Below are 57,671 nucleotides of genomic sequence, written 5' to 3' on the forward strand. Positions count from 1 at the left end.
AGTAAACGAATGGAACAAAATTTATATAGTTGCGTGCGGTACAGCATACCATGCAGGACTAATTGGAAAGCACGTATTGGAAGAGCTAACACGTATTCCAGTAGCTGTAGAGGTAGCTTCTGAATTCCGTTACCGTCGTCCTATTATTGATGAGCAGACGCTTGTTATTACAGTAAGCCAATCTGGTGAAACCGCAGATACGCTGGCAGCACTCCGTCAAAGCCAGAAGATGGGCGCAGAAGTAGTTGGTATTACGAACGTAGTAGGCAGCTCCATCGCACGAGAAGCAGATAATGTAATTCTAACCATGGCAGGACCAGAAATTGCTGTTGCTTCAACAAAGGCGTACACAACGCAAGTACTTTCCCTTTATCTTATGGGAGTTTATGCTGCTCAGAAGAAGGGGCAGATTACAGAAGAATATCGTAAAGAACTGCTAGAATCCCTTCTGAAGACACCTGGACAAATTGAGGAAAGCTTAGAGCATATTAAAGGAATTCGTTGGTATGCAGAGTCTATTAAAGATGCACAAAGTGTATTTTTCCTAGGTCGTGGGCTGGATCATGCAGTTGCATTAGAAGGGTCTTTAAAGCTGAAAGAAATTTCTTATATTCACTCTGAAGCATATGCAGCAGGAGAATTGAAGCACGGTACACTAGCGCTAATTGAAGAAGGTACACCTGTTATTGCGCTTGCGACTCAAAATGAAGTGTACGACAAGATGATTGCAAACATTGAAGAAGTAAGAGCTCGCGGAGCGAAAGTAATGGGAGTAACGACAGAGGGCAATATGGACATTTATCATTATGTGGATGAAACGTGCTACATTCCTGCAACTAATAACTTGTTCGCACCACTACTTTCTGTAGTACCGTTACAGCTGATCTCTTATTACACATCTCTTGCTCTAGGAAATGACGTAGACAAGCCACGTAATCTAGCAAAAAGCGTAACAGTAGAGTAAGGAAATTACCTATTAGAAAGTGAGTGCATATCATGACGAAGACGTTAGAGAGACGTCGTGCGGAAGTATTAGATGAAGGTTTATTGCTAGGAATTATGCAAGGCATTAATCAGAAAGTAGAAAACCAGGAAATCGTCAAAGATGCACAACTGATAGAAGAAGTCATCGATACGTTAAAGCCACTTTACGGATCTGACATGACACAGCGTACGAAGCGTGTGTACTAAGCTTTTAGATATTTAGACCAGGGGGGATACTATGACACAAACATTTGCAGTTGTACTAGCAGCTGGAAAAGGAACAAGAATGAAATCAGAGCTGCCAAAGGTGTTGCATCCTGTATGCGGAAAGCCAATGGTACAGCATATCACCGATAAGTTAGCCAGATTATCAGTAGATCAAACAGTCACTGTAGTGGGCCATAAAAGCGAAATGATCAAAAATCAACTAGGTGACGCTGTAAAGTATGCTATGCAGCAGGAGCAGCTCGGAACTGCTCATGCTGTTAAAATGGCAGAGCGTCAGCTAGCTGATAAAGAGGGAACAACCCTCATTATTACTGGAGATACTCCACTTGTAACAGAGCAGACGATCCAAAATCTAATGGATCATCATAGGGAAACGAATGCTGCTGCAACGATTCTTACGATGAATACAGAAGACCCATCCGGCTATGGACGTATTATTCGTAACGAAAACGGCGATGTAGAGCGTATCGTAGAACAAAAAGACGCGTCAGAGGAAGAACTTGCTGTTAAGGAAGTGAACTCTGGTATCTTCTGCTTCGATAACCAGAAGCTCTTTACTTCACTCGACAAAGTCAGTACGAATAATAATCAGAGTGAATATTATCTCCCAGACGTTATTGAAATTTTGAAGAACGAGGGTGAAGTTATTTCCGCTAGCAGTACAGATGATGTAGAGGAAGCTATGGGCGTAAACGACCGTGTTCATCTTGCGACAGCGGAGCGCATATTACGCGAACGTATTCACCTTCACCATATGAAAAACGGAGTAACGATTATTGACCCTTCCTCTGCGTATATTGAAGCAGATGTAACGATTGGACAGGATACGACCATTGAACCTCGAGTACATTTACGAGGAACAACAAAGGTAGGAAAGAAATGTATGGTAGGTCCTGATGTAGACCTGATTGACTTCGAGCTAGAAGATGAAACAAGAATATCTAATTTTTCTATGACAAATGATTTATACAAAATGCCAATCGGACAAGCTTAAGCAGCTTTCTGTGGAAGGGAGTATCAAGGATGGGTGGTACCATGAGGTCAACACAGATATTGATCAAACGTTTGATCAATCACCGTAGAGGACTTGCCATTGCAGCTGCGCTCCTGATCAGTCTAAGCATTGTTATACTAGTACCAATATTAGGTGGTGGAAAAGAACAAGTGAAAGCTACCTGGATTTGGGATGTTGAACAAATAAAAGAAAACCCAGATGACGTTATCACCTTCGCCAAGAAGGAGAACGTCAACCGAATCTATGTTCATGTAAGTATTAAGGATTTTTCCTCTGATATGTATCGCTCCTTCATTAAGAAAGCTAATGAGGAGGATATGGAAGTATTTGCTCTTGGAGGAGATCCAACATGGGCATTAAAGAAAAATCGGGATAGTGTAAGTCAATTTGTTTCTCAAGTAAAGAATTACAATCAAGTCGTAACAGATAGTGAACAATTTGCAGGCATCCACTTTGATATTGAACCATATCTATTGCCAGAATGGGGAAAGAATCAAAGCAAAGTCATTGAACAATGGATGTTTAATCTCGCTGATGTTGTAAATCAAGCTAAGCAAAATGGTGATTTGCTCGTAAGCGGAGATTTTCCATTCTGGATTCACAAGCTTGATACACCTGGAAAGTCCGAAAAGCTAAGTAACTGGATACTAGATACACTGGATTCCATCACTATTATGGCGTATAGAGATTACGTGGAAGGTAATAATGGCATCAAAAGCATTGTAACCCCCTTGGTGGAGGATGCTGCTCAGCAGGGGAAGACCGTAGTCGTTGGCGTTAACGTCATTGATACGTCAGAAGGTACGCATACAACATTTTACGGGAACAAACCAGGAAGCTTGGAAGAGGAATTGGAGAAGCTGAATCACCATTTCGGAGAGCACAACGGTTATGCCGGAATTGCTATTCACGATTATAAACACTGGAAGACGCACAATTAATTCTCCCCCTTGTCATCTCTATAAAGGTAAAGGCTCTCGCTCAACAGGAGCGAGAGCTTTTTTTACATTTATTCCCCTTATAACAAGTATCATCAAGTAGTTAGAAACAGCTACCGCTATATTCCTGTCATGCTTACTATTTTAAGTAAAGGGTACAAATGCGTTGCCAACGTAAGGAGAATATGCTACGTTATGTGTAACCGGTTACACAATGTGCAGGAGTGAGTGAAATGGTTACCATTAAGGATGTTGCCAAGGAAGCGGGGGTCTCTGTTGCCACTGTTTCTAGAGTATTAAATGAGAACGGCTATGTAGGCGCTGATACTAGAAAAAAGGTCATGAAAGCGATGGCCAATTTACATTACAGCCCTAATGAGGTTGCGCGCTCTCTCTATAAGCGGGAGTCGCGGCTGATAGGTTTACTGTTACCAGATATTACGAATCCGTTCTTCCCCCAATTGGCAAGAGGAGTAGAAGATGAAGTGAATAAAGAAGGATACAGGCTCCTCCTTGGAAATAGTGATGAAGATGTGCAAAAGGAGCTAGATTATATTCAAACATTTGTACAGAATAATGTGGTTGGGATGGTTTCTGCAACCAACACCGTTGATCATGAGCTATATAACGCCTTACAGCTTCCGCTTGTTTTGTTAGATAGGACAACAGAAGACTATCCATCCGTGTACTCAGATGGGAGGGAAGGGGGCCGATTAGCAGCTAAAACAATTTTGGAAAAAGGAGCCCGCCACATAACGTTAATGAAGGGACCTGCTCACGTAAAGCCGGCTCAGGATCGGTACAAGGGAGCAATGGAGATGCTTAGTGAGGCTGAGGTTGATTTTTCCGTGTTTTCAACCTATTCCTATTCATTTGAGGACGCCACAAGCTGGGCGAAGGAATTGTTTACCAAATACCCAGATACAGATGCAGTCATCGCTAGTAATGATATTGTCGGAATAGCTGTGCTGCACGAGGCTTTGAAGCGAGGAAAAAGAATTCCAGAGGATGTCCAGATTATCGGATACGATGATATACCACAATGCAGCCTATCCTATCCTGCACTTTCCACGATTAGGCAGCCTGCTTACGAGATGGGTCGTCAAGCAGCACAGCTGTTAATTAAGCTTATTAGAAAAGAAAACGATGTCGATAAAACGATACAGCTACCCGTTCAGCTAGTAGAGAGAAGTACAACAAGAAAGGAATGAAGCTCATGAAAAAAGCAAAAATTGCAGTAATCGGAAGTTCTTCCATGGATTTAGTAGTCACATCCTCCAAACGCCCTGGTCCTGGGGAAACGGTGCTTGGTAATTCATTTAAAACCGTTCCTGGAGGAAAAGGAGCAAATCAGGCGGTTGCAGCTGCAAGACTTGGGGCCGAGGTATATATGATTGGCTGTGTTGGCGATGATGCACACGGTGAGGAGGTTATGCATAACTTCAAGCGTAATGGGGTTCATACAGACTATGTGGAACCGGTTACAGGTGTGGAGACAGGAACAGCTCATATTATCTTAGCAGATGGAGATAACAGCATTGTTGTGGTAAAAGGAGCGAATGACTGTACCACTCCAGCCTATGTAGAGAAAACGAAATCGTTTCTTGAAACGTGTGACCTTATCATGATCCAGCAAGAGGTTCCTGAGGAAACGGTGGCTTATACGGCAAGTCTTTGTAAGGAAATAGGTGTTCCACTATTGTTAAACCCTGCTCCTGCAAGAAGAATATCAAAGGAAATTATAGAACAGGCGGCCTATATTACACCTAATGAACATGAAGCAGCCATTCTGTTTGATGGTGCCCATTTAACGGATGCACTACAGGAGTACCCTAATAAGGTAATGATTACAGAAGGAGCTCTCGGTGTTCGGTACTTTGATGGAGAGGAAGAAGTACTCGTACCTTCCTACAAGGTGACCGCTCTTGATACGACGGGGGCGGGAGACACTTTCAATGCAGCCTTTGGTACTGCTATAGCGGAAGGGAAACAGATGAATGAATGTCTGCGATTCGCAAATCGAGCAGCATCCCTATCGGTTACAGGCTTTGGCGCTCAGGGCGGTATGCCATACAGAAATGAGGTAGAAAGGTGGTTCACTAGATGAAGCGAAATGGCATGATAAATAGTCATATTGCCAAAGTGTTAGCGGATCTCGGTCATACGGATACGATTGTAGTAGCAGATGCTGGGCTTCCGGTTCCAGAAGGGGTTCCTAAAATTGATTTATCTCTTAATTGGGGAATTCCTTCTGTGGTAGAGGTACTTCGAATTTTGCAGCAGGAAATGATAGTGGAACAGGTGACTGTTGCAGAGGAATTACAAGAGGGGAAGGGGCAACTACACAAGGATATAGTATCAATCTTTAAGCAGCTGGACTACGTATCACATGAAACATTCAAATCTCAAACACATCATGCGAAGGCAGTAATTAGGACGGGAGAGGCTACCCCGTTTGCTAATTGTATCCTTCATGCAGGTGTAAGCTTCTAACAAAGGAGGTGGATTCATGCAGGTCAGCATGAACAATATTCATAAGGCGTTCGGGAAGAACAAAGTGCTAGAAGGTGTCGATTTTGCCATTCAGCGCGGGGAAATACACGCGCTTATGGGGGAGAATGGAGCTGGTAAATCAACCCTGATGAACATTCTCACTGGTGTCCATAAGAAGGATGAAGGCTCCATTCTCATTGATAACGAGGAGAGGGAGTTTAGTAACCCAAAGGAAGCGGAGAAATATGGCCTAGCCTTTATTCATCAGGAATTGAACATTTGGCCCGAGATGACAGTACTGGATAATCTTTTTATCAATAAGGAACCGGTTACATCTTTTGGTCTGATTCGCACCAATAAAATGAAAGCGCTTGCTAATGAGCAGTTCGATAAACTATCTATATCCATTCCACTGCACAAGGAAGCCGGACAATGCTCAGTGGGAGAGCAGCAAATGATTGAAATTGCCAAAGCTTTAATGACGGACGCTAAGCTTATTATTATGGATGAACCAACGGCAGCTTTAACAGAGCGCGAGATTGAAAAATTGTTCAATGTAATCCGTTCGTTACAGAAATCAGGTGTCTCCATTGTATATATATCACACAGAATGGAAGAGATTTTTTCCATTTGTGACACTATCACTGTCATGAGGGACGGGCGTACCGTGGATACAACACCAATTTCAGGTACTAGCTTTGATGAAGTTGTACAGAAAATGGTGGGAAGAGAGCTGACAGACCGTTTCCCTGCTAGACAAACAAAGCTAGGTGAAACGATTCTGGAAGTGAATAACCTTACACGAAAAGGAGTTTTCGAGAATATTAGCTTTCACGTCCAAGCGGGTGAAATTCTCGGCGTTTCCGGGTTAATGGGAGCAGGTCGCACGGAAATTATGCGAACCTTATTTGGCCTCGATGGTAAGTATGAGGGAGAAATTAGAGTAAATGGACAACCCGTTACCATAAGAAATCCCAATCATGCCGTAGACCTTGGACTTGGATTTATAACAGAGGATCGCAAGGAGGAGGGGCTTGTACTGGATTTCTCCCTGAAGGACAATATCGCCCTGCCTAGTTTGTATAGCTTCACGAAACAAGGGATGATTAGCGACAAGGCGGAAATGGATTTTGTACAAATGCTCATAGAGCGATTACAGGTCAAAACAGAATCCGCTCAAACCATTGCCAGGAACTTATCTGGCGGTAACCAGCAGAAAGTCGTTATAGCTAAATGGATCGGAATCGGTCCGAAAGTGCTCATTTTGGATGAACCGACCAGAGGGGTAGACGTAGGAGCTAAGCGTGAAATATATCAATTAATGAATGAACTGACTGACAGAGGTGTGGGGATTATTATGGTCACTTCAGAACTTCCGGAGGTGCTTGGGATGAGTGATCGAATGGTTGTTATCCATGAAGGGACATTGGCTGGAGAAGTAACAGCGGAAGAAGCATCGCAGGAAAAAATAATGACACTGGCGACAGGAGGGCACATACATGAATAAGGTGCTGGAAGTAAATCGATTCGGAAATATCATGCAGAGGCTCGGACCGTTAGTGGGATTACTCGTCTTAGCTATTACAGTTACTATTATTAACCCAAGCTTCGTAGAGCCATTGAACCTGCTTAATCTATTCAGGCAGGTAGCTATAAACGCACTCATCGCATATGGTATGACATTTGTTATTCTGACTGGAGGCATTGATTTATCGGTGGGCTCAACCCTTGCCCTATCCAGTGCTCTCATGGCGGGTATGATGGTCTCTGGTGTAGATCCAATCCTAGCTATCATCATTGGCTGTCTCCTTGGAGCGTTGATGGGGATGGTAAACGGTCTGTTAGTCACGAAAGGAAAAATGGCTCCCTTCATCGCAACCCTTGCAACGATGACCATGTTCCGTGGATTAACGCTCGTGTACACGGATGGAAATCCAATCACAGGTCTAGGAGACAGTTATGCCTTTCAGCTGTTCGGAAGAGGGTATTTTCTTGGGATTCCAGTTCCCGCGATAACGATGCTGCTAACCTTTGCCGTGCTATGGGTTATCCTGCATAAAACGCCATTTGGACGAAAAACATACGCCATTGGCGGTAACGAAAAGGCTGCACTTATTTCTGGTATTAATGTAACTCGCATTAAAGTGCTGGTATATTCTCTAGCGGGCCTATTATCCGCCCTTGCTGGGGCAATTTTGACCTCCAGACTAAATTCTGCCCAGCCAACAGCAGGAACGTCGTATGAACTGGATGCTATTGCAGCAGTCGTTCTTGGCGGGACGAGTCTATCAGGAGGAAGAGGGCTAATTGTAGGAACACTCATTGGTGCATTAATTATCGGAACGTTAAACAACGGATTAAATTTACTTGGAGTCTCATCATTCTTCCAAATGGTAGTCAAAGGAATCGTCATCATCATAGCTGTCTTAATCGATAGAAAGAAAACGGCGTAGGAGGGATACAATGAAGAAGTTACTAGTGATACTTATAGGTTTATCTTTGTTTGTGCTGGGAGGATGCTCCCTGAATCCTCCAGAATGGGCCAAGCCAGATCAGGAAACAGACATGGAAAATATAAAAATAGGGTTATCTGTTTCTACTCTCAATAACCCATTCTTTGTATCTATGAAAGATGGAGTGGAAGAAGCTGCACAAAAGCAAGGGATGGATGTAGTAGTGGTGGACGCACAAAACGATGCAGCTAAGCAAATCAATGACGTGGAGGACTTAATCCAACAAGGAGTTGATCTTCTTCTTATCAACCCAACAGACTCCTCTGGAATCTCCACAGCAGTACAATCTGCCAATAGCATTGGGATCCCCGTTATTACTTTGGATCGCTCAGCAGAAAAAGGGGATGTAGCCACACTTGTTAGCTCAGATAACGAGAAAGGTGGAGAGATGGCCGGATCCTATATCGTTGAACAGCTGGGGGAAGGAGCGAAGGTAGCAGAGCTAGAAGGAGTGCCAGGCGCTTCAGCTACAAGAGAGAGAGGTGCGGGTTTTCACAATATTGCTGATGAGAAGTTAGATGTTGTAGCCAAACAAACAGCAAATTTCGATCGGACAGAAGGTCTTAATACCATGGAAAACCTACTGCAGGGGAATCCAGATATAGAAGCTGTATTTGCCCATAATGATGAAATGGCCCTTGGAGCATTTCAGGCAATCCAGAGCTCAGGCAAGGAAATATTGGTGGTGGGCTTTGATGGAAATGAAGATGCAATAAACAGTATTAAAGACGGCAATTTATCTGCCACCGTTGCTCAACAGCCAGAACAAATTGGGAAACTCGCCGTTCAAGCAGGAGCTAACGTATTACAAGGAGAAGAAGTAGAAAGTACTATACCTGTCCCGCTTAAACTAGTAACGAAAGAAGAAATAGAGTAGAAATAAAGAGGACCTTTCCTTACATGGAAGGTCTTCTTTTTTCTGCTTGTCCTCACGATGTGGGATGGTTCGATGAAGCTACACGATGTAGCGGTCTTAAACGAACCTCCTTCTTCCTCTGCTTCCTATACCCATTTTGATTACATTCCGTATTCTTCTCCACCATTTGGTGATAGATAAGAAAATAATGGAATAAGTGGCATTAAAAAAGCTTGTGGAGAAACGACGGTTCCTCCACAAGCTGAAACCCTCTCGGTCATGTAGACGAGAGGGTTTTTTATGCTTTCCTAGAATAGCAGGTGAGCGATAATTGTAATAACAGGCAGGGTAATAAGGGTACGTTCTAAAAAGATAATGAGCAGGTCTCTAAAATTGATCGGTATTTTAGAGCCTAATAGTAATCCACCCACCTCAGACATGTAAATGAGCTGTGTAACGGATAGGGCTGCAATGATGAACAGGGTCATCTGGCTCTCAATAGCTGAGCTTGCAATAATAGCAGGCAAGAACATGTCAGCAAACCCTACAAGTATTGTTTCAGAAGCGGCTGCAGCCTCTGGAATCTGCATCAGTTCTAGTAGTGGAATAAATGGCATTCCAATCCAGCTAAAGACTGGAGTGTATTCGGCAATGATTAAAGCAATAGTCCCAAACGCCATAACGATAGGGGCCACTCCCATCCACATGTCGAGAACATTCTGTGCTCCCTGCTTCAGAAATGTACCGAAGCTATTCTGGGTCTGTGCCTGCTTTAATGCTTTATAGTACCCCCACGTCGCCACATTGTATCCTTCAGGGGATGCTGTTTCTTCTTCCGCTATTTCACCGGAAACATACGTGCTCTCTTTTCTGGAAAGGGGCGGAATACGCGGCATAATAAGGGCTGCAATTACTCCAGAAAGTAACACAGTACCATAAAAAGGAGCAAAGTAATCTGATAACCCAACCTTATCAATAACGACGAGCGTAAAGGTGATAGATACGACGGAGAAGGTAGTACCTATTATGGCGGCTTCTTTTTTTGTATAATGGCCTTCCTGATACTGCTTACTTGTTAGTAACACGCCAATAGTTCCATCCCCGAGCCAGGAGGCAAGGGAATCGACGGAAGAACGACCTGGAAGCTTGAACAATGGCCTCATGACAACCGTTAGCATCGTGCCAAAAAACTCTAGTAATCCGAAGCTTAATAACAACGGGAGAAATAATCCAGCAAATAAGAACACTGTAAATAAAGTGTGTAATAAATCCCCAAGGAGCAGGTCACCAGTTGCTCCTGAATGGATAAATTCAGGTCCAATCTTAAAAAGTGTTAAATACACGAGGACCGCGCCAACCATTCGGACAATGGTCCAGAACCATGAAACATCTAACAGGCTTTTAAAGAATGGGAAGCGATCTAACTTCTGCCCACCGATTAATTTTACGAGTAACGTCGCAAGAGCAGTAATAATAATGATAATGGTCATAATAGCAGAAAGCTGTCCAGCTAATTGTAATTTTAGCCATTCTGCAAAAAACGCTACAGGAACGGTTGCTTTTTCCTCTCCCCCCACGTTAACTGAAATAGGTATCATGAATAAAAATATGCCTAACAGCGAAGGGATAATAAATTTAATATGGTTAATACCCTTGAAAGGGAATTTACTGTCATTTTGCATGAGCTTGTTCCTCCTGTTCAACAACGTCATAAGTATGCAACGCATTTCATTTTAATACAAACTAAAGAAAAAATCTAATAAAAATTTAAAGAAATGAATAGTTATACGACTCTGTCATTCTTGGAGAGTATTATACTGCGAAATACGTACTCTAATGCTTCCTTACGTTCGTACCATTTGCTAGATTGGTAGGAACACAATCGAATGTCTTCATAAAGGGATTGTATAGTCTGTTTTGTGGAATGATCAATAGCATCTATATCCACGATGTAGGAGTGATTAATATCATTTGGCTCAAATTTCACGAGACCTTTACCATATTCTCTTCCCGTTTCCTTCATTACCTGACTAGCAATATCAGTAAGAAAGTAGGCCATTAAAACATCCGTATCCTGTTTGTATGAAGGATGTATATATATACTGTGATAGGGAGTTAAATGCACAATGCCGGCTTCATTTCGAACAAAGTGCAGGCGCTCTCTGTTAAAGACGCGAAACCAGATGGGAGCAGGCTTTCGCACTTCAGCTTTGTACCAGGGCGAACGGTGTTTTGTTAAATAACGCTTATGGAATTGTGCATATTCACCAAGCTGAATATAGTGAACTAGTGATGGATCCATCTTCGTGTCCTTTTGAACATTCAACAGGTAGACGGGCATGTTCTTTTCTATTAAATAGTTCAGCTCCTGTTGCGAGAAAAATGGAGTTTCCACCTGATTTGCTTTTGTAATACAGGGCGTTAGATAGGAGTCAGATAGTTGATATGTAGTAATTTCTGATGCAGTTAAGCAGAAGAAATCATTAGCTCCTGTGGCGATGCCCCTCGAGGCTGCTGCCACTTGTTGAAATGGAACAACATGCTGGAGGGAGTCCATAACGGAATTCTGATAATAGCTCCGCCATTTCTTTGCAGTATCGAGCTCCCTTAAATGATAGCGCTTACCAAATGGTGTGCTGCTTTGTTTGCATTCGCTGATATACTGCTGAACCGCAGGTATATCGTCCGCTGTATCCATGGTTAGGAATTCTACTTCCTCATTATTTCCTCCCTTCTCACATAAAAGGATGGCGGAGGTAGTAAGTGCATCATCAAACCAGCTGTGCTGATAATCGGTAACAATAACATACTGTAACAGCCCCTCTGCTACTAGAAAGTCCTTAACCCATCGCCCGTAATCTGCATTTAAAAAATCAGAGGGCACAATATAAGCAGCTCGACCTCCTTGAACTAATTGATAGGCTGACTTTAGCACGAATAGGTTATACATGTTCGTGTTGCCGGGCAATTGCATATTCAGCATGCTGTTAAACTGTTGCAGAATATCTTGCTTTCGTTGATGTGTAGACAATTTGAAATAGGGAGGATTTGCAATGACAGCTTCAAAGGAATCGTTCCAGTCGCTAAATAAAAAATCCTCTTGTAGATAGGAAGCCCGATAGGATGATAGTCTTTCTCTGGCACCAGCTAATATGGATTGATCTGTATCGTACAAATTCCACAAGGGCTTATGAGTGCTATTAAGCTGCTCGTACTGCTCAGTGAATATTCCCAGTCCAGCTGCTGGGTCGAGAATGCTATTTGGGTGAGTGGGTAGAATCCATGAAGACATAAGCCTAGCAATTGCTGGTGGTGTGAAATACTGTCCTAATGCTTTCCGGTAGGATGGGCTGGTTTTTTTACGATAATGTTCTTCAGGGGTGGTTTCTTCCATCATACTACTGCTCCTTCATTGTTCGCTTAATGCTATTGTATCGAAAAACAGCGCCAATCTCATTAAAAAAACGAATTCAGGGCAGAATAGACTATTGAAATTAGCAAGTGCCGAGTAAACATCCTACAATGAAAACAAACTTTTCTATAAATGAGGGAGAAACAAATGAAAACCTTTGCCACTCCAAAAATAGTTGTAAGTAAATGCCTTGAATTTGATCACGTTCGGTATAATGGCGAGGTCATTCCAGATAAAGTGGTGCAGCGTCTCACTCCACACGTCCAATTCATCCCAGTCTGTCCGGAAATGGAAATCGGACTTGGTGTACCTAGGGATGTTATTCGTATCGTTCGAAAAGGGGAGGAAGAGAGGCTAATGCAGCCTTCTACAGAGAGGGATCTCACAGAGAGCATGAACGCATTCTCGAAGGGGTTTCTTGAATCCCTTCAAGGAGTGGACGGGTTTTTATTGAAGAACCGTTCTCCAACGTGTGGAACCCAGGATGTGAAAATGTACGACAAACTGGAGAAATCTCCTGTGACAGGGAAGACAAAGGGACTATTTGCCAAGCACGTAATAGAACACTATCCAGGACTTGCTATTGAAGAAGAAGGACGATTGAAGAACTACAAAATCCGTGAACACTTTTTTACCAAGCTCTTTACACTAGCAGAATATAGACAGCTGAGAGAGTCTCCATCTATGAAGAAACTTGTTCATTTTCATTCCAAGCACAAGTATTTATTTATGTCCTACAACCAAACTACCTTAAAGGATATGGGCAGAATAACGGCCAATCACGAGAAGCTACCAATAGAAGAGGTATTGAATTCTTATGAGGAGCGCTTGCATTGGATGTTTCGCAGGCTCCCTAGTAGAAAATCGAATGTTAATGTGTGTCAGCATATTATGGGGTACTTTAAGCATGAATTAACAAAAGGAGAGAAAAATTACTTCCAAGAAACGCTCCAAAAATTTTATGAAGAAAGAATTCCCCTTAGCGCTATCCTTTCCATTCTTAAATCTTGGGTCGTCCGTTTCCAGAATGAATACTTGCTGGAACAAACCTATTTTGAACCTTATCCTGAGGATTTAATAGAGATTAGCGACTCTGGAAAAGGTCGTTCGTTTGCCTGAATATAAGCAGCCTTCCATAAGTGGAGGTTGCTTTTTTAATATATTAATAAAATAACGCTTTCAGGGTTTTGTCAATAAAACGGCTGGGTATTCTCCAAAATGGAAGTTATCAACGTTGATAGATATTAAAAATTTTTGGAGGTACAGCTTCATGGGTAAAGGCAAAAGCATTCATGCGTTAATTATACTGATGTTCACACAATTCATTTCTGGTGGTGTGACGAATACAAAGGGCATCGTTTTAGATCAAGTTGAGAAGGATTTAGGCCTTGATATGAGTCAATTTGGACTAGTTGTCTTCATCTTCCAATTAGGATTTACTTTAGCGAGTGTTCTCATTGGTTACTATACCGATAAAAAAGGGCTGCGCATCATGACGATTGTCGGTTCTATCATTATGGGTATCGGTTTTTTAGGAACTGGTATTGCGCCAAACATTACATTCTTTTTAGGCTTCTATATGATTGTCGGATTCGGCCTTGGATCACTAGGAGTAGCCTCTAACGCTATCGTACCAGCTGCGTATCCAGAGCAGCAGAACCGAATGTTCAACCTGGCAATGGGTGTGTATGGATTAGGAATGGTCTTATTTCCTCAGCTTCTAAATTACATGTTCCAATTCGCATCATGGCGCTACTTTTATATCGGGATTGCCATCAGTCTTGTCCTCGTCATTCTCTACATTACCTCTGTGGCCTTCCCGGATGGTAAAGTAGAGAAGATAAACTTGAAAGCATTTATTCCCATGTTAAAAGATGCTCAGTTTGTATTCTTATTATTCTTTTTATTATTCGAAGTATCTGCAGAGGTATCCTTTACAAACTTTTTCCCGGTGTATTTAAAATCACTTGAGCTTGGAGGATTATCAACTGCAGCGAAAGAGGATATGGTTGCCCTTATCCTTTCTTTATTTTCCGTGTTCTTTATGATAGGAAGATTGGGCGTAGCGTATTTGACAAACTATGTAAACGAGCGGATTATCCTGATCGTGTTTTCAGCCGGTTCATTATTAACGGTAGGTATCAGCTTCCTTGTTGCTACTGGATTTCCTTATTTATTCGCTGGTGCAGGGCTATTTTTCTCCACTCTATTTCCAACTGCAACGGCCTTTGGAACGAAGCTGTCTAAGACAGGTGGTTCCGCACTCGGACTCATTTATATTGCATCTGGAATCGGCGGAGGTATTGCCGGTTACATTGTCGGTCTCGCCTCCGAGATATTCGGTAATACCGGTGGCTTTGCCGTTGTCCTTGTCTTCCTCGCACTAATGCTTGTCACTGCATTCTTTATGAATGGGGAAAAATCACAGCAAGGCAATTCGACAAGCGCTTAACATCAACATCTCTATTGCTACAGGCACCTGGTGTGTTTACTCACCAGGTGCTTTTTTACGCTCAGTAGGAAAAAGGGTCTAATGGAATATTGTAAAGAAAAAATTAATATGACAGAAGACATAAAAAACATGTGGATTTTTGTCGATATAAGGAAGAGGTCTAGAAAGGAAGTACGTAATCACTGTGATTATGATGGGGGTTTTTTTGGACATTTGTACTATTGGAACCCAACCCCATACCAGAAAGAGGAGGAGATGTGAGTGGACGCTGTTGAAGAAACGAAGCGGAAGGACACAATTGCAAAAAACAAACTAATGCTTGGAGCGTTTGTTACTGCCATGACGGCAGGAGTTGGCTACTACATTCAAGAGGGTAATATGACGCAGGTCATCGTAAATGGTGGGCAAGCAGTGGCGATGGCACTTGTATTTGTGCTAGTCCATTATGTATGGAAAAAGGAACATTGGTTTGCTTACATAGCTGTTCCACTTCCCTATTTAGCTGGAATATTTTCCATGGTACAAGTAGGAGGATCCGTAAAGGCTTTACTAATTTTTTTCTTCTTAGCTGTATTTTCTGCTGTTCCACTAAAAGGGAGGCTATTTGCCGTAGGCTACACGCTAGGCTTTGCTCTTGTACTCGCCAGCATCTTTACTAGTAGCGGCGATCAAGCACAGATAATGGATCAGATGGCGAATCCTTATATCATGATTTACGTTCTTGTTGGAATTATGCTATCCGCACTAATGTATTTGTATAATAAGCAATATAAGGTCTTTGAACGTTACTTGTATCAAAGTGTTGAGGAAGCTCGAGCCAAGGAAGAAGAAAATACAGCAATGGAAAAGGATTTAAATGTAATTTCCACAAGCATTGCCGAAATCAACCAACAAATTCAAAGTAACCTTGGTGCTCAATCCGAAATGAAAATAGCCGTACAAGAAATGGCGTCTGGTAGCCAGACCCAAAGTGAACAAATCACCTCTATATCGTCAAATGCTCAGGGCACAATGGAAGCAATAAATGAGATGCATACATCGCTTCATGTCCTTTTGGAAGAAGTAAAGACTATTTCCACCTCCTCTAACGAAGGGCAGGAGAAACTTCGGACACTGGAAGAAGAAATGAAAGCCCTAAAGAGAGTGATTAATCATCTAAAAGAAACATACACCGAATTAACCAGTAAGCTACAAGAAACGAACGCTCTAACGGAGGATATTAAAGACATTACAGAACAAACAAATTTGCTATCCTTAAATGCATCTATAGAAGCTGCAAGAGCAGGCGAGGCTGGTAAAGGATTTGCGGTAGTAGCGGAGGAAATTAGAAAACTAGCTGACGTGACAGCGAATGCAACCATAAAGATAACCGACAATTTAAATAGCCTGAACTCCAGGAACCATGCTGCATCAGAACAGCTTACAGAAAGCATTGATAAAATTAATTCCAGCGTCACCTCCACAACAGAGGTGGTGGATATATTCATTGAAGTTGGAAAGGTACTGGGGCATTTAGAAGAACGAATGGACAATTTCCAAACGATGTTTAACCACGTTAAAGAACACTCCGAAGATGTGGAAACCTCTACAAATGAACTGGCGTCTATTATTGAACAATCTACCGCTAGCATGGAAGAGGTAAGTGCCACTATTGAGGATTTAAATGAGGACAATGAAAAAGTGAGTAACTATATGAACGATATTACCGCCAGTGCTGAAAATTTATTGCAGCAAAGACAAACGGATTGATTATACAGCACTCTATCCTAGTTCGGGTAGAGTGCTTTTCTGGCTTGTCCTGCCTAAGAGTTGCTGTTGAAATCTTAAAATAGTGTATCATCTAAATTAACCTAATGAAGGATTTGTACGTTTTCATGGAATGTATATTTTACATATGGAATATATATGTTACACTGATAGGCAGGTGATGAGATTGGATAACCATGTAAAGCATGCTCGGATGGAACAGGGTTTAACGCAAATACAACTAGGAAAGCAAGTAGGGGTAACGAGGCAAACAATCAGCCTAATTGAAAAGGGGCAATACAACCCTACACTTCGACTGTGCTTATTGCTCAGCTACGCCTTACATACATCATTGAATGACCTATTCTGGATTGATGAGGAGGATTTTAAGTGAAGAAAATAAAGGACGAGCGCTTAAAAGAGCAGAATCTAAAAATATAAGAATAATCTACATCGTCCAAACGGCGGCTATTATTCTCCTTTTAGGATGGAAGCTGGCTACAGAGGGATTTGATGCTATGACAGCATCACCACTATGGTTTGTGTTCATAGGGACAGGAGTTCTCAGTGCTTTGTTAAGTATGAGAATTTCTATAGACCAAGAAGAATCGACTAAGAAGCCTGAGTCCTATCTAATCTATATCATCCTTTCCATAGTGGTAGGGTGCATATTTGCTGCAATCATATGGTTTACTACGAAGGACCTGGGGATGGCATTTATCATTGGGGGAATCTTCACAGTCTGCTTTTTAGGGTCTTACACGGTCATGTATGTACTTAAGAGGAAACGGTGGACAGAAGAAATAGAGGAACAATAAGCACTTCCAAGTGGAGGTGCTTTTTTTTGTGATGATAATACGGAAAGGGATTAGGAACTTTTTGTCGAATGCTAAGTGCATGACACACCTTCGCCTATTCGTTTGATGAAAATGTAATCCTAACGGCATTACCGTATGGAAAAGCGGTAGCTATACAATGGGATGAATGGCTGAGAAGAAGAAACCTAAACCGAACGCGCTTAATTGGAACCATTGTCCAGTCCCCGTCACAATAGATGGAACTGCTGCCTCTTTTTTTAGAGGTGGTTTCTTTTTTGTGAAAATGAAACATTCGTAAAAGGTGTACCGTCCAACTATTATTACGTAAGTATCGGTTGATAGAAGAGGGGAGCAGAATGGAGAAACACTATTGGTTAGATGAAATTATGAAGCAGTACGGGGATGAATTAGTTCGGCTAGCCTATACCTATGTAAAAGATGGGGAAACAGCCCGAGATCTTGTTCAAAATACATTTATGAAATGCTATGAGAAGAGTGAAACCTTTCGTGGAGATGCTTCACAAAAGACATGGCTATACCGAATTACAATAAATCAGTGTAAGGACTACCTCAGAAGCTGGCACCACAAAAAAGTAAGAACGATTAGTTATATACAAGAAAAAGTATCCTCTACTACCCCTTCCGCAGAGAGGGTAGTAGTAGAACAAGCGGGGAATGAGGAGATTCAAGAAGTACTGTTCACTTTGCCAAAGAAATATCGGGAGATCATCTATTTATATTACTACAAATCCTTAAAGCTAGAGGAAATAGCTTCCGTAACGGACTTAGAAATAAATACAGTGAAAACAAGATTGCGAAGAGCAAGACTAAAATTAAGAGGAAAGATGGAGGAGGCGGGCGTCCATGAAGGATAAGCAAAGGGTGCACATCTTGTCACACTGGGATAACGATGAACTTCGATTTACAGAAGAAGATCGTAAGATGGTTTTTGAAAAAATTAGAGAGCAGGAAAATGACAGAAAGAAGGCTACTAGGCGGAGGCATATCTTACCGGTAGCTCTCAGTGTGGTAATGGCAGCTTTGTTTTTTGTATTCGCTGTGCCCGCCATTATTTCCTTGAACCAGGGAGCAGAGGTGACAAGAGATTCAGCTGCTAAACAATCAGCAACAATCCAGCCGGAGGACTACGTCACTTCCTTAATCGCCTTCAAAAATAACAATGAACGCAGTACCGTCAACTTAGTGGCTAGTTATCATCCAGGAAAAAAGAAGGCAAAGGTAATGGCCTTGCCGAGAAGCACAAAGGTTGCACTTAAAAAATCAAATGGTCAAGAAGAACAAGGTAAATTACTATCTTCTTATGCTTGGAATCAAATGAGTGGTCTAACGTATAGTGTGGAAAATTTAATAAACATGGAGATAGACTACCAATTCGTCGCATCAGAGGAAAGATTTAAAGAGGTGACAATGGAGAAAGGCGGTATAGAGGTACACATCCCTGCATCCATAACCATTTCGGATTGGTCAGGTCAAAAGGAGATTCAAGTGGATAGAGGTACACAACGAATTTCTGGTTATCGTATCATGAATTTATTATCAACGGATAGCAGCCGTTCTGGAAATGTTTCTAAAGCTATTGCATCGTCTATAAAAGGGCTTCAGCAGGAAGTTACTTTACAGGATTTAAAACAAATTGCTGTAGAGGAAGAAACGAATATGCCTGATTCCACAATTGTGAACAGCCTAGGACAGATAGAGGTAGAAGTGCTCCCAGTAAACGATGGTAAGCAGATCATAGAGGAAGATACTGGGGTATATTACTACATTATAACAGAGGAAGACCTTGAGCAGTATAAGCACGAATTAACCACTTTTGAATAACGGAAAGGAGGACTTTCATTGAAAAAAGTAATCGTATCGTGGAGCGGTGGGAAGGATAGTGCTCTTGCTTTAGCAGAAGCGTTGGACAACGAGGAGTGGGAGGTCGTTGGGTTACTATCTACTACTTCAAATGAAAGCTTCCGCCTGCCAATGCATGAAGTAAGAAGGGAGCTGCTGATAGCACAAGCGCAAGCAGCAGAGCTTCCCTTATATGAGGTATCCTTGCCCTCGCACGCCAATAACGAGTTATATGAGAGGAAGCTCCATCAACAATATAAGAAGATAGAGGAAGAAGGAGTGCAAAGTATCGTATATGCCGACATATTTCTATCGGACATCCGTGCCTTCCGAGAGCAGCATTTAAGTCAAACCGGAATAAATCCTTTATTCCCGCTGTGGGGAAGAGACACGAAGGAGATAGCTGCTTCCTTTATAAAAAAAGGGTTTCAGGCAACAATTACTACAATAGATCAAAGTAAGCTAGGTCTTAATTTTCTTGGCCTTCCCTACAATGAAACCCTACTCGATGAGCTTCCCAAAGGAATTGATCCATGTGGAGAGAACGGTGAGTTCCACACCTTTGTTTGGGATGGACCCTGCTTCCGCCAGCTAACTCCTATCCAGGAAGGAGAAGTATTTACTACACTGAACAACGCATTTGCTCATATTGACTTATGGTTAAAGGAAGGCCCGAGTAGACCCTTAGACTAATGGCTGCATCCTTCTTTGAGCGAACAGTCGCTTATCTTCGTGGATAAGCGACTGTGCTGTGAGAGTTTGTGCTCTTCAGCGAAAACCGTACTCCAAGTACAGACTGCTCTCAGTAACAAAATTCTAACCGACATAACGCTTTAAGATTCTATCAACAGAACCCCCGTACATTTCTCCAAATAAATTTAGGTGAGCTAATAGATAATATAATTGATATAGCTCTTTTATATCCTCGTAATGTTCAGGTAAGGGCAGCTGCTCCTTATAAGCTTCATAGAACTCGATGGAGTAGCCTCCGAACAATTCTGTAAAAGCAATTTCAAAGGCGTGATCACCATAAAAGATAGACGGGTCAATGAGTACAGGCTCCCCATTTGGTCCCGCCATCCAGTTTCCGCCCCAAAGGTCTCCGTGCAGTAGAGATGGCTTGGGTTGATGCTCCAGCCAATCAGGCAAACGCTCCATCACTTTTTTTAATCGTTGTTTACGATTCGATGGTAGTAGGTCACGTTCAGCTGCTAGGTTAAATTGGGAGACGAGACGACTGTCGTGGTAATAATCCACCCAGCTCTCATACCATCCATTCGGTTGCGGGAGAGATCCTATGAACGTATCCTCTTCGAAGCCGTGCGCCTTACCATCTTGGTTATGCATAGCAGCAAGCTGGGTGCCTAATTGTTGAAGGGTATCTTTTTGCTTTGTCCCTTCCAGCCATTCCAGCACTAACACTCCTGTGCCATTCTCCTCGGGCTCATCATAATAAAAAACCTCAGGAACACGCACCGTATTCGACTTTCGTATCAGGCTCAGCCCCTTGGCTTCCACACGGAAAAAGTGAGAAGACACCTTTTGGTTTCCTTTAACGAAATATCCTTGTTCCTTTGTGCGTACATAATAAGCCTGATTGATATCACCACCGCCAACCTGCTTCAGCACATCAACATTCGTAGTATCACCTATGTATTCAAGAGCATGTTGTATTTCTTTTTTCATACTTAATACCTCCCTATCTTGGACTTATAGTAGATGTACCTATTCAATGACTACTCTAAACTATAGTTTAACAGGGAAGGGGCGAGCAGGTAATGCTAGATGTGTTACATGCTTTTTAGGAATGTAATATCGATATAGTTTCACTAGTGTGAAAGAACTCCAGAATGCACGTAGCCTCTTACATTTCAGTCTATTTTAGTGATGTCATTTGTCCTATGACAAAGCTGTATTTAGATTGTCTTGAGAATCGCCTTGTAACCGCTTTACTATAGAGTTACATACAAGAAAGAGAAAAAAGGAGGAAGGCGACATGAGTCAAAAACAAAATGCGGGTGTGAGGGCTCGCGTACAGAAATTCGGCAGCTTCTTAAGTAGTATGATAATGCCGAACATTGGAGCTTTTATTGCATGGGGTCTTATAACCGCTTTATTTATACCAGATGGATACTTCCCAAATGAGAATTTAGCAGAAATGGTTGGTCCAATGAGGGATTATTTGCTGCCATTGCTAATTGGCTTTACAGGAGCTCGTTTGGTGCATGGCTTACGTGGCGGTGTTGTAGGGGCAACAGCTACGATGGGTGTAATTGTCGGAGCGGATATCCCGATGTTCCTAGGTGCCATGTTAATTGGTCCCTTTGCAGGTCTTGTGATTAAACAAATAGATAAAATGTTTGAAGGTAAAATTAAATCTGGATTTGAAATGCTAGTCAATAATTTCTCTGCTGGAATCGTTGGGGGAATTTTAGCTATTATTGGTTTTTATTTAATAGGTCCGCTAATGGCAGGATTGACAGCAGTACTTGCTGGAGGAGTAGAAACGCTTATTAATGCAGGTCTGTTACCGTTAGTAAATATCTTTATTGAGCCAGCTAAAGTCCTATTCTTAAACAATGCAATTAACCATGGAATATTAAGCCCAATAGCAGTCGATCAGGCGAAGGACTTAGGAAAGTCCGTTCTATTCCTATTAGAATCTAATCCTGGACCAGGTCTTGGTATCCTGCTGGCGTTTATGTTCTTCGGAAAAGGAATATCCCGTCAAACAGCACCTGGTGCGGCAGTGATTCACTTCTTTGGGGGTATCCATGAAATCTACTTCCCTTATATTCTATCAAGACCCATTCTTATTTTAGCTGCAATGGCAGGTGGTGTAACGGGTACTGCTACATTTGTTGCTTTCGGAGTAGGTTTAACGGCAACCCCATCCCCAGGAAGTATTATTGCTTTACTTCCATTGGCTGCTAAGGGAGATGTCTTAGGTGTCTTAGCCGGGGTTATCCTGTCTGCTGCAGCATCCTTTGTAGTCGCTTCTATCATCATGAAAGTAACAACACAGAAGGATGAAGGTGATTTAGAACAAGCTACCGCACAAATGGAGGAAATGAAAGGGAAGAAGAGTAGTGTCTCCAGCCAGCTAACGAATGCATCTGATTCAAATGAGACAGAGCAAGCAGAAGCTGAGGAAGAAACAAGTGGTACTCCGGAGCGGAATACGAATGAGGTTCCAAATGTAAATCGGGAAGAGGTCGACCGTATAATCTTTGCATGTGATGCAGGGATGGGGTCAAGTGCCATGGGTGCATCTCTATTGAAGAACAAGTTTAAGAAGGCAGATATTCATATTGATGTTACGAATATGGCCATTAACGATTTACCTTCCGACGTAGATATTGTCATCACACATAAAGACTTAACAGAGCGAGCAATCCAAAAAGTTCCAAATGCCCACCATATTTCAGTAGAAAACTTCTTAAATAGCCCTAAGTATGATGAGCTAATCAAGGAACTAAAGAAATAACAGTTATGAAAAGATCTGGCTTATCTAAAGCCAGGTCTTTACTTTTCTATTATCACAAATCTTCCTCATAAGAGTGAGATACAGAAATATAGCATCTCTATTTTAGTTGTAATGATGGAATGTTTATACAAAGAAAGGTAAATGATATAGACCTTCATTAAAAACTGTTCTATAAAAATGAAGACGGCAGAAAAATTCCCTCTCTTTAGTTATTAAATTTTGTCACGGATGATGTGACGAACATACGATTAGATTATATTGAAACCCTAATATGAACGCGCTACCATAAAGTGGAGAGATGGAAAGTTTTTAAATGTTGTCATAAGGAGGTGGTGGTAAGGAGATGTTTGTTACAGGTCGAGAGAGAAAAATGTTAGAACTGCTGTTCACGAAACAGGCAGATTTAACGATCAAGGAACTGGCAAAGGAATTAGATGTCAGTACGCGAACTGTACATCGTGATATAAAGGGGATAGAGGATATTCTAAGCGGATTTGAGATTACGGTTGAAAAGAGTGCTGAAGGCAACCTGTACTTGGAAGGATCAAATGCCTCCTTGAAACAACTTCGCTTAACGCTAAATCAACAACAGCCGTTAGATTACACTCCAGAAGAGCGTCAGGTTCTCATTATATCGAAGCTGTTAGAAGCAAGGTCTCCCATCAAGCTCATTGCACTAGGGAATGAACTAGGAGTGACTGTAGCCACCATTAGCCATGACTTAGATAAGATTGAGGCTAGTTTGTCTGAGTTTGAGATTTCCCTTATTCGAAAGCGAGGATACGGTGTTGAGATAGAAGGTAGCGAGTCCAGTATTCGCCAAGCCATTAGTTATTTAATTATGCAGAACATGGACGAGCATGATTTCTTCACTTTATTGCGTCAGAACATTCAGGATTCGCCTCAAAACTTAGTGAATTCCATCTCAGAACAGTTATTAGAGCTCGTGAATAAAGAGAAGCTGATGCTCATTGAGCAACAGGTCAACCATTCAATTCAAGCATTACCCTATCAATTAGCAGACAGCGCCTATATAGGGCTTGTAGTTCATTTAGCTCTCGCAATTGAACGTATTCAGAAAGAGGAAACGATTCAAATGGAAGAAAACCAATTGAGTCGACTTCAGATGACCAAGGAATATTCATTTGCGGAAGAGCTGATTCAGAACCTGTCTGATATCTTTCACATTGCTATTCCAGATGAAGAGATTGGATATACATCTATGCACCTTATGGGTGCCAAAGCAAGATATACCCTTGACCCACTGCTGGAAGATGCAAACATGAGTATTGCCTTTAAGGCGAAACAGTTAATTTCCAGAGTATCAAAGCGATTGGATATCGACTTAAATCAATTCGAACGACTTCTCAATGATTTAGTACTGCATTTAAAGCCGAGTGTTCATCGATTACAACATAATATGAAGATTGAGAATGCTCTTGCTAATCAAATGAAAGAAGATTTCCCGGAATTATTCCAAATAGTCGGGGAAGAATTGACAGAGGTATTTCCACAGTTCAGGTTTCCAAAAGAGGAAACAGCCTTCGTTGTTATGCACTTTGCTTCCAGCTTATTAAATCTGGAGGATATAGAAGGATTACGTGTCTTAGTGGTGTGTTCAAGTGGGGTAGGGACAGCGAAGATTTTAGCTGCGAAATTAAATAAACAATTTAAAGAAATTGATAGTGTAGATCATCGCTCGTTGTTTGATTTGCCGCATATTGACAGAGAGGATTACGACTTGATTATTTCCACACTGACCTTGGACGGAGACGAGGACTATGTACAAGTAAGTCCTATTCTGCGGGAGAAGGATATCCACAAACTAGAGCATGCGATACGCCGGATTCAAGTGACAAGTCTTGTCCGCCGTGCACCTAAACAAGAGCAAGAGAGGTTGTTAGAGGAGAAGGATATGGAAAGCCTTAAACAATCTATTCAAGCCGGACAACGCTATGCCGAAACGGCAAGTCAGCTGTTAGAGTACGTTAGTGTGGAGCGCGTTCACGCAAGCTCCATGGAAGAGGCTTTAAGCAAAGCTATTACAGGGGTTAAGGAGTATGGGATTATTAGTAATCCAGACAAAGTGCTGGGGAATTTGGTGGAACGAGAAGCAGTAGGAGGGCTAGGTGTGCCAGGTACTTCTTTGGCACTCTATCATACAAGAAGTGAGGCAGTATCTGCCCCAGCTTTTACAATTCATATTTTAGAGACACCACTTCCCATTAAAGACATGGGGGGAGAACCGATGGATGTAGAAACGGTCCTGCTGATGATTGCCCCAGTTTCTTTACACAAAGAAGGGTTAGAAATTCTAAGTTTTATTAGCTCTACCATTGTGGAGGAAGAAGAGTTTACGAGAACGCTCGAGTCTAGGAATGAACCAAAGATAATTCAGACTGTGTCCAATCGCATTTATGAATTTTATAAAACGAAATTATAAAGGAGTAATTACAATGTCTAACGATATTTTAAAGCCTGAAAACATTATGTTGAACAAAAGCTTGTCCGGGAAAGAAGAAGCAATCCGTTATGTTGGTGGGATTCTAAACGAGCAGGGCTATGTGGATAAGAATTACGTAGAGGAAATGTTAAAGCGTGAAGAGATTACCTCTACCTTTATGGGGAACTATGTTGCAATTCCACATGGCACAGAAGAGGCAAAGCATTCCGTTCATGAAACAGGTATTACTGTGGTGACAGTACCGGAAGGGGTAGATTTTGGAGGCGGCAATATCGTGAAACTACTGATTGGAATTGCCGGAAAAGGGAATGAGCATTTAGAAATTTTATCCCAAATTGCAATTGTATGCTCTGAGGAAGAGAATATTGATAAAATTATTGGCGCCAATACAAAAGAAGAAGTCATTGAGATGTTTAGTGAGGTGAACTAAATGATTGCAGTGCATTTCGGAGCGGGGAACATTGGCCGTGGGTTTATTGGTTCCTTATTGTACGATGCTGGATATGAAACAGTGTTTGTTGATGTGAACGAGACACTGATCAATGGCATCAATGAACAAGGAGCCTACACGATTGAGCTAGCAGGTCAAAAAGAGGAAAAAGTGGTAACTAATATTGCGGGATTGAACAGCAGAACGCAGCCGGAAGCAGTAAAAGAAGCCATCCAAAAAGCAGATGTTATTACAACGGCAGTTGGACCACAGATCTTACCTATAATAGCGAAGACAGTAGCTGAAGGCTTAGAGAAGCGCGTACAAACGAATGCATCTCCTATTAATATTATCGCGTGTGAGAATATGATTGGCGGCAGTGAAGCTCTTCGGGAAAGTGTCTTAGAGAATGTAGAAGAGTCACTAAGGGCAGAGGTGGATCAAACCTTTGGCTTCCCTAATGCAGCAGTCGATCGAATTGTTCCAGAGCAGCATAACGAGAATCCTCTTACAGTGAAGGTGGAGCCTTATTATGAATGGGTAGTGGAAACCTCCCGTATTAAAGGAGATCGTCCAGATGTAGCTGGCATTAAATATGTAGAAGAACTTACTCCATATATAGAGCGGAAGCTATTTACTGTTAATACAGGTCACGCTGCCGCAGCTTACCTTGGAAGCTATTACGATCATAAAACAATTAAACAAGCTATGGATAACCCTGAAGTCAAAGAGAAGGTCCGTTCTACCTTACAAGAAACTGGTGAGGTGCTGATAGAGAAGTATAACTTTGGGCGGGAAGAACATCAAGCTTACATTAATACGATCATTGAGCGCTACTTAAATCCTGATTTATCAGATGATGTGACTCGTGTGGCAAGAGCTCCAAAACGAAAGCTTGGACCCAACGATCGCCTAGTTCGTCCTGCTTTAGCATACTCACACCTTTTCAGGGAAGAACCGAAGCATCTGGCAGAGGTTATTGCAGCGGCGCTCCTTTATAAAAACGAGAATGATCCAGAAGCTGTCGCATTACAAACATCTATACAAGAGCAAGGTGTTCGAAAAGCATTTCAAGAGATATCTGAAGTAGAGGATGAAGCGTTCCTTCACCTTGTGGAAACCTGTTATGGGAAGATGACATAATAGATGGAAGAGATTCTAAAAGGGTGGCAAACCTGACGCATTCAGGTTTGCCGCCCCATTTGTATTCAGAAGGAAAGTACACTAGAAATGGAGAATAATTATACAAAATGTAAACGATGGGTGGAAAAGACGTGACACAATATATATATATTGCCTCGCCTGTAAAACTTCCTCAAGGGTGCTTTGGTCATACTCCTATTTCAGCTGAAACCCCAAATGTGTTTAACAGTGAGTTTGACTACACACATTTATATTTTGAGAATAATTACGATAGCATTATAAAACGAAAATTTACTTATAGCCCCCACTTCACATATAACTACCAAGTGGCCGCAGCTGCTAACGACATACCTTTGAAATCCTGTATAAAAGGAACTAGGGAAGAGGAGAAATGTCTAGAATTACTTTATTCCTATATAACTGAGGCTATGAAAGCAAGTGGCACGCTACAATATTTCACTTGTGTAAGCGGGAAAGAAGACTCGGAACGGTTGATACAACGCAAAGTGAACTGGAATGACCTACAAGAACCTTATGACCTTGTGCTAGATGATAGGGAATATTGGGAGATTACCTTTTAATCTACCATTTTGCTAAAACGATAAAAACCGTGCTTCTAATGCATTAATATATTCTTCCTATCGGAAGTGAATTTAAGTAACGCTTCTATGTGGGGGTGGAGATATGGTTGGTCCCCTCCCTGATACACGAATCGGCCCCATTTCCATACCTTCCACTATCTCCCATATATGCGATAACAAACATCTACATGTTCATCATTATTATAGCCATGTGTTATAGAGGCTGATATGGTAATGGGGCGTTAGGGGAGATGAATCCTTTTTCTACTAACTCTTCCCAAAATTCTTTAGGGATTTCTCTTTGAATCATCTCTATATCCTCTATAATTCGGTCTGGTCTTGTTGATCCAGGGATGATGGAGCTGACGGCTGGGTGAGCGGTTGAGAATTGCAAAGCAGCTGCTTTTAATGGGACATCATAGCGTTGGCCAATGTCATTTAATTGTTTAACTGTTTCCTTAATAGAAGCTTTTGCCTTTGCGTAATTAAAATACTCTCCTCCAAGTAGTGCGCCTGAATTGTACGGACTTCCCACTACTATATCTACATTTTTTTGCTCTGCTGTGTCCATCATGCGCTGTAAGGCTTTTTCATGCTGCAGTAGCGTGTATTGAGTAGCCGACAGACATATATCTGGCTGCGTTTCCTCGAGCTCCATGGCTATTTCAATTGGTTCCGTTGTATTAACACCCAGTCCCCAAGAACGAATAACACCTTCTTCACGAAGGCGGGTCAATACTTGAAAGGCTCCCTTTCTAGCTTCATCAAATTTTTCAACCCAGCTATCACCATGAAAGTCTGGAGACACATCGTGCACAAAAACAAAATCTAATCGGTCGGTTTTTAAACGCTCCAAACTTTGTTCAATGGATCGTTTCGTCGCATCTTCTGTGTAATCGGTTATCACTCTGTTGTTTCGAGCGTATTGAAACAGGCCTTCTTTTTCCACTTTTTCATCCGTTACATAACGGCCTACCTTACTACTTAGAACGTATTCATCTCGATTATATTTGGATAACATATCACCGAGACGCATTTCTGCTAAACCTGCTCCATAAAAAGGGGCAGTATCAAAGTAGCGAACCCCTTCATCCCATGCGGTTTGAATCGTTTGTTGAGCCTCTTCTTCCGGAACCTCCCGGAACATATTCCCAAGGGGGGCGGTTCCTAATCCCACTCTATGCTGTAGTGCTGTTATAAGCGACTTCATGTAATCCCTCCATTATCCGTTTATTAGTATATATCCTGTAAAAAAAGGAATGAAACAAGGTACAAAAAGAAGGGACAATAAAAAAACACTCCAACCAATTTCTTCGTTAGAGTGTTTCCTTATCAGTCCATCTGCTAGTCTGTTAAGCATGCTGTTCTCTGAACTCTTTAGGGGTAATCCCTACATATTTCTTAAATAAGGAAGTGAAATAGCTCTGATTGCAAAAGCAGAATAGAGTAGCGATTTCTGATATGGAATTGTTTGTGTGAAGCAGGAAGTGCTTAGATTCATCAATCCGTTTTTGATTAATGAACTGAACGATAGAAACGCCGACCTCTTTTTTAAATAGGTGAGAGAGGTAGCTTGGGCTGACATAGCTGTTTTCCGCAATCATATCCAGGGTCAAATCCTTCAGTATGTGCTCATGGATATAAGCGATAGCTTGATTCACGATTTTACTGTATGGAGTCTGCTGTTGTTCATGTAGTAAATGAACAAAATGTCTTAAGATTTCATATTCCATCTGTTCCAATGTTTCATAATCTTGAACCCGTTCAATTTCCAGGACGCAGGCATCTTGTAAATGAAAGGCTTGTTCTGGCTGAACGCCACCCTTAATAACAGCTCTTGTAAAAAGTGTACAAGAGGAGATGAGAGAATTTTTTAGTGAGCGTATTGGTTTTTCTGCTAACTGTGGGCGATATTCTTTGTTCATGCTTTTTAAAATGGTTAACGCTTTATCTGCATCGCCTTCACTAACAGAAGTGAGTAGTTGTTTTTCTAGTAAATAAGAAGGGTGGAGGTATTCTGATTCGCGATTATTTATACGAATCTGCATAAATGAATCGATCATAGATTGTTTGATAGAAGTGCTCATACTGTCCCCCGCAAACATAAGAAATTTTTACATTACACCTAACAGCGTTACGAAAATAACGCTATCGTAATGTTAACCTCACAAGGGCTCAGGAACCTCCGTAACCCCTTATGGGTACCTATTTATCGAATATTCTTACTTATAATTGTAAGCGATTTCTCCGCAATTGCAAAGCGATATTTGTAAAAAATTAGATACCAAGGGGAATGTTAGTGAAATATTATTATAGATGCACGGGAAAGTGGGGGGTTATAGACTTCACAATAGAAAAAGCGCTTCAGAAAGAAGCGCCTTTTGTACTATGATAGTATTTTTTCATAGGCATAAATCGTTGGTCCTTCTAGAAAACCAATATGCGAGAATAGTTTTTCGGCTCCAGGATTTGCATTGCGTACTGAAATGGTGACAAGGTCTAATTCGTAAGTTGTAAAGGCGTGTTGCAGGGTATGTTGAATAAGCTGCTCGCCAATACCTTGATTCTGCTCATCCTCCTTGACGAATAGAAAGCAAATATCTCCCTCATTGGTCCCCTCGATTTGTTCAAAGAAGATATAACCAAGCACCTCGTCATCCTTCTTATAACACCATAAATGAAATAAAGGGTAACGTTGTAAATGAATCATTTCATCAAGAGAATAAAAAGCAGCAGAAGGGTGTAGTTGTTCCACTCCTTCATAATCGTTATCCACATAGGACTGGATTGCTGCGTTGTCCTCTGAGGTTTCTTTCCAAGTGGATTTAGGCATAAGCAAGGTTTTCTCAATATTGTAGCAATAGAACTGCTTCGCTTCTGCAAATCGCGTCAGCTTCTCATTCTGTTTATAAAAGGCAATTTTTACAGCGGGAAGGTGGGCCTCAATGGTAGGAATTACAATATTCCATAACTCCTCAAGGACCATATCGGCATCTTTGCTCGATGTAAAGGGGCCAAGCATACGGGCAAATTGGTGCTGAAAGAAGGGCAGCAGGCCAATAAAGCCAATGATTTCACCGTCTTGTCTGGCGACCCAGGCCATTCGTTCATCTAATGTTAGAAGCGGGGCGAGCTGTTCATGTATGGCTTCTTGTTCCGTTTCTAACCACGCTACAAAATGATGGTCGTAATCGTTCATTTGAGCTAACCACTGTGATACCTCAGGCAATTCCTCGTACGTCAACGGAAAAATATCCACATCATTACCTCCCATACTATTTGTTCATTAACTGTATCAAACTCATTTTGTTAAGAGAAGGGAAACCATAGATAATCAAGAGAATCGATAGGATTGTATGCTGTAATTTCGGGTACAAATAACATATGGTACGTACGAGAGGGGGATTATCTTCATTGAGATATACAGCACTTTATCGCATCACCATTATTGTATTTATGGCAGTAAAATTTCTATGGCAAATATTTTGGTTTCACAAGCTGCATCGTATTTGGGATGAATCAAATCGTTCTAAATGGGAATCCCTGCTCGTCAAGCAAGCAAAGGAGTATCGAAGAAGGGCATTACAGTTAGAAGGATTGCTAATTAAGGTAGGACAATTTCTAAGTACTCGGGCAGACCTTCTGCCAGCCGTTTTCTTAAAGGAACTGGAGGGTTTAGTGGATCGGGTAGAATCGGTTCCCTTTGAGAAATCCAAGAGAATAGTAGAGGAAGACTGGAACACGGACCTGTATCACTACGTGGAGGAGATAAGCAGTGAGCCTGTGGCTTCTGCTTCCATTGGAGAAGTGTACAAGGCAACATTGAAGGATGGTAGAACAGTCGCTATTAAAGTGCAGCGCTATCGTGTAGATAAAATTTTTCATACGGATTTTAAAGCAATGCGTATTGTATTCTGGATTCTTTCCCGCGTCTCATCCATTGGGAAAAAAGCAGATCTTGGTGAGCTATACAGAGAGCTTGTACTAGTGGTGGGGAAAGAGCTGGATTTTGAACAGGAGCTGAAGCATTCCCTTTATTTCAAGCAACGCTTTGATGGATTTGAGGGGGTTTATGTCCCTGATTATGACGAGGAACTCTCCACTAAACGTGTACTTGTGATGGAGTGGATTAATGGGGTTAAAATTACCGATAGTACCTTCATTCAACAACATAATCTAGACCGGGAGCAAATCGCTAGGCGGGTATTCGACCTTTTTGTAGAACAGCTGGTAACCGATGGGATGTTCCATGCAGATCCACATGCGGGAAATCTGATGCTGCGCTCTGATGGTACGATAGTTATGATTGACTACGGAATGGTCGGGGAAATAAGTAAAGAGGATGCAAGCTATATCCGTCTTATGATTCAAGGCTTTATTCTAGATGATTACGATCAGGTAATTCACGCTTTGCAGGATATGGACTTCTTGTTACCACATGCGAATAAGCAGAAAGTGAAGAAGCTGTTAAAAGAAACAGCTGATATGTATTTGCAGGGGGACTTCGAGAAGTTTGATCAGCACGTTATGAATCAAATTATGGATGATTTGCAGGAATTTGTGAAAGAGCAGCCTATCCAGCTTCCAGCGGATTACGCCTTTTTAGGGAGAGCGTCCTCTATTGTAATAGGTGTATTGACCTCCATTTATCCAAGTATTGATTTAATGAAATGGGGTAAGCCTGTTATTAAAGATTGGGTGTCAGGAGGCGAGTCCGATGCATCTTTATATACAGAGGTAATAAAAGATGCGGCGAAGCCATTATTATCGCTTCCAAAATCCATTAATCAGTATTTAACAGATGGCGAACAGCAGCGAGCCTTCGACCAACGTCAGCAACAGCATAGGCTTTTTCATCAATATTACGTATTTTACGCCCTTCTTTCCTTTTTGAGTGGAGCAGCGGGTATCGGAACCGCCCTATATGGATACAGCAGGCTGCCAGATTGGGGCTTTTCAACCAGTCTGGTCATTGGAGGGGTAGGAATGGTGGGTCTTATCTTTTTTGCCGTTGTTCATTTCAGATCTATTCAATCCATAACGGAAGACAGGAGGAATAAAAGTGAGTGATTTATTGAAGAAAGGTTTTTACATTGGTCTAGGAGCAGCAGTGAGCGGTAAGGAAAGAGCGCAAAGGATGCTAGATGAGCTAGTAGATAAAGGGCAAGTAACTCCGAAAGAGGCAAAGGAAATGCTAAACTCTTTTAAAGAAAAAGGGGAAAAGCAAAATGAGAAATGGACGAATCAATCCGAAGGCTATTTCCGAAATATGATACAAGAGCTTGGTTTCGTTACAAAAGAAGATTATCAAGTTTTGGAATCACGGATTGAGGCGCTGGAGGAGCAATTAAGGTCTAAAGAATAGGGAGGAAGAGACATGTACCCCAATAGGTGCATGTCTTTTTTTATTCGTTCCAAAGTTATAAGAAAATAATAGATTAGCAGCATGAATGAAATGCCATTTTTCCTGTTTCTTTTTCCTCTATCGACTTTTGTTCCTTATTTATCCATTTGATCAAACGTTTAATCAAACAGGAGTCTATCCCCTCCCAGACACTTCTTGGCTCTTTGTTAGCTATCCTTTGCCGTTCTGACCTATCTGACCCTTTTTCGCAAATTTTGTCGAATTAACCCTTTTCCATCCTTTTCTTCTATGCTCATTTTCCCAAAGCAATAGCGTGCCACGTCTGCTAGCATGAAGGACATACTTGAATTGGGAGGGAGTAACATATGAAAAGACAGTGGAAATCCGTAATAGGGGCAGTAACCATAGGGGCAACGTTATTTGCAACAACAGGAATAGCAGACGCAGCGAACGATCCAGCTTACAAATTAAAGCCAAACGCAGAGGTAACATGGCAGAAGGAAAGCGGCCAAGCGGTACCATCCTTCATTAAAGGGAAAAGTGGAGAGGCTATTCAAAAGCATATCCGAAATGAAGCTGATGTAAAGGAATTCTTCCAGCAGAATAAAGAAACGTTTAATGACGCATCTCTTAAACTGGTAGAGGTGAAGGAAGACGAACTTGGGATGAAGCATTACGTCTATCAGCCTACTGTTCAGCAGGTGCCAATTGATCAATCCAAAGTAATTGTACATACCAACAAACAGGATGAAATGATCTCCGTCAATGGTGAGTTTCACGCTGACGCACCAGATACGTTAAAGGAGAAGAGAAAGCTCAATAGTCAGGATGCCATAGGAAAAGCATGGAACCATATAGAAGTCGATAAAGAAGAAGCGGATATCAAGCAGGAATCAGTAGAAGGCGGGCACATAGATAACCTAACGGAAACCTCTGAGCTAGTTGTTTTTCATGAAGATGGAGCATATACGCTAGCATACAAGGTCCAGCTTCAATTTGCAGAGCCGACTCCATCCAATTGGAATATTTGGGTGAATGCACAAGACGGCCAGGTAATAAAAGCTGTCAATAAAGTAAAGGAAGCAGCAGCAACTGGTTCTGGCACAGGAGTACTTGGGGGTACGAAATCCTTGAACACGTACAGCTCCAATAATACCTATTACCTTTACGATACTACGAAGAACATGAGCGGGGTCATCCAAACCTATGATAATAATAACGGTGGACAATGGTCGTTGCCTGGAGATTACGTAACAGACACGGATAACAAATTTATTAGTGAAAGTCAAAAAGCAGCTGTTGATGCCCACTATTATGCTGGAGAAGTATATGACTATTTCTACGATAATTTTGGTCGTGTCAGCTATGATGATAATGGGGCCGATATAACGTCGACGGTTCATTATGGTTCTAATTACAATAACGCTGCATGGACAGGGAATCAAATGATATATGGAGATGGAGATGGATCTCAGTTTACTTATCTATCTGGAGCTGATGATATTGTAGCCCATGAACTAACACACGCTGTAACGGATAGTTCTGCTCAATTAGTCTATGAAAACCAACCAGGAGCACTGAATGAATCATTTTCTGACGTGTTTGGCTATTTCGTAGATAACGAGGATTGGCTCATGGGAGAAGATGTGTACACCCCTGGACAAAGTGGAGATGCTTTGCGCAGCATGTCCAATCCGACACAGTATAATCAGCCTGCCCATATGGATAACTATAGAGACCTTCCGAACACCGAAGCTGGTGACTGGGGCGGTGTGCACATTAATAGCGGAATTCCAAATAAAGCCGCATACAACACTATTCAGTCAATCGGACAATCTAAAGCGGAGGAAATCTATTACCGCGCATTGACTAACTATTTAACGCCAAATAGTAACTTCTCCGATGCAAGAGAAGCTCTTATTCAATCCGCGAATGACTTGTATGACAGTTCTACTGCTAACTCTATTGCCTCTGCCTGGGATAGCGTTGGGGTAAATTAGTAGCTATAGAATAGCTGAAAAATAGAAAGAGAGCCCTTTACCATGTTTTGGTAAGGGGCTCTTTTCTTTATGCATATGATAATGGACTGGGCTGGTTAGTCCTTAGCATAGTCTTTCAATAGTTGTACAGCTTGCTTTAAATTTGGCATCGTCTTCACTTGGTTACTGTTTGGGGTTTTCATCCCAGCTTGTACGGCACGCATGCTTAACTCCGGTCGCATTCCAGTTAAAATTGGGGTTAACCCAATAATATTCAAAGAATCAAGCAGGCGCTGGAAGTGATGCAGAAGCTGATCATCCACATGGTAGACGCCGGACATATCAATGACTAGCCAATCAATGTCCAGCTGGTTCGCCTCTTTTAATGTTTCGTCTATAAGGACGTTAGCTCGCTTCTCATCCATCTCTCCAATAATAGGAAGGATTGCTACATGCTCCATAATCGGTACAATAGGGGTAGATAACTTTAAGTACTTTTCTTCATAAGATTCCATTTCCTTTGCTTGGGCATTATGAAACGCCTCGCTGTATCCGTACACTATATGGTTAAACAGATTATCTATTTGAGTGTACACGGACAGAAAGGTTGTCTCTGCCTGTAGAGAATGCTTTGCCTGCTGTTCAATAAACCTCCACAATGCTTCCTTGTACACACTTAGCTTCGCAAGGTAATCTGACAAGCTCTGCTCGTTTCGTCGCTTTAATACAGAATTCCCAACATGCTCTCCCCACTCACTTAATTGCTTTAGGTCCTCATCTGTTCCGTTAAAGTGTTTAGCTATCTTTTCTACCATTTCTTGTAATACCTGCTGGAGACGCTGTTCCTCTTCAGGAGTATCGGGGAGATATGCTTTCGAAAATCGTTGTCTTAACAATTTATACATATCCACTGCAATAGGTTGGGAATGGGTTTGAATTTGCTGCTGATAATAATGGAAGGTTTGATTAGATTGCATCATCGCCACACCTCAACTTGGTAAAAATCTATACCATATTATAATAAGGAATATTCCTTTCGTAAATTGGTAAATAATGAACTTCCAGAATCCTTCCTGCTGACATGTTTCAACCTCTATGCTTTCGGTAATATACCAACAGATGACCATTTTCATAGAATAGAAATGAGGGAGTGCATGAAAAGGCTGAGTGCTGTTTTGGCGTTGTTCGTTACCTTGTTATCTGGCTGTAATATGAGAGTGTTTGATCCTATTAGTGAAACTGCAAGAGACCAGTCGTTCCTTATTGTATTTAGCTTTATCTTGATGATGATAGTTCTCATCGTCGTATTTATTCTGTTCATTCGCTTTGTTTTGAAATATAGAATGACAGAGCATAATCAGGATTACATACCGCCCGAGGAAGAGGGCAATAAGACATTAGAGATTATTTGGACCGTATTGCCTGTATTGCTGTTAATTGTGTTAGCGGTTCCAACGATCCGCATTACATATGATGTGTCCTCTGATGCAAATGCCATCCCACCCGAGGCAGTTGCCATCGACGTAACCGCACAGCGTTATAGCTGGACGTTTGAATACCCGAATGGGGTGCAGACAATCGATTCGGTTGTTCTTCCAAAGGACCGACCCGTCGTATTTAACCTCCATTCGAAGGATGTTATTCACTCCTTCTGGATACCGAATTTAGGTGGCAAAAAGGATGCCATCCCAGGGGAAGACCGTAGTTTACGTGTTACACCTGATCAAACAGGAACATACCAAGGAAAATGTGCCGAGTTCTGTGGGGTGGAGCATGCTCAAATGAGATTTACCACTGAAGTGAAAACACAAGCTGAATTTCAACAATGGCTCGAGGAAAAGAAACAAACATTAGAGTAAAGGAGGGGGAGAGATGATAGCAGAGCTGTTCGGCAGAAATTTCTACGCAGCTTCCGATACTATTCTTGCGTGGTTTATGCTGCTAATTACATCCATTATAGGAGTTATAATAGTAACTCGCGCCAAAAAATGGGGGTTAATTCGAGAATATGTCACCACCACCCACCATCGAAAAATAGGCGTTTTATATTTATTATCTGCTACTCTTTTTTTCATGCGTGCTGGAATAGAAGCGTTGTTAATAAGGCTCCAGCTTGCCCTTCCGGAAAGTGATTTCTGGGTGTTTCAAGGGGAGAAATTCAACGAAGCATTTACTACGCACGGAACCATCATGATCTTCTTCGTTGCTATGCCGCTGCTTATTGGGCTAATGAACGTTGCTGTGCCGTTGCAAATAGGTGCTCAAGACATGGCCTTCCCTTATTTAAATGCTGTTGGTTTCTGGCTGTTTCTTGCAGGAGCGTTACTGGTTAATATGAGCTTCTTTATGACAGCCTCCCCTAATGCAGGTTGGACAGCCTACGCCCCCTTATCTATAGATACATATACTCCAGAAGCGGGCAATGACTATTATGTATTTGGTATTCAAGTTTCCGGTATTGGAACTATTATGGCTGCTATCAATATGATTGTCACTATTATTCGTCATCGTGCTCCGGGCATGAGTTTGACAAGAATGCCACTGTTCCCATGGTCTACGCTCATAACATCTTTCTTAATCCTTATAGCATTTCCGGTTTTGACTATTGCTTTATATATACTAATGTTTGATCGGTTATTTGGAACCTCGTTCTTTGCTGCCCCAGAAGGGTCACCGATTTACTGGCAGCACTTGTTCTGGATATTTGGCCACCCGGAGGTTTATATCATTATTTTACCCGCTTTTGGTATCTTTTCAGACGTTATTTCTACCTTCGCGAAGAAGCGTACATTCGGGTATCCTTCGATGGTAGTAGCGCTGGCGATAATTGGTCTGTTAGGCTTTATGGTGTGGGTTCACCATATGTTCACGGTTGGATTAGGCCCACTAGTAAATACGTTTTTTGCCGTTACAACCATGCTTATTGCCGTACCAACTGGTATCAAGATATTTAACTGGCTCTTTACGATGCGAAAAGGGCTCATTTGGATTACTACCCCGATGCTCTTTTCCTTAGGGTTTATCCCTACCTTTGTCATGGGTGGCGTCACGGGAGTTATGCTCTCTGTGGCCGCAGCAGATATGCAGTATCATGACACCTATTTTGTGGTGGCTCACTTCCACTACGTGATTATCGGAGGGACGATACTTGGTGCATTCGCCGGTATCTATTATTGGTTCCCTAAGATGTTTGGCATTAAGCTAAGAGAAAGCTTAGGGAAATGGCATTTCTGGCTATTTCTTATCGGCTTTCATATTACCTTCTTCCCGCAGCACTTTGCAGGGTTAAATGGTATGCCCCGTCGTGTGTACACGTACGAAGCGGCGGATAATATTACCGCATTAAATTTTCTAAGTACGATTGGTGCCTTTCTCATGGCGATTGGTACACTGGCTTTTGTTTGGAACATTATTGTGAGCTTCCGTAATCCAGAAAAAGTAGGAGCTGATCCTTGGGACGGTCGTACGCTGGAGTGGGCGGTACCTTCACCTGCACCCGAGCATCCATTTCAGCCAATGCCATATGTGGTACGAATAGACCCATTAAATGAAGCGAAACGACAGAGAGGCGGTAAGCTTCCTGAAGCAGAGTCGGAGAGAGAAGCACCAATAGATGTAGTTAGCTGGCAGCCAGCCTTGTTCGGCGCCCTTATGCTAGTCTTCTCGTTAGCCTTTATTTACCATGTGACCTGGCTCCAAATTACACTCGGAATAGGAGTGCTAGTGCTGTTAGCGACAAGAGCATTAACGGATGAACACGTCAAAAAAGCGAGGGAGGAACAATCATGACCGCTTATGAGAGCCACCACACCATCTATGGAGATAAAAAGCTTGGATTTGTGTTGTACCTGTTAGGGGAACTGGTCATGTTTGCCACTCTATTTGCGACGTATATCATTTTCTCAAGACAGGGTGTTAATCCAACACCTTCAGAGGTGTTTGAGGCAAGAACCGTTATTATATCGTCTGTGTTCCTATTATCTTCAAGTGGAACCATTCACTTAGCCGAAAAAGCGTTTAAGAGAGAGGAGACACGTAAATTATGGGGCTGGCTAATTGCCACGATCATACTAGCAGCAGCGTTCCTCATCATGGAATCACATGAATTCCAGGTCTATTATGCGGAAGGATTTACATTAACCACCAACGTATTTTTGTCCTCCTTCTATATTCTAGTTGGTCTACACGCAGCTCACGTTGTGTTTGGAATTGGCTGGATGCTGCTGCTAGCCTATCAAATCAATCGTATTCCATCTTCCATCTATGAACAAAAGCAAACAATATTCGGCTATTATTGGCACTTTGTCGATATCATCTGGCTGTTTATCCTGGCCATCGTCTATATTCCCTACTTACTGTAAAAGGAGGCTCCACGTCAGTCTCCTTTATGAACATTGTGTTAACAGTAGGTAAAGCGTTTTCTATATCATTGACAAAGAAAGGAAAGAAGCAAATAATATAGTTATAAGGTCACGGAATACTTGAAAGAAGAGGTAGTTGTTTATGGAGATGAGCTTTGAAGAATTTATTGCTGCATTCGAATCACAATTGCTAAGGCCATTAACAGAATCGGAATGGAAACTAGCCCGATGGATGTATATGAAGGCAATAAATGAATACATATAGGCTTTTAAGTGTAAGAGGAAGAAACCGAAATATGGGTTTCTTCCTCTTTACGTTTTAATGGAGGTACGTGTTGAGGTAAGTTGATCTTTCTGAGCATCCACCTAGTGGGAGAGGTCTGCGAATATTTCAAGAGGGTTTTCGAGATGATAAGAGGAGACTGAGAGAAGTGGGGTCTGTATATGGAGTGGACATCAGTAATTCCGTTTATTGTCGTTGTCATAGCCGCAATTTCCACGAAACAGGTAATTCCTAGTCTGTTTTTTGGGGTGATGGTCGCGGGCTATTTAGTCGAGCCTTCCTTCCTTGGAGGGATGACTACTGCGTTACAATTTGTTATCCAAGGCTTGACCGATGAAAGCAATCTTAAGATCATTATATTTCTATATGCCTTTGCGGCTCTGATTGGTTTAGTACGCATATCTGGTGGTATTAAGGGGTTCGTTCAGAAGGCTACCGAAAAAATCACTGGAAAAAAAGGAGCCTTTACGCTGACCTGGATTTCAGCATTAGGCACATTTAGCGCACCGAGCTTTCGTATTGTTACAATTGCGCCAGTAATGAAGGCTATGCTGAAGAAGATTCCCATGAGCAGGCAAGAGCTTGGCTTTGTTATTGAAACAACAGCTTCTCCCCTTATTGTATTGATACCAATCGCGACAGCCTTTGTAGGTTATATGTCATCTGTAATTGAACTGTCTCTTTCTCAAACGAAGCTAGAAGGAGATGGATATACATTATTCATCCAAAGTATCCCCTATAATTTCTTTGCCATTGCAATGCTCCTTATCGGTTTTTATCTTAGCTTCTTTCACCGGAGCAAGAAGCAAGCAGTAGACGCTGAAAATACCTCCGTTGAACAGGGAAAAGAGGAAGAGGATGACAAATGGGAGGACTGTCATCCGTCAGTAGCTAAAGACCTGCCGGCTAAACCGTGGAATTTAATACTGCCTTTGGCAAGTGTGATTGTGTTAACCTTTGTGCTTATGTTCGTTTTTGGGATAAAGGAAGGGAAAGCAGGATGGCAGGCACTTATCAATTCCAGTGTGTTGGATGCAATGGTTCTTGCAGTCGTCATCTCTATCACTTGGTTTATTGTCTGGTTAAAGGTAACTGGACTTGCTCTGCGCAGGCAAATGAATGAGCTAGTGATTGGCGGGAATGAAATGATGACCGTCATTTTGCTGCTCGCCATGGTATGGGGTCTTAGTAAAGGATCGGAGGCATTGAATTTTGCAGACACTATATCTAGTTCTCTTCAATGGATTCCTGCTTCCTTTGTAGCCGTGCTCGTTTTCTTAATAGGCTGCAGCCTCTCCTATTTTATCGGTTCTTCCTGGGGGACATGGGGAATTCTCATGCCTGTAGGAGTCTCAATTGCCAGCGTCTCTGGTAGCTCGCTGCCAATTGTAATTGGTGCGGTATTCGCAAGCGGAACATTTGGGGCTTTTTCGTCTCCTTTGAGTGATAACAATAATACGACGGCAGGCATTTTGAATTTAAATGCGGTACGGTATGCAAAATTTAAACTGAAACCAGCGCTAATCTCTGTTGCTGTTGCTTCTGTATTGTACCTGGCGCTTCCGTTCTTTTTGTAAGGTGGGGAGAAGGATGAACCTTGTGAGTGGGAAGGTATATTGGCCAGAAACAATTCGTGAGGCACCGCGCTACTCCTGTCTAGGGGAGAATACATCGTGTGATGTTGTAGTAATTGGTGCTGGTGAAGCAGGGGCAATGATTAGCTACGAGCTGATACAGGCTGGGGTAGATACTATTGTCGTTGATAAGCGAAGAGTAGGATCTGGCTCTACCTGTGCCAATACAGGTTTGCTTCAATTTAATAATGATAAAACACTAACCTCCTGTATAAACTCGTTTGGGATTGATAGAGCCGTTCGTTTTTATAAAATGTGTGAAGAAGGTATCGGTAAAATTGAAGAATTGGCAGATCAATGTTCCATTACACCTGATTTTCGCCAAAGAGACAGCCTTTACTTCGCTTCTTGCCAAAAAGACGCTGCTTCTTTGTTAGAAGAATACAACACCCTCGTAAAATACGGATTTCCTGTTACATTTTTGGAGGAAAGGGAGGTCGGGGAACGGTTCTCCTTCCATAAACCAGCTGCTCTCTATACAACAAAGGATGCGGACATTAATCCATACAAGCTCGCCCTGGGTTTGATTAATGCAGCTAGTAAGCAGGGGTTGCGTGTATATGAGAATACGGAAGTGGTGCATCATGTAAACCGTGGACCAAAGGTAGACGTCGTTGTAGCGGGGGATTACGTCATTACTGCCTCTTTTGTTGTATTTGCTACAGGATATGAAACACAGCAAATAAAACGAAATCCAAATGCTGTCCTGGAAAGCACATTTGCCATTGCAACCAACCCAATAACGGAAAAGCCTGGTTGGTATAATGAATGTCTCATATGGGAAACGGCACGTCCTTATTTATATATGCGCACGACTGTTGATGGGAGGATAATGGCGGGAGGCTATGATGAACGTAGTGTAGATGCCGAAATGAGAGACAAGATGTTAATAGGTAAAAGAGATAGGTTAGTTCGTGATATAGACACTATGTTTCCGGAAATCGGAGTAGTGGATGCGCCTTACTATTGGAGTGCGACCTTTGGCAGCACACACGATGGACTTCCCTTAATCGGACCTCAACCAGAATTTCCTAGAGCTTTCTTTGCGTTAGGGTATGGAGGAAACGGCGTAGTATATTGCACAATAGCTGCATCCCTTATACGTGATTTTGTAACGAACGGCAGTCATCCAACGGCACCACTATTTGCATTCAATCGTTAGAGAGACTTCGTAAGACCTTATTTCCTCTATTCAAACAGATTAATCCTTGCGATAATACAGGAAAAGCATCTCATACAACGAGGGGGAGATAGAGATGAAGAAGGTGAATTGCTTTCGCTGCGCGCATTTTCATACAACGTGGAACCCATCCTTTCCAAGAGGCTGTAAGGCTTATGGGTTTAAAACGAAAGAGCTTCCATCTGTATATGTGTTTAAGGTGACGGGTACACCCTGTATGCAATTTGAGCCTAGTGATAAACAGACATCTACCCAAGGACTTTCTACTAGCTATTTCTACGATAGAAAAGGATAATGGAACTGTATAATATTTGAAATTTCAGATAATACATATCATTGCTCAGGAATTTGTGGTATATTGATGCATATTTGAAATAGAGATAGGGGGAAATTGTATGGCAAGAGAGAAGTGGGCCTCGAAAATAGGCTTTATGCTTGCAGCTATGGGATCCGCTGTAGGTCTAGGTAACATTTGGCGTTTTTCCTATGTAGCAGGAGAAAATGGGGGAGGAGCATTTCTCATACTGTATCTCATCTTCGTGCTGCTGATTGGTATTCCGGTATTGCTAGCAGAATTTAGTATAGGACGTCAGGGCCAGGGAGACGTAGTCGGAGCATATCAAAATCTCGCACCGAAGAAACCTTGGTTTGTGGCTGGTTTTATGGGTATAACAAGTGCCTTCTTAATTCTTGGCTTCTACAGTGTCGTGGCAGGCTGGTCTTTATATTATTTATGGAATTATATCAACGGCACCTTTTGGTCTCTACCTGAAGGAGGCTACGAAGCCACATTTGGGTCCTTGATTTCTAATAACTATACCCCATTGTTTTGGCATGCCCTTTTCATGGTCTTCACTATATTAGTGGTCCTAACCGGTGTGAAAAAAGGAATCGAGAAAGCGAACAAAATCTTCATGCCAGCGTTGGCTATTATGTTAATAGGATTAGCTTTGTTCAGCGTAACGTTAGACGGAGCTGAGAAAGGGTTAACCTTCTTATTTAAGCCCGACTGGAGTATTTTAAATGATCCGACTGTTTATTTAGCTGCTCTTGGACAAGCTTTTTTCTCACTTTCTTTAGGAATGGGCAGTATGATGACGTATGGGAGCTACCTTTCTAAAGACGAATCACTTCCTTCTGCCACTGTCGGCATAGGTATAATGGATTCTGTATTTGCCATTGTGGCAGGTGTAGCGATTTTTCCTGCCGTATATGCGTTTGGAATTTCACCAAGTTCAGGACCTAGTCTTGTATTTATTACACTTCCAGGTATCTTTTCAGAGATGCCAGTGGGAAATATTGTTGGATTAGTGTTCTTCTTGCTGCTATCTATTGCTGCACTATCCTCGGCGATTTCTATTCTGGAAGTACCGGTCGCTTACTTCCTGCGTAAGTTCAATTGGTCCAGAGGATTTGCCAGTGCCTTCACAGGGTCCATTATGTTCGTAATTGGAATAATCGTATCCCTTGGAATGGGAATGTGGGCTGGCGTGACCCCAATTGGAGACAAGAATATTATGGATTCCATTAGCTTTGTCGCCTCTGATCTTCTCTTACCACTAGGTGGACTTGTAATTGCTTTATTCGTCGGGTGGTATTGGACAAAGGAACAGGCTTTTGAAGCTACCGATATGCACAGTAATGCCATACGAAACATCTGGCTTGGAATGGTAAAGTATGTTGCACCTATCTTTATCATTATCATCTTCTTACAATCCGCTGGAGTGCTTGGCTGGTTAATTCCGTGATCAGCACGCTAGATCATGCAGAGCAATCCTTCGCGTCACAGATTGTAGCTATACAGCAAAGAAGCTATCCGATAGAGGCCGCTCTTATGGGGGTGGGCACCTTGCCCCCAATGAACGATACGGTAGAGGATATTCAAAGCAGTAAGGAGACCTTTATCGGATTCCTTCATACCGATTTTCTTGTGGGCTTTATAGCGTACGAGCATGTCTGCAATACTGTCGTCATTACTCGTCTGGCAGTGGATCCAGCTCTTTTTAACCAAGGCATCGCGTCTTCGTTGCTACAGCATGTGCTTCACCTTCAAACTGAAATGTTTGAAGTAACGACAGGAGCGGAAAATGAGCCAGCAATTCAACTGTATCAAAAACATGGTTTTCATATTACAGGAATCATCATTCCTGAGCCTGAAATACAATTAGTAAGGCTTATCCACAAGAAGAGCTCCTGAGCCATATTTGGCGCAGGAGTTTTTCCATGTACTTTCCTTTGTATTAGTCTCATGTAAATAATTCCTTGCATGAAGATCCATTCGTAATAAAATCGTCACACCATCTGTTTGCCGAAGCTATTGTTTTTCATGATATACTTTAGAAAAACGTAGGGGATAAGGATGGAGTTGAAAAAACGGTTTATTCATGTATTTGTATTATCCACTTGTATCATCCTGTTTGGGACAGCGGGATATATGATAATGGAGGGCCTCTCCTTTTTCGATAGCCTCTGGCTCACCGTTGTATCTGTTTTAACAGTAGGATACGGAGATGCTGTTCCTCTAACCTTTTCAGGAAAAATATTTACCCTTATCCTAATACCAATAGCAATCGGAATTGTCACCTATGCACTCGGTCTAATTGCAGCTACTATTATTGAGGGTAGTGTTTCAAAAGAGGCTAGGCATAGAAAAATAGAGAAGAGGATTAAAAAATTGGAAAACCATTATATTGTATGTGGCTTCGGCAGAGTGGGAGAACAGGTGTATGAGCAGCTGCTAAAGCAGACAGAGGATATAGTTGTCATTGATGAGAGGGAAGAAGTGTTAGGAAGGTTATCTAATAAAGCCTTATTTCTTCAAGGGGATGCAACAGATGATGAAACGCTAATAAAGGCAGGGATACGCTCCGCTAAAGGACTCGTAACGACGCTGCCAAGTGATGCGGATAATGTCTATGTAACCTTAACTGTCAAAGGGCTGCAGCCCGCCATTCAGGTTGTGGCAAGGTCTGATAGGGATGCCAGTGAGGAGAAGCTGCGCCGTGCAGGTGCAGACCGTGTGATTAACCCCTCTCATATAGGGGGACGAAGAATGGCTTTATCCATAATGAAACCTGTTAGTATTGATTATGTGGATACTATTTTGCATGCTAGCGAAGAGGATTATAATATAGAGGAGATAGAAGTCACTCCAGCATCCCCTTGGGCAGGTCATTCCATAAGAGCATTAAATATTAGAGCAAAGTTCGGTATTACCATCGTTGGTATAAAACGAGGAGAACGTTTCCTGCGCAATCCAGAGCCAGAAGAAATCTTACAGGAAGGTGATGTGCTGATTGTATTTGGGGAACAATGCAAGCTAGAGGCATTTGAGAAGCAAACATAAGGAGGAAGACATCGTGTCCGTTTCATATGAACAAATCTTACAGAAGATGATGAAAGAAATTCAGGAAGCCCATTTGCAGGTAAACGATCCGGAAAAAGTGAAGGAGCACGTGCGGGCAGTGAAGCTGCTAGGAGATTTAATTGATGATACATCTTCGACTAGCCGTGTAGCAGCACAACAGGTGGCACCAAATCAAACCTACAGAGGTCACTCGCAGCCTACACCACAGGCAGCACCATCCAAAGAGACCACACCAACGCCTGCGCCAGCATCGGAACCATCTATTGACCATGAAGAAGCAAACGGTGAATCACTGTTTGACTTTTAATATTATAGAGGAATAAAGGGGAGTTAAGAATGAAGCTTTTTTTACTATTAGCCATAATTAACGGATTTGTCGCAGTAGCTCTAGGAGCATTTGGAGCACATGGATTAGAAGGGAAAATATCGGAGAAGGCAATTAAAACGTGGGAGAAAGCCGTAAACTATCAAATGTTCCACACGATGGCACTATTTGTTGTTGGATTATTAATGAGTAAGGTGACCGGAGGTAATTTTGCAGGAGCAGGCTGGGCATTTTTTATTGGGATTCTCTTATTTTCCGGCAGCCTGTATATCTATAGTGTGTCCGGTATCAAAACCTTTGCGGTGATTACACCGCTCGGTGGTGTTTCCTTCTTAGTCGGCTGGGTTCTCCTAGGATACGCTGTTGTAAAATACCTTTAATAGAAAAAGAGAATAGTTCCAAAGATCACGAGCAGACCAGCCCGGATCATTTGTATGATAAACGGAGGCATATGATTTCTAGACTGATGAGCAAGCCCTTCAAATACGAAGCTCCCAGCAAGAGCGTACACGAGAAAGAGCAGGAAGAAGGAAAAGCCCGGTCTAATGAAAAACAAAATGCCAAAGATAAATGCTACTAACAGCATAATAAGTTGAAATTGATTGAATTTCTGTGAAGGATGCTGCATAGACACGCACTCCTTTTACGATAGAAGAGTAGGAGTATCCTGTAAAATGGATACTCCTTTTTTCATGAACAAAAGGTAGAATGGGTAAAAGAGCAAAAAGTCTTCGTTTCTAAACGGACCAGCAACTAGCAGACTTCTGTCTCCTTCTTGCGATAAGTCAACATCAACTCACTGTGTTCGTTGTGTTTCCTTTATCTCATACGGAGCCTTCCAGTCTGTACGTTGCTAGGCGGTCGCCTGCGCTTTTTATCAATCTAGCTCCGGCGCGGAGGGTCTAGCGTCATAAGTCAACCCCTCCTGCGAGGGGGAGATTCACCCCTCTCCGGATGGTTTGGCTTATGCGTACGACCCTGACCACCGCGCCTGCGCTTTTTCATGAATCCAGCTCCGGCGACCAGCAACTAGCAGACTTCTGTCTCCTTCTTGCGATAAGTCAACATCAACTCACTGCGTTCGTTGTGTTTCCTTTATCTCATGCGGAGCCATCCAGTCTGTACGTTGCTAGGCGGTCGCCTGCGCTTTTTATCTTGGATTATAGTTGACCATGTTGTTGGTGTTGCCGCCGTATGGGTAGGCGTAGGTTATTTCTTCTGGGAAGGTGATGTAGTCTAGGTAGACCATGAGTAGTAGGTAGCGTTTTCCGGTTTGTGGGTCGCTTAGGATGATGTGGTCTCGGCCTGCGGCTTCGATGACGCCGTTAAAGACCTTGGCGTTCCATTCGTCGTTATTTTCGAATGTCATATAAACGGTTGCTTCTTTACCTCGGTTTAAACGGAGAATATTTTCGATATACGATTCTTCTTCTGGAAGCATGCCAGGGATGTTGTTGGTGTATCCTGGGTTTTTCTGGGTTGGAAATTGCGGTACTTGTAATTGTCCCTGCTGTCCAGCAGATGGTTGTTGCTGCTGCATAGGCTGCTGCTGGCCTGCCATTTGGTTTTGATAATAAGGATACATCATCGGTTGACCTCCTTGACCTTGTTGACGGTAGTAATATGGGTTAACCCCCTGACCATAAGATCCACCTTGATTTGGTTGGCTCATCGTTTATGCACTCCTTTCAAATGGTAAAACACGGATGACCCTCTGGCTGCTAGAAGCAGTGCGACATGTATCTGCCAAACCATTGGGAGCGGTTTTCCACCCATGGTTTTCAAACCATCCTTATTTATGGGCTGGCTCCGTCTGTTCTACAGCTAAGCTCACAATCCTCTTAGAAACATGTGTATGTACCACATCAATGATTATGTCAAAAGAAAAGCATAACCATCGTGGCATCCCTGCTGAGTAAGTAGAGTTTATCTGTGACGAATGATGCTGCTAAGACGCTTTGCATACTAAAAGGGATTAGTCCTTCGAGGACTAATCCCTTTTAGTATGCTTTAGTTAAGCTCTTTAGCAATGCTGTGGGCCGTTTGTTGAATAGTCTCTGCCATCTGAGTCATCTTCTCTTTAGGAAGACGAAAATAGGGTCCTAATACGCTGACAAAGCCGATTAATTCTTGCTGCTCGCTAAGGATGGGAGCCGATATGCCGTTTTCGCTTTCATCCCACTCGCGAATCGCTAATCCGTACCCATGCTTCCTGACCCATTCGATTTCTTGCATAAGCTCTTTGGCAGTTGTAATGGTGTAGGGGGTTACTTTTTCTAATGATCGGTCTAGCAGGATATGTAGCTCCTCGTTCGAGAGACGGCTCAGCAATACCTTTCCATTCGATGTACAGTGTGAAGGAAGAAAGCGATTTACATAGTTAATAACCCGGATGCTGCGCGGGGCATCTATTTGGTCTACCGTCAAGGTACCATTATGCTTGGGGACGCTTAAGTGTACGGTTTCATCGGTTTCATCCCTTAGTTTCTCAAGCAATGGTCTTGCTCTTCGTACAAGTGGACCGTGAACATCTGTTTTTGCAAAAAGACGGTTCGGGGCGTAGCCAATTTGATATCCTTTCGTGATAGGATCCCGTTCGACATAATGTAGATTTTCTAGAGTGACTAACAAGCGCCATACGGTAGTTCTGTTTAGATTTGTTTTTTCTACCAGCTCTTGAATGGTAATAGGCTCCATATGCTCGACAACGGCTTCAAGGATTTGGATAGCACGGACAACGGACTGTACAGACTGCTCTTCTTTATTGGTTTGGTTAGGGTTATGTTTCATATGAAAATTATATCGTAACAAGCATTTTCTGTCATGGTTGGATATAGGTTGAAACGTGTCGACAGAAAATAGATTGAAAAATCAAAAAACTAATTGACACCTAATTTATACACGAAATATAATACAATCAAGTTCACAAAAAGAACATTAAGTTCATAATGCGAACAACAAATACCTCATAAACATGACAGCTCTCTATTGGGAATGTATCGACTATTAAGGAGTGTGGTGGAAAGGGTTTCGCCGGTCAACATAACAAAAAAGACTACTTCCAACAGTAAGTAGACAGTGAAGAGACGTCTTCACTCATGATTGTTATTCATGATTAGGGATACCAACTTTATCTTACAAGGATGATAGAGATGATGTGGAGTCATTTCTGGATAAAGCATGGATTGGCAGGTCTACGTTAAGTAATTAAAAATGAGGGGGAACGGACAATGAAAATGAAAGCTGCCGTGATGAATGCTGTTGGAAGCCCGGTAGAAATTAGGGAAGTCGATTTAGAGAGCCCGAAGTCGAATGAGGTATTAGTGAAGATAGAAGCCACGAGTATTTGTCATAGTGACTTAAATGCCTTGAACGATTTAACCACACCAACACCGACCATATTAGGTCATGAAGGGGCAGGGATAGTAGCGGATATTGGCCCGAACGTGAAACATGTGAAAGTAGGTGATCGAGTAGCATTGAACTGGGTTCCTTACTGCGGAGTTTGCGAATACTGTACAGCCGGGCATTTTCACTTATGTGAGGAAGCGTTTGGACCAATGTTTGATGGAACATTGATGGATGGAACGTCACGGTTAAGTATGGATGGCAGACAGATGTACCATCATTCGTTATTATCTACTTTCGCGGAATATACAGTCGTGCCGGAGATGTCTTGTGTAAAGCTGCCGGACGGAATGCCGTTAACCCAAGCTTCCTTGATTGGATGTGGTGTTGCTACTGGTTACGGTGCTGCGGTGAATGCAGCTCAGGTAACACCTGGATCCAGTGTGGCTGTGTTTGGGATTGGTGGAGTTGGTATTAATGCTATTCAAGGAGCTAGAATAGCAGGAGCAGAAAAAATAATTGCTTGTGATGTAAAGGAACAAAATTTACTGATTGCCAAACAATTCGGAGCCACGCATACTATCCATGTAGGAAAAGAGAACGCTGAGGAATCTCTGAAAGCGCTAACAAACGGTCTGGGTGTCCATTATGCAATTGATTGCTCAGGTAACACCAAGGCAACGGAAAGTGCGTGGAAGGGTACGAGAAAACGAGGAGTGGTTGTAGTGGTTGGCGCCTATAATCCTTCGATGATGGTCAATATTCCTGCATCAGGGTTTCATCGCGTAGGCAAAGTATTGAAGGGTAGTTTTTATGGAGATACACAGCCACTGAGAGACTTTCCTACGATAGCTAGGCTATACTTAGAGGGAAGGTATAAACTAGATGAGCTAGTGTTGAAGACGATAGCTTTAGAGGATATTAATCAAGTATTTGACTCCTTTCATGACCATTCCTGTATGAATGTGGGACGCTCTGTTATTGATTTCTCTCAAAAACAGCCTAAACAGCAAAATGTAAGCGATACCAAAATGGAGCTGGGGAATAGTTATGCCTAATCTTCGTCACGCTGTCTTTTGGCCCCCATTCTTATTGCTGATCGGTGCGGCAATTTTGAGTCTGACCCGAAAGGATATTTTCGTTCAAGTAACGACGAATGCGAACGATTGGGTGATTAATCACCTAGGCTGGCTGTTTAGTATTTCAGGACTGTTGATGGTATTTGGCTGTATTGCAGTTTATTTTTCTCCACTTGGTAACATTCGCATAGGGGGAAGGGAGGCTAAGCCCTCCCTTGGCATCGTAAGCTGGTTCGCCATCGCCTTAACTACAACAATTGCTACTTTAACCTTTTGGTCTCTGGTAGAGCCGATTTATCATCTTAGCCAGCCACCCGCTTCCCTTGGAATAGAACCAGGTTCACCAGAAGCGGCCATGTTCTCTTTATCAACCCTTTATTTACATTGGACCATTACGCCGTATGCTATCTATACGGTTCCTGCGATAGTATTCGCCTTTGCGTATTACAACATGAAGCTGCCCTACAGCCTCAGCTCTCCTTTAGTGCCTGTATTAGGCAGGAAGGTAGTAGACGGTAAGATGGGCACTGTAGTGGATTCCGTATCGCTTTATACGCTTGCGACAGGCATGGCGGCTTCAATGGGGACGAGTATTTTGAATCTATCTGGCGGTATTAATTATATAACCGGTATAGAGAGCACTCCGATGATGTGGGCGATTGTGGCAGCTGTTGTAATGATTACCTTTGTTATTTCCTCGTCTACTGGATTAATGAAAGGTATTAGATTCTTATCCAATATTAATATTCGCGTCTTTGTTATCATTACCATCTTCGTGTTTATCGTTGGTCCAACAAGCTACATTTTAAATGCTAGTACAGAAGCGTTTGGAAACTTTCTATCTAGTTTTTTTGAGAAAAGCTTATTTACTGGAGAGATTAATAGTGATCCTTGGCCTGGTGCATGGACTACCTTTTACTGGGCTAGCTGGTTTGCATGGGCACTTATTATTTCTTTATTTCTTGGAAGAATTGCCTTTGGGTATAAAGTGAAAACGGTTATCTTAGTCAACTTTGTCTTGCCAGCTATTTTTGGAGCTGTATGGATTAGCGTCTTCGGAGGCTCCGCGCTATTTTTGGATGTAAACGGTGGAGAGTTGTCGGCCCTGCTTGCTAATAATGGACCGGAAACCGTGCTTTATGGTGTATTCGCTGGGTTACCGTGGGCACAAATTATTATTCCGTTCTTCATTTTCATTGTGTTTGTAACCTTTGTTACCGCATGTGATTCTAATAATGCCGCGATGAGTGGCATCAGCTCTCATGGCATCTCTCCAGAAAATCCAGAGCCCTCTACGCTCATAAAAGTCGTGTGGGGCGTGACCGTTAGTATCATTTCCTGGACGATGATTAGCTTCGCCAACATTGATGGGGTGAAGATGCTGAATAATTTAGGTGGTGTTCCTGCTTTATTGCTGGAGCTCATCGTATTCGGATCGTTAATGAAAATTGCTAGAAATCCATGGAAGTATGACGCTACCATGTCTCAGGATGATTCTCATTGGGAGGTGGATAGTCCAACAGCCGATGAACCAAATAAGTTTTCCATGTAACAGCATACTTGTTCCCGGAACTGATCTGTGAAGGAATCAAACCTATTAAAAAGAAAGGATGACGGATAATGAGTATTATTACTAAAGGGTACGATGGGAAATTTGGCGAAGCGTACGGAGGAGATCTTCCAAACGGTGTGCATATGAATGTGGTCTTGGCAGAACGGGGTAGTGCAACGTATGCGGAGGCTGTTCGTTCTCTTGCAAGTCCAACAAAAGGGCACGTTCCTTTCCTTGCTTGCCTAGGGGCTAATAATCTTGTGCGCCCAACTACTATCGTTATCAATAAAGTAACAATGGAAGACGAGGAATATGCGAGATTATTTTCCGGAGCCGCTCAAATTGGATTGAGTCAAGGAGTATTAGATGCGGTGAAGGAAGGATACATTCAGCAGGAGGATATGGAGGATATTGCCTTGCTTGTCGCATGCTGGCTTGACCCGGATGCCACAGAGGAGACCACCATTCGGTTAAATGCAAGGAATGCTATGTTCGATGCCATTGTAAAGGCGATACAGCCAATTACACCAGAATATGTCGAGGATCAGCTGCAATATTATGAAACAGCTCGTAACAATTTCTATAAAGGGAATTAATCCCTGGTGAAGGAGGAAAACAGGTGAAGACGAATGTGGAACCATACACTATGCTGAATTTTATAAATGGGGATTGGCACGGGGAAGGTAGAGATTTTTTCGACATCACCAATCCTGCAACTGGAGAAGTAATAGGGTCTATGCCAAACGGAACGAGAGAGGATGTACGTCGAGCTATTGATGCAGCAGATAAGGCTTTTTCCAATTGGAAGGAGCTTACGGCAGAGGAAAGGTCACACTATTTGGAGCGGTTTCACCAGAAAATAGTGGAACGTAAAGAGGAAATCGCTCATATTATCACGTTAGAAAATGGGAAGCCACTGAAGGAGTCAAAAGGCGAAGTAATGTATGCTGCTTCCTTCGTTAAATGGTATGCAGAAGAAGGGAAGCGGATATACGGGAAAACAGTTCCTTCTAAAGGAGCAGATCATCGCATTCAAGTAATGAAGCAGCCGGTAGGAGTAGTAGCAGCTATCACACCATGGAATTTTCCGGCAGCAATGATTACTAGAAAGCTGGCACCTGCCTTAGCTGCTGGGTGTACCTTCATTGTAAAACCGCCGAAGGAAACTCCATTGACTGCTGCTAAATTAATGGAATGCGCAAGGGAGGCTGGGATCCCTGCTGGTGTTATCAACATGGTTATTACGCCGGATGAAGCGTTTAGCGAAACTATTCAACAAAGTGAACAAGTGAGAAAGCTTACCTTCACGGGATCAACAGAAGTAGGGCGATTACTGATGAAGCAAAGCGCTGATTCCATCAAGAACCTTTCCCTTGAACTTGGAGGGCAGGCTCCACTTGTTGTGCTAGATGATGCGGATGTAGAGAAGGCGGTAGAGGGGACGATGGCTTCCAAATTTAGAAATGCTGGTCAAACGTGTATATGTGCCAACAGGCTATATGTACAGGAAGGTATTTATGATGCGTTTGTGGAAAGACTCAAGGAAGAAGTGCAGCAATTAAAGGTCGGAAACGGATTAGAAGAGGATACAGATATTGGGCCGCTCATTCATCAGGAAGGGCTGGAAAAGGTGGAGCAGCACGTTAGGGACGCCGTTAAGCAAGGTGCGACTATCGTAGTTGGCGGGAAAGAGTACGAGTCTGGCATAGGGGGAGGAACCTTCTTTGAGCCAACCTTGATTCTGGATGCGGAAGAAGGCATGCTCTGTATGACGGAAGAAACCTTTGGTCCTGTTGTGCCAGTCCAAAAAATACACTCGGATGAAGAGGCTGTTCGTCTCGCTAATGATACTCCGTTTGGGCTAGCGGCCTATTTCTTTACAGAAAGCATGAGTCGTGGAACGAAGCTTGCAGAAGCACTCGATTATGGAATTATTGGCTGGAATCATGGTGCCCCATCCACCGCCCAGGCCCCATTTGGTGGAATGAAACAAAGCGGTTTAGGACGGGAGGGAGGAGCAGAAGGAATCGAAGCCTTCCTTGAAACGAAATATCTTTCTATTGGATTGTAATGAAATACAATCGAGTATAGAAAACCAAAAAAAGTTGCCTGCATGGTGAGAAAACACCGTGAGGCAACTTTTCTTATGTTATATGTGAAGGAATTGTGCTATCTTATCCTCTGTCATCCGATTTCCGACGTAGAAGGAGCCGAAATCGCCATAGCGGGCACTTACTTCGTCAAAACGCATTTCATACACGAGCTTCTTAAATTGGAGAGGATCGTGTGCAAATAACGTGACTCCCCATTCCCAATCATCAAAGCCAACGGAGCCAGTAATGATCTGACGCACTTTTCCTGCGTACTTACGACCAATCATACCGTGTGAATACATTAGCTTACTGCGATCTTCCATCGGCAGCATGTACCAGTTATCCTCTCCATCTCGGCGCTTGTCCATTGGATAGAAACAAATGTAGTCCCATTTTGGCAGAATAGGCTTCAAACGAGCCTGGATTTCTGGGTCCGTGTCGATATCTTTTCCTTTAGCCATATACGTGGATAGCTCCACGATAGATACATAGGAATAACTTTTCTCTGTAAATTCGGAAAGCTTGGTCTTGTTAAACTCATTTTCAATGTCATTTAGCTCATCTAACGTTGGACGAAGGATCATCATCATAAAATCCGCTTTTTGACCAACAACGGAATACAGGGCATGACTTCCTTCTTTATTCTTCTCTGTTTGATTCCATTTTTCTAAGAGCTGATGGAATTCATGGATAGCAGATTCTCGTTCATCACTAGATGCTTGCTTCCAGGAAGTCCAATCCATTGTACGTAAATCGTGCAGGCAGTACCAACCTTCTATTGTAGTAGCTGCTTCAGGCATTCTGAATCGCTCCTTTATATTGTGAAATAGTAAATTTCTGCAACTGAGTTTACTATAACATAATCAGGATGGGGGAAGGAAACGATTAAAAGGAGCGAGAGAGGGAAAGATAAAGGCGGTTGAAGCACATAAAGGGAAAAACGACAATGTTGTGAAGGTTTCTGGTAAATGTGTGAAAATAAAGACATTTATTGTTCAAGGGGTCGAGGCTTTCATTTGAACACAAAACGTTTTATCATATATAACAGATATACTGATGGAGGGATAACATATGAGCAACCTGTTTGATTCACTACGCAGCAAATTAAGCGGTTCTAACAAGAGAGTAGTGCTTCCGGAAGGATTAGATGAGCGGATTTTAACAGCAGCATCCATGCTTTCTGAAGAAGGGTATATTACACCTGTACTAATCGGAAACAAAGATGAAATAAAACAGAAGGCAGCAGATTTAGACGTAAACATCGATGGTGCTGACATTTTAGATCCGGAGCAATACGAGGAATTTGATGCGATGGTAGCATCCTTTGTGGAACGTCGTAACGGAAAAGCGACAGAGGAAAAGGCTCGCGAAATGCTGAAAGACGGCAACTACTTTGGTACCATGCTCGTGTATATGGGTAAAGCAGAGGGCCTTGTTAGTGGAGCAGTACATTCCACAGCAGATACCGTTCGTCCAGCTCTGCAAATTATTAAAACGAAGCCAGGTATCAAGAAGACGTCTGGTATCTTTATCATGGTGCGCGATGAGGAGAAATATGCTTTTGCAGACTGTGCCATTAATATCTCTCCAGACAGCCAAGATCTAGCTGAGATTGCTCTAGCTAGTGCTGAAACGGCTCAGCTGTTTGATATTGATCCGCGAGTAGCTATGCTAAGCTTCTCAACGAAAGGTTCTGCTCAGTCTCCTGAAACCGAAAAAGTAACAGATGCAGTGAAGATTGCTAAGGAACAAAACCCAAACCTAGCTCTAGATGGAGAATTCCAATTCGATGCAGCCTTCGTTCCATCTGTAGCAGAGAAAAAAGCGCCAAACTCTGAGCTCAATGGAGATGCGAATGTATTTGTATTCCCAAGCCTTGAGGCAGGTAATATTGGCTACAAAATCGCTCAGCGAATGGGGAACTTCGATGCAGTAGGTCCGGTTCTACAAGGGCTGAACGCTCCTGTAAACGATCTATCACGTGGCTGTAGTGCGGATGATGTGTACAAGCTTGCATTAATCACAGCTGCTCAATCTTTATAATAGACACAAGCTATCACAGCTAAAAAAGCACTGGCACCTTAAACAAGGTGGTCCAGTGCTTTTTCATTACGTTGAACCATTTGGTCGAATCGCTTGTCAAACCATTCCATTTCCTGATCGGTCATTGGATCTGTGACAATGTGGCCGCTTAGCTCGTGAAGCTTATATAGCATGCGGTTTCGTATGTCCTGAACCGACAATTCCTTCTTCCATAATTCCTCTAGAGAGGCCATTGATTCCGGTACTATAGCAGGATAGGAGAAAGTTGTTTCTGCGTCCTTCTTTCCAATTTCATAGAATTGACGAAGCAGCTCTGCCCGTTCCTGTCCGCTTCCGTTGATACAAAGGTAAATTTGCACTGCAGTGCCATTTTTCACTCTGCGCTGTGAGATGCCGGCGAATTTTTTACCATCTATGCTTAGATCGTATGTGCCAGGGCAATAAGATCCAGTAATTTCAAATGCTTCAATAGGATATCCTTCTTCCTGAAAAAGGAGCTGGATAAATTCTACCATCGCATTGTACCCGTCATGAATGTCTACTTGTTTAGCGTCAGGGAAAATAAACGATAAATTCAGTACCCCATCGTCCAGAACGACGGCAAGTCCCCCTGAATTTCGGACAATGGTCTGATACCCCATCTCCTTTAGAAATTGTAATCCGTCCTCGATATATGGCAGGCGTGCATCCGGTATTCCTAACACAATAGTTTGATGATGGACCCATAATCGAGCAGTTGTAGGGGAATACCCTTGCCCCACGGACATAGCTAAAGCATCGTCTGTCGCAAACGACTGCAGGGCAGAGAACGTTGGACCAAGCTCACTCTGGTCGATAAAACGAAATGATGCTGGCTGTAATAATGAATGTATTTCTTGCATACTTTGGTTCTCCTTTTTTACCAAAACGTAAGGTTGTGTACTCTCTTGCTTTAAACGATTATCTGTCTGGTTCAGAGTGTGGCGCCGCTTTGGTTCTTCTTACAATAGATAGAATTCTAACGAATAAGTCCTATCTAAATAAAACGTGCGCATTCATTATACCAAAGGACTAAAAAAAAGTAAGATACAAAAGAGGTTAGGAGTAGAGCTGCTTTTCTACAATTCCTTCCTTTGTCTCTCTTTATACATCTTGAAAGATTGTATATTTCTCTGTACAATACCATTTAGCCTTATCGTGTAGTTCGTTTTGCAATAGAAGTGGAAGGGTAACATTTCAAAGTGCCGAACGGTTACCACATACCCAAAGGCGTTCGAGGGAACGAGTAAATATAATACATTACGACAAATCTAGAACAAAACCAATAAAAGAAATGAAGATACAATACCACCTTGTCTTCCCCAAGGTGTTTTTTACTGCTGTGAAACTTGGAAGACGTTGGTGATTACTATTTAAGCTTTGCACATTATCGTTTATAATAAGAAAAACTATACGACTCGAATTAGGAAGGGCAGTTATACAATATGGCGTACAAAGATGAGAAATTAAACGAGGAAAAGGTATTTAAGGACCCTGTTCATCGCTACGTTCATGTCCGGGACAGAGTGATTTGGGATTTAGTCGGCACACCGGAATTTCAAAGACTTCGTCGCGTCAGGCAGCTGGGGACCTCTTATTTAACCTTCCACGGGGCAGAGCACAG

The 57,671-nt window shown here is 42.3% G+C and carries 56 protein-coding genes (2 of these 56 running past the window's edge); 44 read left to right on the forward strand and 12 right to left on the reverse strand.

All coding sequences use genetic code 11. The annotated features are described in order from the left end of the window. The 10 genes from glmS to rbsB form a co-directional block, all read left to right on the forward strand. Positions 1-964, forward strand: partial view of a glutamine--fructose-6-phosphate transaminase (isomerizing) gene (glmS, locus tag ACFFGV_RS16180; protein WP_377349998.1) — the 3' portion only. Its footprint begins 869 nt before the window's first position; only the last 964 of its 1,833 coding nucleotides appear in the window; the start codon falls outside the window, past its left edge; it ends in the stop codon at positions 962-964. A gap of 32 nt (positions 965-996) precedes the next feature. Continuing rightward, a complete protein-coding gene (locus ACFFGV_RS16185) occupies positions 997-1,191 on the forward strand; it encodes a hypothetical protein (RefSeq protein WP_377350000.1) in 195 nt (64 codons plus the stop codon). Positions 1,192-1,222: 31 nt separating this feature from the next. Further along, positions 1,223-2,206 carry a bifunctional UDP-N-acetylglucosamine diphosphorylase/glucosamine-1-phosphate N-acetyltransferase GlmU gene (gene glmU, locus ACFFGV_RS16190; protein WP_377350003.1) on the forward strand — a complete coding sequence of 328 codons (984 nt, stop codon included), beginning with the start codon at positions 1,223-1,225 and terminating at the stop codon, positions 2,204-2,206. 41 nt (positions 2,207-2,247) lie between these two features. Next, complete coding sequence (locus tag ACFFGV_RS16195) at positions 2,248-3,168, forward strand: hypothetical protein (RefSeq protein ID WP_377350005.1); 921 nt, start codon at positions 2,248-2,250, stop codon at positions 3,166-3,168. 230 nt (positions 3,169-3,398) lie between these two features. Further along, positions 3,399-4,376: a LacI family DNA-binding transcriptional regulator gene (locus ACFFGV_RS16200; RefSeq protein WP_377350008.1), complete on the forward strand. Its 978-nt coding sequence runs from the start codon at positions 3,399-3,401 to the stop codon at positions 4,374-4,376. Between the two features lie 5 nt (positions 4,377-4,381). Continuing rightward, positions 4,382-5,272: a ribokinase gene (gene rbsK / locus ACFFGV_RS16205; protein ID WP_377350011.1), complete on the forward strand. Its 891-nt coding sequence runs from the start codon at positions 4,382-4,384 to the stop codon at positions 5,270-5,272. After that, a complete protein-coding gene (gene rbsD / locus ACFFGV_RS16210) occupies positions 5,269-5,658 on the forward strand; it encodes a D-ribose pyranase (RefSeq protein ID WP_377350014.1) in 390 nt (129 codons plus the stop codon). Before rbsK ends, rbsD begins: the two co-directional genes overlap by 4 nt. A 16-nt stretch (positions 5,659-5,674) precedes the next feature. Continuing rightward, entirely contained in the window at positions 5,675-7,165 is a 1,491-nt protein-coding gene (locus ACFFGV_RS16215; protein ID WP_377350017.1) for a sugar ABC transporter ATP-binding protein, read from the forward strand. Continuing rightward, the gene (rbsC, locus tag ACFFGV_RS16220; RefSeq protein ID WP_377350020.1) at positions 7,158-8,111 is read left to right on the forward strand and encodes a ribose ABC transporter permease RbsC; all 954 of its coding nucleotides are present in this window, start codon (positions 7,158-7,160) and stop codon (positions 8,109-8,111) included. The genes ACFFGV_RS16215 and rbsC overlap by 8 nt, the downstream gene beginning before the upstream one ends. Before the next feature lie 10 nt (positions 8,112-8,121). Beyond that, positions 8,122-9,048 carry a ribose ABC transporter substrate-binding protein RbsB gene (rbsB, locus tag ACFFGV_RS16225; RefSeq protein ID WP_377350023.1) on the forward strand — a complete coding sequence of 309 codons (927 nt, stop codon included), beginning with the start codon at positions 8,122-8,124 and terminating at the stop codon, positions 9,046-9,048. A gap of 287 nt (positions 9,049-9,335) precedes the next feature. Here the strand turns inward: rbsB and ACFFGV_RS16230 are convergent, their stop codons facing one another. Together ACFFGV_RS16230 and ACFFGV_RS16235 are read right to left on the reverse strand one after the other, a co-directional pair. Continuing rightward, a complete protein-coding gene (locus ACFFGV_RS16230) occupies positions 9,336-10,709 on the reverse strand; it encodes a YjiH family protein (RefSeq protein ID WP_377350025.1) in 1,374 nt (457 codons plus the stop codon). Positions 10,710-10,810: 101 nt separating this feature from the next. After that, complete coding sequence (locus tag ACFFGV_RS16235) at positions 10,811-12,424, reverse strand: HsdM family class I SAM-dependent methyltransferase (RefSeq protein ID WP_377350028.1); 1,614 nt, start codon at positions 12,422-12,424, stop codon at positions 10,811-10,813. Positions 12,425-12,586: 162 nt separating this feature from the next. Here ACFFGV_RS16235 and ACFFGV_RS16240 point away from each other — a divergent pair, with 162 nt between their 5' ends. The 8 genes from ACFFGV_RS16240 (at position 12,587) to ACFFGV_RS16275 (ending at position 20,008) form a co-directional block, all read left to right on the forward strand. Further along, positions 12,587-13,558 carry a YbgA family protein gene (locus tag ACFFGV_RS16240; RefSeq protein WP_377350031.1) on the forward strand — a complete coding sequence of 324 codons (972 nt, stop codon included), beginning with the start codon at positions 12,587-12,589 and terminating at the stop codon, positions 13,556-13,558. A 151-nt stretch (positions 13,559-13,709) separates the two neighbouring features. Further along, positions 13,710-14,891 carry an MFS transporter gene (locus ACFFGV_RS16245; RefSeq protein ID WP_377350033.1) on the forward strand — a complete coding sequence of 394 codons (1,182 nt, stop codon included), beginning with the start codon at positions 13,710-13,712 and terminating at the stop codon, positions 14,889-14,891. A gap of 261 nt (positions 14,892-15,152) precedes the next feature. Then, positions 15,153-16,640: a methyl-accepting chemotaxis protein gene (locus ACFFGV_RS16250; RefSeq protein ID WP_377350035.1), complete on the forward strand. Its 1,488-nt coding sequence runs from the start codon at positions 15,153-15,155 to the stop codon at positions 16,638-16,640. A 184-nt stretch (positions 16,641-16,824) separates the two neighbouring features. Continuing rightward, positions 16,825-17,031, forward strand: a complete 207-nt coding sequence (locus ACFFGV_RS16255) for a helix-turn-helix transcriptional regulator (protein ID WP_377350038.1) — start codon at positions 16,825-16,827, stop codon at positions 17,029-17,031. Positions 17,032-17,155: 124 nt separating this feature from the next. Continuing rightward, positions 17,156-17,455 (forward strand): hypothetical protein, encoded by a 300-nt coding sequence (locus ACFFGV_RS16260; RefSeq protein WP_377350041.1) that lies wholly within the window; start codon positions 17,156-17,158, stop codon positions 17,453-17,455. Between the two features lie 356 nt (positions 17,456-17,811). After that, positions 17,812-18,330 carry a sigma-70 family RNA polymerase sigma factor gene (locus tag ACFFGV_RS16265; RefSeq protein WP_377350044.1) on the forward strand — a complete coding sequence of 173 codons (519 nt, stop codon included), beginning with the start codon at positions 17,812-17,814 and terminating at the stop codon, positions 18,328-18,330. Continuing rightward, the gene (locus ACFFGV_RS16270; protein WP_377350047.1) at positions 18,320-19,297 is read left to right on the forward strand and encodes an LCP family glycopolymer transferase; all 978 of its coding nucleotides are present in this window, start codon (positions 18,320-18,322) and stop codon (positions 19,295-19,297) included. The genes ACFFGV_RS16265 and ACFFGV_RS16270 overlap by 11 nt, the downstream gene beginning before the upstream one ends. An 18-nt stretch (positions 19,298-19,315) precedes the next feature. After that, the gene (locus ACFFGV_RS16275; protein WP_377350050.1) at positions 19,316-20,008 is read left to right on the forward strand and encodes a Dph6-related ATP pyrophosphatase; all 693 of its coding nucleotides are present in this window, start codon (positions 19,316-19,318) and stop codon (positions 20,006-20,008) included. Positions 20,009-20,131: 123 nt separating this feature from the next. On the opposite strand, the gene ACFFGV_RS16280 is transcribed toward ACFFGV_RS16275, so the two are convergent. Then, complete coding sequence (locus ACFFGV_RS16280) at positions 20,132-21,001, reverse strand: fructosamine kinase family protein (protein ID WP_377350052.1); 870 nt, start codon at positions 20,999-21,001, stop codon at positions 20,132-20,134. A 310-nt stretch (positions 21,002-21,311) separates the two neighbouring features. Between ACFFGV_RS16280 and ACFFGV_RS16285 the strand changes: the two genes are divergently transcribed. The 5 genes from ACFFGV_RS16285 to ACFFGV_RS16305 all read left to right on the forward strand — a co-directional run bounded on the left by ACFFGV_RS16285 (position 21,312) and on the right by ACFFGV_RS16305 (position 27,420). Beyond that, complete coding sequence (locus ACFFGV_RS16285; protein ID WP_377350054.1) at positions 21,312-22,802, forward strand: PTS mannitol transporter subunit IIBC; 1,491 nt, start codon at positions 21,312-21,314, stop codon at positions 22,800-22,802. Between the two features lie 343 nt (positions 22,803-23,145). Beyond that, on the forward strand, positions 23,146-25,245 hold the full coding sequence (locus ACFFGV_RS16290) for a BglG family transcription antiterminator (protein ID WP_377350056.1): 2,100 nt from the start codon (positions 23,146-23,148) through the stop codon (positions 25,243-25,245). 13 nt (positions 25,246-25,258) lie between these two features. Continuing rightward, positions 25,259-25,696, forward strand: coding sequence for a PTS mannitol transporter subunit IIA (locus tag ACFFGV_RS16295; protein ID WP_377350060.1), 438 nt, complete (start codon positions 25,259-25,261; stop codon positions 25,694-25,696). Then, positions 25,697-26,839 carry a mannitol-1-phosphate 5-dehydrogenase gene (locus ACFFGV_RS16300; protein WP_377350062.1) on the forward strand — a complete coding sequence of 381 codons (1,143 nt, stop codon included), beginning with the start codon at positions 25,697-25,699 and terminating at the stop codon, positions 26,837-26,839. A 131-nt stretch (positions 26,840-26,970) separates the two neighbouring features. Then, positions 26,971-27,420, forward strand: a complete 450-nt coding sequence (locus ACFFGV_RS16305; protein ID WP_377350064.1) for a hypothetical protein — start codon at positions 26,971-26,973, stop codon at positions 27,418-27,420. 214 nt (positions 27,421-27,634) lie between these two features. Here the strand turns inward: ACFFGV_RS16305 and ACFFGV_RS16310 are convergent, their stop codons facing one another. The 3 genes from ACFFGV_RS16310 to ACFFGV_RS16320 all read right to left on the reverse strand — a co-directional run bounded on the left by ACFFGV_RS16310 (position 27,635) and on the right by ACFFGV_RS16320 (position 30,679). Further along, positions 27,635-28,630, reverse strand: coding sequence for an aldo/keto reductase (locus ACFFGV_RS16310; RefSeq protein ID WP_377350066.1), 996 nt, complete (start codon positions 28,628-28,630; stop codon positions 27,635-27,637). 142 nt (positions 28,631-28,772) lie between these two features. Further along, entirely contained in the window at positions 28,773-29,507 is a 735-nt protein-coding gene (locus ACFFGV_RS16315; RefSeq protein WP_377350068.1) for an AraC family transcriptional regulator, read from the reverse strand. Positions 29,508-29,806: 299 nt separating this feature from the next. After that, the gene (locus ACFFGV_RS16320) at positions 29,807-30,679 is read right to left on the reverse strand and encodes a GNAT family N-acetyltransferase (protein ID WP_377350070.1); all 873 of its coding nucleotides are present in this window, start codon (positions 30,677-30,679) and stop codon (positions 29,807-29,809) included. Positions 30,680-30,834: 155 nt separating this feature from the next. Between ACFFGV_RS16320 and ACFFGV_RS16325 the strand changes: the two genes are divergently transcribed. The 3 genes from ACFFGV_RS16325 (at position 30,835) to ACFFGV_RS16335 (ending at position 34,785) form a co-directional block, all read left to right on the forward strand. Then, on the forward strand, positions 30,835-32,490 hold the full coding sequence (locus ACFFGV_RS16325; protein ID WP_377350073.1) for an ABC1 kinase family protein: 1,656 nt from the start codon (positions 30,835-30,837) through the stop codon (positions 32,488-32,490). After that, positions 32,483-32,785 (forward strand): phasin family protein, encoded by a 303-nt coding sequence (locus tag ACFFGV_RS16330; RefSeq protein ID WP_377350076.1) that lies wholly within the window; start codon positions 32,483-32,485, stop codon positions 32,783-32,785. The genes ACFFGV_RS16325 and ACFFGV_RS16330 overlap by 8 nt, the downstream gene beginning before the upstream one ends. 365 nt (positions 32,786-33,150) lie before the next feature. Then, positions 33,151-34,785, forward strand: coding sequence for a M4 family metallopeptidase (locus tag ACFFGV_RS16335; protein ID WP_377350078.1), 1,635 nt, complete (start codon positions 33,151-33,153; stop codon positions 34,783-34,785). A gap of 95 nt (positions 34,786-34,880) precedes the next feature. Here the strand turns inward: ACFFGV_RS16335 and ACFFGV_RS16340 are convergent, their stop codons facing one another. Beyond that, positions 34,881-35,744: an STAS domain-containing protein gene (locus ACFFGV_RS16340; RefSeq protein ID WP_377350080.1), complete on the reverse strand. Its 864-nt coding sequence runs from the start codon at positions 35,742-35,744 to the stop codon at positions 34,881-34,883. Positions 35,745-35,918: 174 nt separating this feature from the next. Between ACFFGV_RS16340 and coxB the strand changes: the two genes are divergently transcribed. The 12 genes from coxB to ACFFGV_RS16400 all read left to right on the forward strand — a co-directional run bounded on the left by coxB (position 35,919) and on the right by ACFFGV_RS16400 (position 46,294). Further along, complete coding sequence (gene coxB, locus ACFFGV_RS16345) at positions 35,919-36,623, forward strand: cytochrome c oxidase subunit II (RefSeq protein WP_377350083.1); 705 nt, start codon at positions 35,919-35,921, stop codon at positions 36,621-36,623. A gap of 13 nt (positions 36,624-36,636) precedes the next feature. Continuing rightward, complete coding sequence (gene ctaD, locus ACFFGV_RS16350; RefSeq protein ID WP_377350087.1) at positions 36,637-38,553, forward strand: cytochrome c oxidase subunit I; 1,917 nt, start codon at positions 36,637-36,639, stop codon at positions 38,551-38,553. Beyond that, positions 38,550-39,125: a cytochrome c oxidase subunit 3 gene (locus tag ACFFGV_RS16355; protein WP_377350089.1), complete on the forward strand. Its 576-nt coding sequence runs from the start codon at positions 38,550-38,552 to the stop codon at positions 39,123-39,125. The genes ctaD and ACFFGV_RS16355 overlap by 4 nt, the downstream gene beginning before the upstream one ends. Positions 39,126-39,267: 142 nt before the next feature. Then, the gene (locus ACFFGV_RS16360; protein WP_377350091.1) at positions 39,268-39,390 is read left to right on the forward strand and encodes a hypothetical protein; all 123 of its coding nucleotides are present in this window, start codon (positions 39,268-39,270) and stop codon (positions 39,388-39,390) included. A gap of 179 nt (positions 39,391-39,569) precedes the next feature. Further along, entirely contained in the window at positions 39,570-40,985 is a 1,416-nt protein-coding gene (locus tag ACFFGV_RS16365) for a Na+/H+ antiporter NhaC family protein (protein ID WP_377350095.1), read from the forward strand. A gap of 13 nt (positions 40,986-40,998) precedes the next feature. Beyond that, positions 40,999-42,204 (forward strand): NAD(P)/FAD-dependent oxidoreductase, encoded by a 1,206-nt coding sequence (locus ACFFGV_RS16370; RefSeq protein WP_377350097.1) that lies wholly within the window; start codon positions 40,999-41,001, stop codon positions 42,202-42,204. Positions 42,205-42,298: 94 nt separating this feature from the next. Continuing rightward, the gene (locus tag ACFFGV_RS16375) at positions 42,299-42,517 is read left to right on the forward strand and encodes a hypothetical protein (RefSeq protein WP_377350100.1); all 219 of its coding nucleotides are present in this window, start codon (positions 42,299-42,301) and stop codon (positions 42,515-42,517) included. A gap of 100 nt (positions 42,518-42,617) precedes the next feature. Further along, on the forward strand, positions 42,618-43,970 hold the full coding sequence (locus tag ACFFGV_RS16380) for a sodium-dependent transporter (RefSeq protein ID WP_377350102.1): 1,353 nt from the start codon (positions 42,618-42,620) through the stop codon (positions 43,968-43,970). Continuing rightward, on the forward strand, positions 43,967-44,419 hold the full coding sequence (locus ACFFGV_RS16385; RefSeq protein ID WP_377350107.1) for a GNAT family N-acetyltransferase: 453 nt from the start codon (positions 43,967-43,969) through the stop codon (positions 44,417-44,419). The genes ACFFGV_RS16380 and ACFFGV_RS16385 overlap by 4 nt, the downstream gene beginning before the upstream one ends. A 162-nt stretch (positions 44,420-44,581) precedes the next feature. Then, positions 44,582-45,568, forward strand: coding sequence for a potassium channel family protein (locus ACFFGV_RS16390; RefSeq protein ID WP_377350109.1), 987 nt, complete (start codon positions 44,582-44,584; stop codon positions 45,566-45,568). A gap of 13 nt (positions 45,569-45,581) precedes the next feature. Next, positions 45,582-45,896: a YwdI family protein gene (locus ACFFGV_RS16395; protein ID WP_377350111.1), complete on the forward strand. Its 315-nt coding sequence runs from the start codon at positions 45,582-45,584 to the stop codon at positions 45,894-45,896. A gap of 29 nt (positions 45,897-45,925) precedes the next feature. Beyond that, positions 45,926-46,294: a DUF423 domain-containing protein gene (locus tag ACFFGV_RS16400; protein WP_377350113.1), complete on the forward strand. Its 369-nt coding sequence runs from the start codon at positions 45,926-45,928 to the stop codon at positions 46,292-46,294. Here ACFFGV_RS16400 and ACFFGV_RS16405 read toward each other — a convergent pair. The 3 genes from ACFFGV_RS16405 to ACFFGV_RS16415 form a co-directional block, all read right to left on the reverse strand. Next, the gene (locus tag ACFFGV_RS16405; RefSeq protein WP_377350115.1) at positions 46,291-46,542 is read right to left on the reverse strand and encodes a hypothetical protein; all 252 of its coding nucleotides are present in this window, start codon (positions 46,540-46,542) and stop codon (positions 46,291-46,293) included. The genes ACFFGV_RS16400 and ACFFGV_RS16405 overlap by 4 nt on opposite strands. Before the next feature lie 522 nt (positions 46,543-47,064). Then, positions 47,065-47,586, reverse strand: a complete 522-nt coding sequence (gene gerQ, locus ACFFGV_RS16410) for a spore coat protein GerQ (protein ID WP_377350117.1) — start codon at positions 47,584-47,586, stop codon at positions 47,065-47,067. Between the two features lie 338 nt (positions 47,587-47,924). After that, on the reverse strand, positions 47,925-48,704 hold the full coding sequence (locus ACFFGV_RS16415; protein WP_377350120.1) for an IclR family transcriptional regulator: 780 nt from the start codon (positions 48,702-48,704) through the stop codon (positions 47,925-47,927). A gap of 440 nt (positions 48,705-49,144) precedes the next feature. Between ACFFGV_RS16415 and ACFFGV_RS16420 the strand changes: the two genes are divergently transcribed. The 4 genes from ACFFGV_RS16420 (at position 49,145) to ACFFGV_RS16435 (ending at position 53,964) form a co-directional block, all read left to right on the forward strand. Beyond that, positions 49,145-50,320, forward strand: coding sequence for a Zn-dependent alcohol dehydrogenase (locus ACFFGV_RS16420; RefSeq protein WP_377350122.1), 1,176 nt, complete (start codon positions 49,145-49,147; stop codon positions 50,318-50,320). After that, positions 50,313-51,893 (forward strand): BCCT family transporter, encoded by a 1,581-nt coding sequence (locus tag ACFFGV_RS16425; protein WP_377350125.1) that lies wholly within the window; start codon positions 50,313-50,315, stop codon positions 51,891-51,893. Before ACFFGV_RS16420 ends, ACFFGV_RS16425 begins: the two co-directional genes overlap by 8 nt. A gap of 68 nt (positions 51,894-51,961) precedes the next feature. Further along, a complete protein-coding gene (locus tag ACFFGV_RS16430; RefSeq protein WP_377350127.1) occupies positions 51,962-52,489 on the forward strand; it encodes a formaldehyde-activating enzyme in 528 nt (175 codons plus the stop codon). 50 nt (positions 52,490-52,539) lie between these two features. After that, positions 52,540-53,964, forward strand: a complete 1,425-nt coding sequence (locus ACFFGV_RS16435) for an NAD-dependent succinate-semialdehyde dehydrogenase (RefSeq protein WP_377351089.1) — start codon at positions 52,540-52,542, stop codon at positions 53,962-53,964. 78 nt (positions 53,965-54,042) lie between these two features. Here the strand turns inward: ACFFGV_RS16435 and hemQ are convergent, their stop codons facing one another. Beyond that, on the reverse strand, positions 54,043-54,786 hold the full coding sequence (hemQ, locus tag ACFFGV_RS16440) for a hydrogen peroxide-dependent heme synthase (RefSeq protein ID WP_377350129.1): 744 nt from the start codon (positions 54,784-54,786) through the stop codon (positions 54,043-54,045). A 271-nt stretch (positions 54,787-55,057) separates the two neighbouring features. On the opposite strand from hemQ, the gene pta reads away from it, so the two are divergent. Beyond that, positions 55,058-56,029 (forward strand): phosphate acetyltransferase, encoded by a 972-nt coding sequence (gene pta, locus ACFFGV_RS16445; RefSeq protein WP_377350131.1) that lies wholly within the window; start codon positions 55,058-55,060, stop codon positions 56,027-56,029. A gap of 38 nt (positions 56,030-56,067) precedes the next feature. Here pta and lipL read toward each other — a convergent pair whose 3' ends face one another. Then, a complete protein-coding gene (lipL, locus tag ACFFGV_RS16450) occupies positions 56,068-56,910 on the reverse strand; it encodes an octanoyl-[GcvH]:protein N-octanoyltransferase (RefSeq protein WP_377350133.1) in 843 nt (280 codons plus the stop codon). Positions 56,911-57,492: 582 nt separating this feature from the next. Here lipL and ACFFGV_RS16455 point away from each other — a divergent pair. Continuing rightward, positions 57,493-57,671: the 5' portion of an HD domain-containing protein gene (locus ACFFGV_RS16455; protein WP_377350136.1), read on the forward strand. The gene runs 1,117 nt beyond the window's last position; the window shows 179 of its 1,296 coding nt (coding positions 1-179); it begins with the start codon at positions 57,493-57,495; the stop codon falls past the right edge of the window.

The sequence above is a fragment of the Pontibacillus salicampi genome, assembly GCF_042434395.1.
Lineage (GTDB): Bacteria > Bacillota > Bacilli > Bacillales > BH030062 > Pontibacillus > Pontibacillus salicampi.

What these genes read in the sequence shown, in the direction of transcription:
- ACFFGV_RS16185 (WP_377350000.1), top strand. Translation starts at nt 997, where the DNA reads ATGACGAAGACGTTAGAGAGACGTCGTGCGGAAGTATTAGATGAAGGT.
- glmU (WP_377350003.1), top strand. Translation starts at nt 1,223, where the DNA reads ATGACACAAACATTTGCAGTTGTACTAGCAGCTGGAAAAGGAACAAGA.
- ACFFGV_RS16195 (WP_377350005.1), top strand. Translation starts at nt 2,248, where the DNA reads ATGAGGTCAACACAGATATTGATCAAACGTTTGATCAATCACCGTAGA.
- ACFFGV_RS16200 (WP_377350008.1), top strand. Translation starts at nt 3,399, where the DNA reads ATGGTTACCATTAAGGATGTTGCCAAGGAAGCGGGGGTCTCTGTTGCC.
- rbsK (WP_377350011.1), top strand. Translation starts at nt 4,382, where the DNA reads ATGAAAAAAGCAAAAATTGCAGTAATCGGAAGTTCTTCCATGGATTTA.
- rbsD (WP_377350014.1), top strand. Translation starts at nt 5,269, where the DNA reads ATGAAGCGAAATGGCATGATAAATAGTCATATTGCCAAAGTGTTAGCG.
- ACFFGV_RS16215 (WP_377350017.1), top strand. Translation starts at nt 5,675, where the DNA reads ATGCAGGTCAGCATGAACAATATTCATAAGGCGTTCGGGAAGAACAAA.
- rbsC (WP_377350020.1), top strand. Translation starts at nt 7,158, where the DNA reads ATGAATAAGGTGCTGGAAGTAAATCGATTCGGAAATATCATGCAGAGG.
- rbsB (WP_377350023.1), top strand. Translation starts at nt 8,122, where the DNA reads ATGAAGAAGTTACTAGTGATACTTATAGGTTTATCTTTGTTTGTGCTG.
- ACFFGV_RS16230 (WP_377350025.1), bottom strand. Translation starts at nt 10,709, where the DNA reads ATGCAAAATGACAGTAAATTCCCTTTCAAGGGTATTAACCATATTAAA.
- ACFFGV_RS16235 (WP_377350028.1), bottom strand. Translation starts at nt 12,424, where the DNA reads ATGATGGAAGAAACCACCCCTGAAGAACATTATCGTAAAAAAACCAGC.
- ACFFGV_RS16240 (WP_377350031.1), top strand. Translation starts at nt 12,587, where the DNA reads ATGAAAACCTTTGCCACTCCAAAAATAGTTGTAAGTAAATGCCTTGAA.
- ACFFGV_RS16245 (WP_377350033.1), top strand. Translation starts at nt 13,710, where the DNA reads ATGGGTAAAGGCAAAAGCATTCATGCGTTAATTATACTGATGTTCACA.
- ACFFGV_RS16260 (WP_377350041.1), top strand. Translation starts at nt 17,156, where the DNA reads ATGACAGCATCACCACTATGGTTTGTGTTCATAGGGACAGGAGTTCTC.
- ACFFGV_RS16265 (WP_377350044.1), top strand. Translation starts at nt 17,812, where the DNA reads ATGGAGAAACACTATTGGTTAGATGAAATTATGAAGCAGTACGGGGAT.
- ACFFGV_RS16270 (WP_377350047.1), top strand. Translation starts at nt 18,320, where the DNA reads ATGAAGGATAAGCAAAGGGTGCACATCTTGTCACACTGGGATAACGAT.
- ACFFGV_RS16280 (WP_377350052.1), bottom strand. Translation starts at nt 21,001, where the DNA reads ATGAAAAAAGAAATACAACATGCTCTTGAATACATAGGTGATACTACG.
- ACFFGV_RS16285 (WP_377350054.1), top strand. Translation starts at nt 21,312, where the DNA reads ATGAGTCAAAAACAAAATGCGGGTGTGAGGGCTCGCGTACAGAAATTC.
- ACFFGV_RS16290 (WP_377350056.1), top strand. Translation starts at nt 23,146, where the DNA reads ATGTTTGTTACAGGTCGAGAGAGAAAAATGTTAGAACTGCTGTTCACG.
- ACFFGV_RS16295 (WP_377350060.1), top strand. Translation starts at nt 25,259, where the DNA reads ATGTCTAACGATATTTTAAAGCCTGAAAACATTATGTTGAACAAAAGC.
- ACFFGV_RS16300 (WP_377350062.1), top strand. Translation starts at nt 25,697, where the DNA reads ATGATTGCAGTGCATTTCGGAGCGGGGAACATTGGCCGTGGGTTTATT.
- ACFFGV_RS16310 (WP_377350066.1), bottom strand. Translation starts at nt 28,630, where the DNA reads ATGAAGTCGCTTATAACAGCACTACAGCATAGAGTGGGATTAGGAACC.
- ACFFGV_RS16315 (WP_377350068.1), bottom strand. Translation starts at nt 29,507, where the DNA reads ATGAGCACTTCTATCAAACAATCTATGATCGATTCATTTATGCAGATT.
- ACFFGV_RS16335 (WP_377350078.1), top strand. Translation starts at nt 33,151, where the DNA reads ATGAAAAGACAGTGGAAATCCGTAATAGGGGCAGTAACCATAGGGGCA.
- ACFFGV_RS16340 (WP_377350080.1), bottom strand. Translation starts at nt 35,744, where the DNA reads ATGATGCAATCTAATCAAACCTTCCATTATTATCAGCAGCAAATTCAA.
- coxB (WP_377350083.1), top strand. Translation starts at nt 35,919, where the DNA reads ATGAAAAGGCTGAGTGCTGTTTTGGCGTTGTTCGTTACCTTGTTATCT.
- ctaD (WP_377350087.1), top strand. Translation starts at nt 36,637, where the DNA reads ATGATAGCAGAGCTGTTCGGCAGAAATTTCTACGCAGCTTCCGATACT.
- ACFFGV_RS16355 (WP_377350089.1), top strand. Translation starts at nt 38,550, where the DNA reads ATGACCGCTTATGAGAGCCACCACACCATCTATGGAGATAAAAAGCTT.
- ACFFGV_RS16360 (WP_377350091.1), top strand. Translation starts at nt 39,268, where the DNA reads ATGGAGATGAGCTTTGAAGAATTTATTGCTGCATTCGAATCACAATTG.
- ACFFGV_RS16365 (WP_377350095.1), top strand. Translation starts at nt 39,570, where the DNA reads ATGGAGTGGACATCAGTAATTCCGTTTATTGTCGTTGTCATAGCCGCA.
- ACFFGV_RS16370 (WP_377350097.1), top strand. Translation starts at nt 40,999, where the DNA reads ATGAACCTTGTGAGTGGGAAGGTATATTGGCCAGAAACAATTCGTGAG.
- ACFFGV_RS16375 (WP_377350100.1), top strand. Translation starts at nt 42,299, where the DNA reads ATGAAGAAGGTGAATTGCTTTCGCTGCGCGCATTTTCATACAACGTGG.
- ACFFGV_RS16380 (WP_377350102.1), top strand. Translation starts at nt 42,618, where the DNA reads ATGGCAAGAGAGAAGTGGGCCTCGAAAATAGGCTTTATGCTTGCAGCT.
- ACFFGV_RS16390 (WP_377350109.1), top strand. Translation starts at nt 44,582, where the DNA reads ATGGAGTTGAAAAAACGGTTTATTCATGTATTTGTATTATCCACTTGT.
- ACFFGV_RS16400 (WP_377350113.1), top strand. Translation starts at nt 45,926, where the DNA reads ATGAAGCTTTTTTTACTATTAGCCATAATTAACGGATTTGTCGCAGTA.
- ACFFGV_RS16405 (WP_377350115.1), bottom strand. Translation starts at nt 46,542, where the DNA reads ATGCAGCATCCTTCACAGAAATTCAATCAATTTCAACTTATTATGCTG.
- gerQ (WP_377350117.1), bottom strand. Translation starts at nt 47,586, where the DNA reads ATGAGCCAACCAAATCAAGGTGGATCTTATGGTCAGGGGGTTAACCCA.
- ACFFGV_RS16415 (WP_377350120.1), bottom strand. Translation starts at nt 48,704, where the DNA reads ATGAAACATAACCCTAACCAAACCAATAAAGAAGAGCAGTCTGTACAG.
- ACFFGV_RS16420 (WP_377350122.1), top strand. Translation starts at nt 49,145, where the DNA reads ATGAAAATGAAAGCTGCCGTGATGAATGCTGTTGGAAGCCCGGTAGAA.
- ACFFGV_RS16425 (WP_377350125.1), top strand. Translation starts at nt 50,313, where the DNA reads ATGCCTAATCTTCGTCACGCTGTCTTTTGGCCCCCATTCTTATTGCTG.
- ACFFGV_RS16430 (WP_377350127.1), top strand. Translation starts at nt 51,962, where the DNA reads ATGAGTATTATTACTAAAGGGTACGATGGGAAATTTGGCGAAGCGTAC.
- ACFFGV_RS16435 (WP_377351089.1), top strand. Translation starts at nt 52,540, where the DNA reads ATGCTGAATTTTATAAATGGGGATTGGCACGGGGAAGGTAGAGATTTT.
- hemQ (WP_377350129.1), bottom strand. Translation starts at nt 54,786, where the DNA reads ATGCCTGAAGCAGCTACTACAATAGAAGGTTGGTACTGCCTGCACGAT.
- pta (WP_377350131.1), top strand. Translation starts at nt 55,058, where the DNA reads ATGAGCAACCTGTTTGATTCACTACGCAGCAAATTAAGCGGTTCTAAC.
- lipL (WP_377350133.1), bottom strand. Translation starts at nt 56,910, where the DNA reads ATGCAAGAAATACATTCATTATTACAGCCAGCATCATTTCGTTTTATC.